Consider the following 55,850-nt stretch of genomic DNA (forward strand, 5'->3'; position numbering starts at 1 on the left):
TGTGTGTGTGTGTGTGTGTGTGTGTGTGTGTGTGTGTGTGTGTGTGTGTTAGCACTTTTTCCGAACCCACCAAATTATTGGACGAAAAAAATCACAGAGAAATCAAAACTTCTCTGCGTCGCTGGAGCGATGAAATATGTTGCTAACTGTTTCACGGTGGCAAAGGTATATTAATCAATTCTTTTTCACAAAAGTTGAGGTTGCTTTCTTGATTTAGAACAAGAGCCCAGCTATATAAGCCAAGCAAAAAACAACCGAGGAATTTCTATGCAAGAGGGGGCATCCGGCATAGAAATTCCTCGGGATTTGTATGGTGAATAGGGATTGTTATCCTTCACCTAAAATATTATGATGATATTACTGCACGTGGGAGTAGATTATCCCAAAAGATGAAATTCTCCGATGAAGAACAGCAATAAATAGCCAAGAACGAGGGATGCGATTCCGCAGGTGAGACCCACTTTGAGCATGTCGTCGTGATGAACCAGACCGGTGGAATAGGCTATCGCGTTGGGCGGAGTCGAGATTGGCAAGCACATGGCAGTCGATGCGGCTATGGCTATTCCGATGAGAACGGTGCTCGTTCCGCCAATTACACTCAACTTGTCGCCCATTCCACGGCAAACCACCGAGAGAATTGGAACTAACAGTGCAGCCGTAGCAGTGTTCGAAATGAAGTTGGAAAGGAAGTAGCAGATGGCTCCCGAGATGATGAGAATAATTATCGGACTCCAATTGCCAAATGGGATGCTCTCAATGGCGGCGTCGGCTAACCCCGAGGCGTTCATTCCAAGACCTATTGCAAAACCACCGGCAACCATCCAGATGACACTCCAATTTATTTTCTGCAGGTCTTTCGACGTGATAACTCCCGTGAGAGCGAATATTCCCATCGGAATCATCGCCACGGTATTGGTGTCTATTCCAGTGATGCTTTTCGGGATAATCCAAAGTAAAATGGTGATGATGAATGTTGCAATAACTACCCACATGCGCCATCCTTTATGGATTTCACCTTCTATTTTGAGATGAATAGTTTTCTGTGTGAATGGGAAAAAGCGCAGGATAATACGCCACGAAATGACAAGCAGAATAATCACCAGCGGAGTCATAAACATCATCCAGTGCATGAAGTCGATATTCATGTTTAAACCGGCCGGGTCGTTGAGATATTTCAATGCTATCAGGTTAGGTGGCGTTCCGATAGGCGTCCCCATTCCGCCCAGATTGGCGGCAATCGGGATGGAGAGCGTAAGGGCAATCCTACCCTTTCCAGTAGCTGGTAGGGCTGCAAACACAGGCGTAAGAAAGGTTAGCATCAGTGCGGCCGTGGCGGTGTTCGAAATGAACATTGAGAATAGGCCCGTGATGAGCAGAAAACCCAACAGAACATTCTCGCTTTTGTGCCCGAACGGTTTCAGAAGTAAGCGAGCAAGCAGAGTGTCGAGACCCGATTTCGAAGCCGCTATAGCAAGAATGAATCCCGCCAAGAAGAGCATAATTATTGGATCGGCAAACGACGCCATAATTTCTTTCGAATCGAGGAGCTTCCCTACCCCATCATACTTAAAGAATCCAAACGAATTTTGCGAAACGGTTACACACATTCCGGCCATAATTACTAACGATGTGGCCCACGCAGGTACGCATTCCGTGAGCCAGGCCAGCATTGCAAACACGAAGATGGCGATGATGCGTTGTTGCACTATCGTGAGCCCATCGATGCCGAAAACACTCGTTGGAAGATTCCACACAATAGCCGTCACGATAAAGATGGCCACAAACTGCCACACCTTTTTCATCTCGGTGTGGTGGGAAAGAAACTTTGATTTTTCTTTTGCCATGGTATAAAAAAAACAGTTAATGAAATGAATTGATTAGTTGGGTGGCGGGGGTGAAGAGCCGTTGGCGAAAGTAGCTAAAATAATTCGGGCCCAGCAGGCACGCGGTCGTTTTTAAGTACATTTGCGCGAATATTTTTAGACATCTATGTACAAACTGTCGCTTTTTCATCTTTTATTAATTGTTATCCTCTCTGCCTGCGCGGGTCGGCGCGTACAGCATGATTCAAACGCCGACACAATAGCTCTGAAACATGCCGAAAACATCAGTATCGAACGACAGGGCGATGTTGTTAAAGCTGTACTGAAGAACCCGTGGAGACCGGGCGAACAGCTGCAAACCTACTATCTGGTTCCCGAAGAAAGCAAGACCAACGTTCCGACTGACGGCATAGTCATAAAAACTCCCATTCGGCGTGCGGTTGTTTTCACCACGGCCCATGCTAACCTTATGCAGATGCTTGGTTGCGGGAACACAATAGCAGGCGTGGCCGATGCGAAATATATGCTCATTCCCGATGTGAAAAAGCGAATTGCAAATAGATTGATAGTTGATTGCGGCGATGCCATGGCACCCGACATCGAGCGGATTATCGACCTTAAACCCGACGCTCTGTTGCTTTCGCCCTTTGAAAACAGTGGAGGACATGGGAAGCTCGACCAACTGGGTATTCCACTCATCGAGTGCGCCGATTATATGGAAACATCTGCGCTCGGACGTGCCGAATGGATGAAGTTCTATGCGATGCTCTTCGGATGTGAACAACGCGCCGATTCGCTCTTCGAGGTTGTTGAAAAGCGATATGCTCGACTGAAAAAACTCGCCGCCACCGCCAGACAAAGCCGTTCGGTGTTGCCCGATAGGAAGATGTCGGCCGTATGGTATGTTCCCGGTGGACGAAGCAGCGTGGGACGACTCTATGCCGATGCCTGTGGACAATATGCCTTTGCTACCGACCGGCACAGCGGAAGTCTGCCCATGCCATTCGAAACCGTGCTCGAAAAGATGGGGCAGGCCGATTTCTGGATTCTTAGTTACACTGGCCAGATGAATCGCCGCACATTGCTCGCCGAATACTCTGGCTATTCTGCGTTAAAGGCCTTCCGAACCGGTGAAATCTACGGGTGTAAAGTCGACCAAACACCCTATTTCGAACAAGTAAGCTGGCGGCCCGATTGGCTACTCGAAGACCTCGTTCAGCTCTTCCATCCGGAACTAAAACTATCGCCACTACGCTATTATCGCCGATTGCAACCATGAAGAAGAGTACCGTACTTTTCATTTTTCTCGCCATAATTATAATCTTGCTCGCGGTATTCAACCTGCTCGCAGGTTCGGTGGATATTCCTGCATCCGATGTTTTCAGAATCCTCACCGGGCAGTTCGGTGGAAAAGAAAGCTGGCGATTCATCATACTTGAAAGTCGACTGCCACAAACTCTCGCTGCATTGCTATCGGGTAGTGCGCTAGCCGCAAGTGGTCTCCTTCTGCAAACAGCTTTCCGCAATCCGCTTGCCGGGCCCGACGTGTTTGGAATCAATTCCGGAGCCTCGCTCGGCGTGGCCATTGTTATGTTCGCCACCGGCGGCAGCATGTCGGCAATGCTCTTCACAGCGACTGGTTTCATGGCTATTTTGCTAGCCGCTTTTGCTGGTGCAATTGGTGTGTCGGCGCTCATTTTGTTTCTCTCCACGCTTGTGCGTAGCAATGTTCTGCTGCTCATCATCGGGTTGATGGTGGGTTATGTTGCTTCGTCGGCCGTGTCACTGCTCAACTTTTTTGCAACCGAAGATGGAGTGCGACGATATGTACTCTGGGGGATGGGCAACTTTGGCGGTTTATCTCTTACCCATCTACCCCTCTTCTCGGCAACGATTCTCCTTTCGTTGCTCGGCAGTTTTGTCCTTGTGAAGCCTCTCAACGCCATGCTTCTGGGCGTAAATTATGCCGAAAGTCTAGGCATAAACACACGTCGAACCCGAAATATTCTTCTGATTGTAACAGGATTATTAACTGCTATTGTAACCGCCTTTTGCGGTCCAATTTCTTTCATTGGTCTTGCCGTGCCCCACATAGCTCGACTCATCTTCGCTACCGACAATCATCGTCTTCTTCTTCCAGGCACCTTGCTTAGCGGTTCTGCGGTAACTCTTCTTTGCAATCTGCTTTGCACCTTTCCGGGAATCGCCGGCATATTGCCCATTAACTCGATAACTCCTCTTCTCGGCGCCCCTGTAATCATCTACGTACTCCTCAAGTTGGGGGCAAAATCCAACAGCTGAACGTCTCGCCAAAAGCTCTTAAGCGACTTGTCAAGGGCTCCTTATAGGAAAGGTTGAGGACTCCTATTGGGAAAGGTCGAGGACTCCTATAAGGAAAGGTCAAGGACTCCTATAAGGAAAGGTCGAGGACTCCTATAAGGAAAGGTCAAGGACTCCTATAAGGAAAGGTCGAGGACTCCTATAAGGAAAGGTCGAGGACTCCTATAAGGAAAGGTCGAGGACTCCTGAAAGCTAATTTATGGATTGGGTTAGAACGGAAGCCCGACGGCAAAATGAAAACGGAAGTCGCGCTTGAAGTGTGGATTGATGATTGGGAAATGTTCAAAAGATGAATCGTAGGCAGGATTTATTATACGCTGCGCACCGTCGAGGCGAATGATAAAATAGTTCAGGTTTAACCTGATTCCTAGCCCATATGACATTGCTAGCTCGCGATAGAAACGGCCGAAGTTGAACTGTCCGCCTGGCTGGTCAGCATAATTTCGGAGAGTCCATATATTACCGGCATCAACGAAGGCTGCTGCGTCGAGTTTCCAAAAGAGGCGAGTACGTAGTTCGGCATTGAGGTCGAGTTTCAGGTCGCCCGTTTGATTGATGAAGTCAATTCGCCCGTCGGTTCCTTTGAATCTTCCCGGGCCAAGTTCGCGCACACTCCATCCGCGCACAGAGTTGGCTCCGCCGGCGATATATCTTTTCTCGAATGGCAGGATGGTGCTATTGCCGTAGGGCCATGAAATACCGAGAGCCGCATGCAGAGCTAGAGTGTTTCGCTGGTCGAGCGGGATGAGCCGCGTAATATTAAAATCAAACTTGAGATATTGTGCGTAGGCAATGTTGAACAGCATACGTTGACGCTGGGCGTTGACTGGAAATCGTAGAACAGTATTGAGCGAACTGAGAATACTGCCGGCCGATTCTATTTGCGTACGCAGGGCAAGGCGCGGAGTGATGTAGGTTAAGCCAAGGCTCGACTTCATGATTAGCAGGTCTTCGTAGTTATATCGCAGAATTGCATTTCTACTCGAGGCGTTGTCTAGATAGTCGCGCTTGAATGTTTGGCTAATCCATGGCATGTAAACATAGCTAACGTCGAGCACGTTGAAGTTGTAGGCTGTCTTCTGGGTCGACGTGTTCCAGCGATATTTCCACGCTGCAGAGAACATTCGGCGGTGAAATTCCGGTCGGTTCTGCATAGCCCAGCTCACGGTTGCTTCGGATACGGCTTTACTTCGCCGTCGGAAGTTTTTCGTAAGGAATGGTGATAGCAAACGAGGAAAGGTTAGACCGGTTTGTAAACTGTATTCCTCGAAGTTTCGGTTGTCGTAGCCTTCCAACCCGGTTATGGCTTCGAATGCCGCACGAAGCTGAATACTAAGTAGCTCGCTCCCATGAAAAAGATTTCGGTTTTGGTATGTAAGCACAGCCGCCGCTCCGAGGTTTCCAGCAGTATTGGTTCCTTCGGGCTGGAAAGAAATGGTGTTCGGTGCATTGGGAATTATCTGTATGTCGGCCTCAAGATAGCGCAGTGCCGACTCGCGATATTTGAACATTCGACCTATGACGAGACTATCGATTTTGGGTTGTTCGCGGAATTTGATGTCGGTGTATCTCACCGCACTGAGCCGGGCCATGTTGTTGTAAGTATTCTTCATGTTCGAGGCCGAGAAATATGTTTGCGGCTCGATGAGAATATTGTCGCGCAAGATGTTTGGTCGCAGCAACGGTTTGGAGGGATTGGTGTCTACTATTCGCACCTCGTTGATGATGTAGCGCGGATGAGGTGTGGGCTCTGCATCGCTATGTTCGGTGTATTTCTTTAGGTGAAGTGTCACGGAAATGTCGCGCGACCCACGGATGGAGTCTGCCGTGTAGAAGATAAAGTCTTTGTTGAAGCGATAATATCCCGAATCATTCAGAATACCGGTTATTCGTTTCCGTTCGGCATCTAGATCCGACACGATGAAGCGTCGTGGTGCCGAATCAGTGTGCAGTGAGCTGGCCAATATCCGAGCGATGGCCGAATCCTGAATATCGTATTCAAAGTTTGAAATGGTAAACGGTTCGCCCGGATGCAACGTATAGATAGCTGTGAGCCGTTTACCTCGAATCTTCGTGTTGAGCATTACTTGAGAGTTCATGTAGCCCATGTTATTCATAGCCATCCGCAGGTCTTCGCACGAAAGTCGGGCTTGCAGAGTGTCGTATATCACGGGTGCCTCGCCAACTTTACGTAGCGTTCGGTTAATCCATTTGGTCGTGTCGGTTCCGGCCATGGAATAGGTACTTAGCGGAATCCTGAAGAGCGAAAACCATCGTGCATTACCTTTCTGGCGTACATATTGTGCCATCTGCGCAGCGTCGAAATGCTTGGCGTCCGACTGCACACGCACTTTCTCCAATAGATATTGGTTTTCGGGGATGAACTTGTCGGGCGAACAAGCTGCAACAATCAGCAGTACAAGAAAGAAAAGAAATAAACGTGTATGCAATTTGGGCGACATGCGAGCGGGTCTGTAGAAATTCAGAGCAAAGGTAGCAAATTGCCGCTATCTCCTTAATTTTGCGTCCCATGATATCGAAGAACAAACTCAAGCTCATCAAGGCCTTAGCAACCAAAAAAGGTAGAGAGCGCTCGGGCCTCTTCTTGGCTGAAGGACCGAAGATTGTCGACGAACTTATCGCCGGAGGATTCGAACTCGAATTCCTCATCGACAATCCCGATGAAGTGTGCCAAGCATCGCTCTTGCAACATCCGCAGGGAGTTATCGGCGTTTTCAAACAGAAGGTTCAACCCGAAAGCGAAACGCCACTGGGACAAACTCTCACGATTGCCCTCGACGGCGTGCAAGACCCTGGAAACCTCGGCACAATCATACGCATAGCCGATTGGTTCGGCATCCGAAACATAATCTGCTCTATCGATACGGCCGACTGCTGGAATCCGAAAGTTGTTCAGGCAACGATGGGCAGCATAGCCCGTGTTGCGATTATATATGCCAACCTCGAAAGTGAGTTGACATCCATCTCTACCGACACTCCCGTATATGGCACTGTACTCGACGGCACCAGCCTCTACGACGAAAAATCCCTGGCCGACCGAGGTATAATTGTAATGGGAAACGAAGGCAATGGCATATCGCCCTCCATACGTCGACTTCTAACCCATAGACTCGTCATTCCTCCTTTCGCTAAATATGGTCCGACGGCAGAATCGCTCAACGTTGCGGTTGCTACAGCGATTGTTTGCGCCGAATTCAGACGCCGTACAACCTAATCTTCATGCAAACGTTTTCCAGTCGTGAAATATTGAAAAACAGTTGCACGTCTATCAATTGCAATTGGCTGACGATAACTTTGCGACATAATTTTTTTAGTTTTCATAAGTTATTATTTTTAAGAGAAGGATTATACATGCGCTCTAACGCATCACAAATTCGAAGGTTTAGTTTTTAGGTAACAAAGATTGGTAAATTGAAATTTAGTTTTTGTTGATTTGGTAAAGGAGTCCGCTCGCTGTTTGAAGCAAGTGGGCTCCGTTTTTTTCTCCTTTTATCATTATGTTTTCGTGCTGTGAGCAGTACTGCTTGTGTCCGGTAATGTGGGGAGAAAACAGAATGTGGGAGGATTAAAATGCGGGCGGGCCGCGGATTATTATTTTATGCCAACTCGGACGGAACGACAGCATGTAGGGACAGATCCCGTGTCTGTCCGACACCATCGCCCCCTCGGTCTACCGACAGCATGATATATTTTCGGCCTATCGGGGGCGGATATTATGCCGTCCTTGTCGTAAGGGGGGGGCGGACAGACACGAGGCCTGTCCCTACATGCGGGCCTGCAGCCCGAGTTGGCACGGAGTGAGGCGCGACGAACGAAATTCAATTCTCCAGGGCGGTTGAACAATTCAAATACGGTCGTATTTCCGTTCCCTGGGTGAAAAGATGACCGGATACGGGTATAAAAAACAGCTCAATCGCATTGGGCGATTGAGCTGTTGAGTAAATAAAACGAATAGTCCCTTATATTCTAGTTAACCACTATGGTTTTCCCACTCACAATGTAAATGCCTTTAGGAAGAGATTTCAAGTTGCGCAGCTTCTTGTGCATCTTTATTCCACCGGTTGTATAAACATCGTGGTGATTGTCGGCATTGTGGATTACATCGCGAATAGAGGTCGTTACACTTGCACTTATCGGTTCCGATTCTGATCCGTCAGGATATACTGCCGTTACCTTGTAGTTGTGGGTAGTTCCGGGCTGCAGGTGGTTATCGGTAAAGTATGTTTGGATGGTATTTGCAAGCAGAGCGTCGTCACGATAGATGTTATATGCCGCCGGACCGTTGGAGGCTTCGAACGTAACATCATCTATCATGAACACAAATGCCTGGTCGGCCGTCGATATGTGATGTATGGCAAAATAGCGTGTGCCGGCGGGCAGTTTGACAGTTATTTCGGTCCATTCTCCATCATCTTGTGTATAGGTGTCGCCTATCTTTCTGAAGCTGGCCGGTTTATTGTCGGTCTGCGAGAGGAGCACATCGAATATTTCAGCTGTTTTTTGATTTCCTCGGACATTGTTCACCCAGAATCTCACGGTTTGCTCTTTTCCGGAAAGTAGCTGACTGATTAGCCAGTTATCTGACGCTATCGGCTTTTCATTTTTGTCTTGCTGATAGATTGCTACTGCGGCTTTCTCTCCGGAGTGCGGGGTTAATTCGTTGGAGTTTCTGAAAACGTCGTCGGGTTTCCAATTCATAAATGCAAACTGTTCGCCCTGGCGCGGATATTTCGTATGCATACTTAGCTGTATGGCATAACCGCTGTCGACGTCGATGGTTGTCCATTTCCCAAAATCGGTTTGCCATGCTTCATAGCTTTCAAAGTTATCGGTTATGGTTTCCGGAATCGATTCGGGTTCTTTCCACGATAGCTCAACGGAATTTCTATTGTCGCCATTACTCTTAAGGTCGGTTGCCGGAGGCACGTTGGCTTTCTCCAAGGATATGTTCGCCGCGGCTGTGTTATTATCGTTGTTCAAATCGCCAGGCACGGTTAATTCGGCCTTGATGACGTGCTTGCCTGAGGGGTCGAGAATGGTCGTGGCATAGGTCACGGGAATCTCTGTTTCATCGAGCATTTTAAGGCCCTGCTCTATGGTCGCCTGGTGAATGATTTTGTCGTTCAGCCTGACAGTCACGGCTGCATTTTCAATCTTGTCAAGTCCCTGGTTACTCACTTTAAGTTTGAGCTTCACGGTTTGTCCTTTCTTTACGCTCTCCGGAGCCGATAATTCCATGGCTGCATCGCGTTGAAGTGGGTCTGTGATGCTGATATTATCCAAATAGACTGTCTCCTCGGATGAGCCGTCGGCAAAGGCCTTTATCTTCAGAATAGCATAGTCTTCGGCAGCGAGGGAGAGCGGAAGGTTTATAGCTTGATTTACCCACTTGCCTGTACCGGATTGATTTGCGAAATTATTCGACCAAACGGGAGCCGTTATTGTTCCATCTTTCAACTTGAAGAACATTTCCAGTCTGACCGGAGTTTGACCTGCCTTGTAGCTGAAGAATAGCTTTGGAGCTGCTGCACCTTTCATGTTTATTTTTCCCGTCGTAAGGGTCGATGTTCCTTCTGCACGAGGTTTAAATACGAGTGAACCGCCGTCGTTATCGACCGCAGGCTGGTTTGTGAGCCGCCAAATAACCTTGTCGTTCGGGCTGTCAATGCGGAACAGTTGCCCCTCGAATGTAGAGTTCTTAAAGCTATTGTGGAAAGGCAGGTCGTAGGACGCCCCTATAATTGAACTGGCTGTGACTAGCTCGCTGCTTTGCTCACGATAGTTAGCGCTGATGGCCCAGAATCTGTAGTATTGCAGTCCGCTGGATGTGTTTATTCCTTCCACGGTGTATTCTGTAGCGCCATTATTTACGGTCGCAATCTGGTCGCCCAGGCTGCCATCCTCGCTAACATCGAATATTTCGTAGCTCACTTTCGAGGCGTCGACAACACCGCCATGAACTCCTTTTACCGGCTCCCAGGTCAGCTTGACGGATGTACCCTGGTCTATGACTCTAACCACAGGTTCGGCCGGGATATCTTCACCCACATATATTCTGGTCATGGCTTTGGCTCCGTTGCCATGCTCGTTATAGGCTATTGCCGTGTAGGTGTTCATTCCATGAGTGGGTTTATCGTCTATAAAACTGAACTCGGCTCCAGGAGCAGGACTGGCTATCGTTTTAATAATTCGGGCTCCGTTACGCAATTCTATCTTTTCTATTCTATTAATAGGCTTCCCACTGATTGTCTTCTCGGGAGCTTTGAAACTCACGGCTGCTTTCAGAGCACCTGTGGGATTGGCCGTGGCTTTCAGATTGGCAACTGTAGCAGGTGCTTCGTTCGAAGAAACAGGTTCGATACTTATTGAACCAAGATAAATGAAATATTTTTTCGCTTCCGAAACTGCATGAAAGCCTATGTAATAGTCGCCGTCGGCTGTAGGAGTTATCTGTTTCTCGAACTCTTTATATTCTGGAGTAGTTATCTCGGTTACCGACATAACGTCCGTAGTCATGGCTTCGACAGTGGGTGCATTACCCATTTTCACTTCGAGCTTTTCTTTGTATTGCGCTTCGGCATTACTAGCCACGAAACCCACATTGTAGGTCTTGCCGCCTTCCAATTTTATGGGTGGACTTATGAGCCAGTCGTCGCCATTATTCCGTCGGCTGTAGGAGTAGCGAAAAGCCTTTCCCTTTTCCTGCGTGTCTGTCCATTTCCAAGTGAATCCGTCGTTATTCGCATCTATAATAGTGTAGGTTAGCGCATCGTTCTTGTTTCCAAAATCGTCGAAGAACGGAACTCCGAATACATCGCCCGTAACTTCATATTCACTCCTTGCCATCGGACCGCGTTGGGTAGTGTTTATAGCCCGCACACCATAAGCATAGCTAGTTCGAGTGGTTTTAGGAAGAGTTTCACTGAAAGTTGAACTGGTAATTCCCGAAGCTACTCTGATTGTGTCTGTGCTGCCAAACCGATAGATATCATAGGTTAGCTGACCGATATAAGCCTGATGGAGTCCAAGCTTGGGTTCCTCCCACGTAACGGTTGCCTTGCCTGTGGCGTCGATATTCAAACCGATATAGCCCACCGCCGATGGGACATCATAGCCCACATACTTGCTGAACTTTGCCTTTGGACTTTTTCCGGAAGCGTTAGAGGTTGTGACTATGAAATGATTCATTCCTTCGTCGACCTGTATGGTTGTTTGCACAATTGCACCCGGAGCGACATTACCAGAAGCTACTTGTTTGCTGTTTGAAGTAACCTGATAGGAAAGTGTACCGGTGAGAGGCGTCCCGTCGAACTGCTTATCGGGGGCCTTAAACGAGATGGTACCCGATGTGGCTGGTCCGGCGAATTCTGCCTGCAAATTGGTGGCAATATTCGGTGCTGTGGCTGCAGCTTTAGGCATCGGGATTGTCATTCCCACAACGGTCGCCTGCCCCATAGAACCAACAAGATTTACATGCCCATCGTTCAAGTCTACAGTGTATAGCGTACATTCACCATCAGCAGTTTTTGCAGCCCAATAGAATTCATTCGTGTTGGGGTCTATCTCTCCGCTTTGATAGAAATGGTTCCCTTTCTCGTCTTTCACATTCACACCAGTGTTTCCCTTCAGAGTTTCGGTTCCCGTGATGCGATCTATCTGATAAAGATTACCGTCGTCGGCTACTCCGAAAGCTCGCCCATCGTTTGTTATTCCAATTGCAAGATAGCTGTGCTCGGCTTTCGAAATGGTTGTACGTGTCATTGTTTTATAGTTCACAACACCCCATTCCAGCGATTTCAGGTCTGCCGAATAGAATTCTCCGAACACCTCGCCTGTTTTGGGGTCGGTAGCTGTTTCAATTGCTATTATACTTCGGTCGTTTGTTTGAACAGGTTGAACCGTCAGTTCCCAGGTATCGGTGTTAAAAGCATAGTGGAATATGCTCAGTACGCCGTAGACGGCAAACATATCGTCAAGATAAATACCATGCAATTCATCATCTATCAAACCGCATCCGCCATTGAAGATACCTTTCTTATAGGGCGTGAGTTCTGTAAAGTCAATGGTCTGCACGGGATAAAACGAATACATACCCAGCAAATTATCAGTTATCACATTTCCCCAGATTGTCTGTCCTGGATTCACTGTTAGTATATTAGGAATGTTCGCATTCGCACCAACAAAACGATTGTTATCATTCACGGCAGGCATTTTCGCTCTAAGCATAGGAAACCGTTTGTCAACATCAATTTTGTGAGCCGTTGAGAATTTCAGAGAAACTTTCTTATCCGATTTATCAAATGGTATTGCGGGCAAATTAACCTGTGCCGCAATGGGCAGCGATAGCATTAGTGCTAACATACTGCCCAGAAATAAAGTAGATTTTGTTTTCATGATTTCAGATTTATTCTGTGACTATTACTTTCCGAGTGCTGCCGTCGCTGAAGCGGAGAATGTTGAGACCTCGCTGTGGATGCGAGATGCGACGTCCGTCGAGAGTATAGTAGGCTGTAACCATCGGTGTCTGATTGCTAGTTGTGTTGATTTCTGTTACATATGGAGGCGGAACATCTATCTGTATTGCATTGTCAATTTGGCTTGTTTGCCTATTAAAAAGCATAACTACAGCATGCAGATATTCCTTACGAATATTGGAAAAGATGTCAGTACGCACGCGCATGTCAACACTGTGTTCATAGCTGCTGCCGGCTGTAATTGTTTCGGGCAGCGAACCTTCCAAACCTTTGAAGACGCCTTTACTATCAATGGGCACATAGTTATAGCTCATATTCTTGATGTATTTCGACTCCTTAGTATATGGTGCTAGATTCGGGTCATTTTTAATCTCCGGGTCGTCGTCCATATTATAGTAGTAGTTCAGCTGATACCACGCGCTGCCTTTTCCTTTGAGACTGTCGGCTGTGAGAACATAGATCAGCCTGTAGTTTCCTCCCGACTGATAGAAGTTTACGTTTGTCTTCACCTCAATCTCTGTAAAGTTGGCATCCTTCCAGGAGGCGGTTGCGGTAAGATCGGCCGGTGGAGTCTTTGATAGTTGCTCGTCTATCTCTTCCGTAATGTGATATCCAGACGAAGCTCGGCCGAAATATGGGTCGAGAACTCCAGCCTGACGGTCGATTTTACATGCTGGAAAACCTTGTATGGACGAGAGGATGGCGTCGTATCCCGCTTTTTCGGAGAGCTCGCTCATCGGAGTCGGGTCATAAACGTCACCGTGCACTGCGATGACAATTAGCCGGTCACCATATTTCTGTTTACTTGCTTCGATGCCTGCTATTCCGCGCACGCACCAACCACAATGCGTCCCGGTAAATTCTTCTTCCACAACCCGCTTAGTCTGGGCACAGAGCGCCAGACTAAGTATGGTTAGGAATGAAAAAAGGTATATCCTTTTCATTTGTTATTTCACGTTGACTTTGTAGGTAGTCACTTCCTTGCCTCGAGTTATCTTCACGATGTAGATTCCGGGTGCTAGCGACCGTATGGAATCAACAGCCTGTCCGGAGGCGGTGTATATCGAAAGATGGTCGTATATGCCTACTACGTTTATCTTTCCATTGGTCACAGTAAGGTTGACTGCCGAAGATGTCTCTGCTTTAGCAATGGCACTAGCTACAGGATAGGCTGCTACGCGCGAATCTAAGATCATCTTTTCGGATGCGGGTGATTTGAAATCGGGGCGGCGTCCGATGGTTGCGAGTACCTTGAAATTGTTTATGTTACCGGAGCGAATTTCGCCTATCTCCACGTCGTATGTACGGCTGAACTGACCGTTCACGAATTCCAATGGCGTACCTTGCGTGGTATTGATTGTTTTCACAAACAGATTGTTATAATAGTAGGGATTCGATGGCGCCTGGGTTTGTTTGGTCGCTAAGACAGAATCTTCGAGCAATGAAAGCGTCAGAACTACATCGTCGAACTCGAGTTTTTCGAGTTCAGTTATGTCTACTTTGGCCTTGAGTTTCTTCGGATCGTCTGTCGGTGTGAGGGTGAGGTTGAAGTTATAGAACGAGTAAGTTCCATTCTCCAAATTCTCCAGTCGTTCATTGGATTTTCCGAGGCAAGAGCAGGTTACCGTTTCGTCGTCGTAGGGAATTCGGTTGAGCGATATGCGCGGTACGGGAGTTTTACCAATTGATATGTTGTTATAAGAATTGGCGCGGAATGTTTCGGATTCGTCAGTACTGAAATCGTCGTCAACATGCAATTCGCATAGATTGAACTTGAAATCGGTACCATCGAAGAACTCTTTCACGTCTTCTATTTCTGAATCCAGTCGAGAAGTAAATGGTGCCCATTGTGCTACCCATCGTTCTATCAGATGTTGCCGTTTGGGCATATTTTGCTTGCCGTAGTAGAGGAATCCGCAAGTATTGTTACTCGCCCCTTCTTTGTCGTTATTATTGACTTTGGACAGTGATACTTCAAGCTTACCGCTCTTCACAATCTGGGCGTCTATCATGAGTGTATCCATCTGTCCTTTCTTGATATCTGTATCGATCTGCTTCACTATTGTATTTTCGGTTATTCCGCCAATTTTGCAGGTCACTGAACTGATGTCCTGTGTACTCAGATTGTGCACTATTGCGAGTGCCTTGGCTTTTTTGTTTCTGGCAACGTATGGCAGTTCTGGAGTTAAGCTACGCATAACCAGATTGGTGGATTTATTCTGCCCGTTTGGCAACAACCACACGTCTATAGCCCAGTTACTCATGCTTGAATAGCCGGCGCAGTTTTGTAGTTTGTTTTGGTAGATGATCCAGCAGCCTTCTTCGTTGCGCGATGTGCGCGGACCTACTCCTAGGATGTATTCTCCGGGTTGTGCTTCTACTTCATAGCCAATGAGTACTTCTGTTGTACCTACTGTGTAGGGTGTTGTGAGCTGAATCGGGTTATATCCGAATTGAAGTTCGCAATCCTGTTCATAGAGTGAGGTTCGCGTTACGGGGTCTTTGATGAATACTTTCCCGGAGCGTTTGGTTGTTTTTTCGGCATAAGTGAGACACGGATTGATTTCGGTTATTTGACATCCGACCAGTCCTTGTTCTGGTTTGAGCATAATGCATGGAGCATATATTCCGCCGGCTCGGAATCCGGCTCCGCTGCTTTCTTGGACATTTTGAAGATGTGGTGAGTAGGTAAGGCAGATTTTGTCGGCCTGATTTGCTTGTGCGTAACATAGTTGGCTTATTGCCAGACTTGCTCCAATGAGAATTGTGCACAAAGCTGAGTTGATTACTTGTTTCTTCCGAAACGATAGAATAAGATTCTTCATAAGCTTCAAATTATTTAAATGATTAGGTTAATATGAACCACTGGCAAAGATAGATAAATTCCTCGTCCTGTCAAGTTACTCTAATCGATGTATAAAAGTCAGGGCTATCTCGAGGTAGAGATAGCCCTGAAGAGAGTGTTGTTAGTGAGAATAAATTCTTGGATTAGTTTTTCGACCTAACGATGTGCTCGCCTATCTGGACGGCGTTGAGGGCTGCGCCTTTACGAATTTGGTCGCCCGTGAGCCACAGGGTTATGCCGTTTTCGGAGGATAGGTCGCGGCGGATTCGGCCTACGTATATGTCATCGTGCCCGGCACTTTCAAGGGGCATGGGGTAGACATAGTTTTGTGGGTCGTCTACGAGTTTCACGCCTGGTGCATCTTTCATGGCTTTACGGATTGTGTCGACAGATAGGGGGTGTTCGGTTTCAATCCAAACAGCTTCGGAGTGACTTCTAAGCGACGAAACACGAACGCAAGTGGCACTTACGCTGATATTGGAGTGCATAATTTTCTGCGTTTCGAGAAACATTTTCATTTCTTCCTTGGTGTAATCGTTTGGGGTCATTACGTCTATTTGCGGAATCACGTTATAAGCCAGCTGATGGGGGAATTTCGAGATGGTTTTCACTTTGCCGTCGTTAAGTAGTTCGCGATATTGTTGTTCGAGTTCTTCCATTGCGGCGGCTCCGGCTCCCGATGCACTTTGGTAGGAGCTCACACGAACTCGAGTGATGTGGCTTAACTGTTCAATGGGGTGAAGAGCTACAACAAGCATAATGGTTGTGCAGTTGGGGTTGGCAATGATTCGGCGGGGACATTGGAGGGCATCGTCGGCATTGATTTCGGGAACAACGAGTGGTACATCGGGATCCATTCTGAACTGACTGGAATTGTCAATCATTATCGTGCCATGGCGTGTGATGGTTTCTGCGAATCGGGCAGAAGTTGAACCGCCGGCACTGGCGAATGCGATGTCAACGTCTCGGAAGTCGTCGTTGTCGGCGAGCAGTTTCACGGTGTGAGGTTTTCCTTTGAAGAGGTATTTTTTGCCGGCCGAGCGCTCTGAACCGAACAAAAGGAGTTTTTCTACGGGGAATTTTCTTTGTTCGAGAATGCGCATTAGTTCCTGTCCAACGGCGCCGCTAGCGCCTACAATTGCAACTGTCATATTTATTATTTGTTTTGATGTTTATGTGTTTGCGAGATGAGTGGTTGCAAATTTACAAAAAAGCCTCCTGGCCTGATTATCCTATAATTGTTTGCCTGATGAACGCCACGTGTACAATACTCACACTAACTTTTCTACCTCAGAATAATTTATTACGGGCCGCACAGATGATTTTATCCCGTAATAATTTATTTTTCGACCACGACGGTCGGTCTGGTCATTTCATAAATTATTTTGGGTTACGCCGATAGTTTACCTCTCCATAAATTATTTTTCGACTGCGACCGACGCGTTTATACCCTCACTCATAAATTATTTTCGGGTTCGAGGTAAGATACACACCGGTAAATTGGGATAAAGAATTCCAGTCGGTCATCGCGGTGCAAACAACTCGATTATCTATAACTATGGTTAGTTTGTGTAACTTTGCAACAGTTCTTTTTAAGAGTACCAGATGTCATATTTTTCCCAATATCTTCCTGTTTCCGACCCCACATTAATTTTTTTCGTAGTGCTGTTGGTGATTCTCTTTTCGCCGATAGTGATGGGCCGACTGCGTATCCCGCACATCATCGGAATGGTGCTGGCAGGAATCGTATTGGGACAGTATGGACTGAATATTCTCGAGCGAGATGCGTCGTTCGAACTCTTTGGCAGTGTAGGACTATACTACATAATGTTTCTCGCCGGATTAGAGATGGACATGGAAGGGCTCAAGCGCAACCGTAGTAGAGTGACGGCGTTCGGGCTACTCACCTTTTTCACTCCACTCATTCTCACAACCGGCAGTTGCGTTTGGCTGTTAGGCTATTCGCCCATGGCGTCGCTGCTAATAGGGTGCCTGATGGCATCGAACACGCTGGTTGCTTATCCTATTGTAGGACGATATGGACTCACCCGGCACGTAAGCTCAACGTTGAGCGTAGGCGGGTCAATGGTATCGCTCTTCCTAGCTCTGCTGGTCATGGCAGCCGTTGTGAACAGCTTCAACGGTGGTGCAGGCTGGAGTTTCTGGTTGCTGTTTACAGTTAAACTCACAGCGTTTTGTGCTGGATTGATTTTCGCCATCCCACGGTTAGCACATTGGTTCCTCCGGAAATATTCCGACTCAGTTATGCAATTCATCTTCACACTAGCCGTGATGTTCCTCTCGGCGGCGATGTCGGATGCCGTCGGACTCGAGGGAATCTTCGGAGCATTCTTTTCCGGACTGGTTCTTAACAGATTCATCCCAAAAGTGTCGCCACTGATGAGCCGAATCGAATTCACCGGCAACGCACTTTTCATTCCTTATTTCCTAATTGGCGTAGGAATGCTCATCGATATACGACTACTCATCAAAAGTCCGGCCATCCTTTGGATAGTTGCGTGCATAACATTTTTCGGCACAGCAGGCAAAGCTGTAGCCGCCTATTTTTCGGCGTGGATATTCAAGCTCTCCGTGAAAATAGGCACTATGATGTTCGGACTCACATCGGCTCATGCTGCCGGCGCAATAGCAATCGTAATGGTTGGGCGAAGTTTACCAACAGGCAAAGGAACATTCCTGTTCAACGACGAGATTCTGAACTGCGTAGTCATTATGATCCTCTTTGCTTGCATTATTTCCACCCTAGTTACTGAGCATGCCGCACGTCAACTTCGACTAGAAAATATGGAAGAACCCGAAATGACACGGCCAAAGAACGACGAGAAGATTCTCATCCCAGTTAAATATCCCGAATACGCCGAGAATCTAATATCGCTTGCAACAATGATGCGTAATCCGAAACTACGACGCGAATTAGCCGCACTGAATGTAGTCTACGACGATACAAATGCCGATCGCAACCGCGAAGAAGGTCGCCGACTATTAGAACACCTACAACAAGAAGCCAGTGCGATAGACGTTCCAATGGCAACACAAATCAGGATAGACACCAACATCGCCAACGGCATCAGGCACGCTTTCAAAGAACTTCAGGCCTCCGAGATCATCATGGGTCTGCACTCGCACAAACAAAACAACAAAGGCTTTTGGGGCGAGTTCACGCAAAGTTTATATAACGGCTTAAGCTGTCAGATAATCATTGCCCGAATAATCCAACCACTCAATACTATCCGTCGCGTACAAGTTGTAGTTCCGTCGAGAGCCGAATACGAGCCCGGATTCTATCGCTGGCTAGAACGTTTGGCACGTATGTCGGCCAACATGGAATGCCGAATTGTTTTCCACGGTCGAAACGAATCACTTCGACTAATCGAAATTTATCTTGGCCAGAACCATCCCGCCGTGAGAGCCGAATACGAACCGATGATGCACTGGAACGAATTGCCCGAACTAGCCGGAAAAGTAAATGAAGACCATCTGCTAGTAATAGTCACAGCCCGCAAAAGCACCATATCTTATAAGAATGCAATGGAACGGCTGCCCGACGAGGTTAGTAAGCATTTCAAAAGCAAAACAATCATGATAATCTTCCCCGACCAATATGGAGACCGCATGGACAGCATCACCTTTACACAACCGCAACATACCGAAGAGAACAGCGCATACGAGACCTGTCGAAAATGGATTCAGAATAAAATCAGATAGTATATGATAGACATAAAAGGCATAACCAAGAGCTTCGGCTCACTACAAGTATTGAAAGGTATAGACCTGCACATCGAACGCGGCGAGGTTGTGAGCATCGTCGGGCCGTCGGGCGCCGGCAAAACAACCCTGCTGCAAATCATCGGAACGCTCGACCACCCCGACAGCGGCAGTATAGTCGTAAACGGCATAAATGTGGGTAACCTCTCAACCAGCAAGCTAAGCGACTTCCGCAATAACCACCTGGGATTCGTGTTCCAGTTTCACCAACTGTTGCCGGAGTTTACAGCAATGGAGAATATTATGATTCCGGCCTTCATCGGTGGAAAGAAAACTGGCGAAGCACATCGTCGAGCCGAAGAACTGCTCGATTTTATGGGTCTGGCAGACCGTTCTACCCATAAACCCAACGAACTTTCCGGCGGAGAGAAACAACGTGTGGCCGTAGCGCGAGCATTGATGAATAATCCGGCTGTGATTCTGGCCGACGAACCATCAGGTAGCCTTGATTCAAAGAATAAAGACGAGCTGCACAAACTGTTCTTCGAACTGCGCGACAGATTCGGACAAACGTTCGTCATCGTAACCCACGATGAAAGTCTTGCATCGCTCACCGACCGCACCATTTATCTGCGCGACGGACAAATCATAGAAACAAACTGCAATGAATAGATTGAAACTGGGCGCCTACAATACGCTTACCGTGCTCAAAACAGCACTGCGCGAAGGCAATGGCGAGGTATTCGGACTGTATCTCGACGGAGGAGTTGATGGCGAAATTCTCATGCCGCAGAAATATGTCGCTAACGGCATCGAAATAGGCGACGAAGTGCGCGTCTTCGTATATCTCGACCAAGATGAGCGCCCCATCGCCACCACCGAAACGCCACTAGCCGAAGTAGACAGCTTCGCTTTCCTGAAGTGTGCTTGGGTTAACGAGCACGGTGCATTCCTTAGCTGGGGAGTCATGAAAGATTTGTTTTGCCCATTCCGCGAACAGAAACAGCGCATGGAAGTGGGTAATTCCTACATTGTGCACGTGCATATCGACGAGGAGAGCTATCGCCTAGTAGCATCGGCTAAGGTTGAAAGATTCTTCGATCTCGCCAAGCCGGAATATCGCCCAGGACAGGAAGTCGACTTGCTAGTATGGCAGAAAACCGACCTCGGCTTCAAGGTTATCATCGACAACAGCTATCCCGGCCTCATCTATGCCGACCAGGTGTTTCGCCCTATCCGAACCGGCGATCGTACAAAAGGATATATCTCAACCCTACGTCCCGACGGCAAGATAGACTGCACCCTCCAACCAACCGGACAGCGATATGCCGAAGATTTCGCCCACCAGTTGTTGCAATATCTTAAGGAGCATGATGGCTATTGCGACCTTGGCGATAAAAGCGAAGCCGAAGACATAAAACGTCGCTTCCAAGTGTCGAAAAAGGTGTACAAGCGTGCTATCGGCGACCTCTACAAACGTCGTCTCATAGCCATCGAATCGCTCGCCATAAAACTATTGCCCTAAATGACAAGCCCATTCTCAAGGACTCAACTTTTGCTCGGATACCCGGCTCTTCAGACACTCGCAGAGAGTAGAGTAGCCGTGTTCGGCGTAGGTGGTGTGGGCGGATACGCTGTCGAAGTGCTCGCACGAAGCGGCGTGGGAGCCATCGATATCATCGACGATGACCGCGTTTGTATAACTAACATAAACCGACAGCTCATTGCCACAACCTCAACCGTGGGCAAGCCTAAAGTAGATGTGGCCGAAGCACGCATCAACGACATAAACCCGCTATGCATAGTGCGCAAACACCAAACGTTCTATCTGCCCGAGCAGGCCAATAGATTCGACTTTACGACCTACGACTATGTTATCGATTGCATCGACACGGTAAAAGCAAAGCTCGACCTCATCCAGCGATGTCATGAACTAGACGTGCCCCTAATCTCGTGCATGGGAGCCGGGCATAAGCTCGATGCGACACAATTCTGCGTAACAAATCTCTTCAAAACCATCAACGACCCACTTGCAAAAGTGCTGCGAAAAAAGCTCCGCAAAACTGGAATCAAATACGTCAAGGTGGTCTACAGTCCTGAAGAACCTCTCGAAAGTATCCACCAGCCCGGCGTTCAAACCGAAGATGTTCCGGCATCCAATGCCTGGGTTCCTGCTACCGCTGGGCTTATTGTCGGAGGCGAAGTGGTGAAAGACATTATCCGGCGGGCAGGAACAATGCGTATTCAACCCGAAGAGAAACATGAACAAGAATAATCCGACCATTTTAAGCATAACCGGCTCCGACAGCATGGGTGGCTCGGGAATACAAGCCGACATAAAAACCATAACCGCTCTCGGCGCCTACGCTGCAACAGCCATAACAACCGTAACGGCTCAAAATCGCGAAGGCATACAGCAGTTGCACGACCTATCAGCCGACGTGCTCGAGCAGCAAATACAAGTAGTGATAAACGACCTTCGCCCAGACGCTATAAAAGTGGGAATGCTTCGAAGTTCTGAGCAAGTAGAAGTAGTTGAGCGCATCCTAAAAACCCATCAACCAAACTATGTCGTAATCGACCCGGTTGTGATAAGTAGCCGAGGTAATCGACTCATGGAACGCGAAGTTGCCGAAGCGATGCTCGGCCGATTATTTAAACTAAGCACCGTCGTTGTTATCAAGCAAGACAGTGCCTCGCATCTCGTTGGCGGCACCCCCGCCCGAAGCAATGAAGACATGGAACAAACCGTGCGTGCGCTGCTCGAATGGGGACCGCATGCTGTGTTGCTGCAGGGCGGTGCCATAGCAACCGAATCGCTCACCGACCTGCTGATTGAAAGCTCAACAGGAGAGCCGCATTTCTTTACCCGACCTGGATTCATCGATCGAAATACGCATGGCGTGGGCGGTGCATTCTCCTCGGCCGTAGCCGTATTTCTAAGTAAAGGTCTCCGAACAGAAGAAGCCGTCGAGCGAGCACAGGAATACATGAACCAGCTTATCCTTCGCTCCATCGACTCACACTCTAGACGAGGCACGCAGCTACTCAATCATGCCGACCCGAATCCGCAACCAATTATCTCGCCCCGTTTGCTAGAACTCTACAATCACTTTATGAACGAAATAGCCATGAACCACCATCGAACTGCCGATGTGAGTTTCTATGCTTCCCAACTGAACGTTTCGCCCCGCTATCTGGCACAAGTCACCCACCGCGTTGCCGGTCGCACTCCCAAGCAACTCATCGACGACTACATAATCAATGAAATCGAGGCACAACTCCTAGGCACCTCGAAAAATATCCAAGAGATTGCCTTCGATTTCGGCTTCTCCTCGCAAGCACAGTTCAATAAATTTTTTCGCAAGATGCGCTCTTGCACTCCCACCGACTTTCGCATACAACGCTAAACAATATCTTTACAAGACCCATTTCTTGTTTGCAACACCGCGGCAAACTTCTAACTCCAAGGGAGATTCGCTGTCCTGTCGCCCCAATAATTCCGGAGGGGCGACCGGACTACAGGTAGGCAGTGGAGCCCGATAGGGCGGAACCCCTGCACAATAGTCAACCTCAAGCGGAGAGATCCGAAACTAAGTTCGCTGTGCGAAGCGGAAAGCAATGGGGCGACGGAACGTAATCAGACCGCACAACACATGACCGCAGGGAGACGACGGGGGCAATAAATGGGCGTCCGTCACCCCTTCGGGGTTAACGTGGTCCGGGCATGATTACAGGGGTTCCGCTGTCGCTCCACCGCCTGTCTGTGGTCTTGCCACCCCTTCGGGGTTCTGTCGGCTCGACGAGATGGCAACAGTCGTCTAGCTTAAATGGCAATCAGCGATTAACTTAAACGACAATCGGCGACTAACCGCGATGCGATTACTACCGTATTAAACGGCGATTACTCCCATATTCCCTTCTATTTATATACGTACTCTCATTGTTTTCTTAACCGAGAAATTGAATTATCATCACGATGAAAAATTAGTTTCATCATGATGATACAAACGTTTCATCGTGATGATAAATTTGTGTCATCACGATGATAATTCAATTTCTCCAGTATGTCTATGATACAACTCCCTAATGTAAATAGAAGGGAATACGGGAGTAATTTCTCGGAGATACGGGAATAATCGGCGTGCAAACGGCGACTAACTTAAACGGCAATCGGCATTCCTAGCGGGGGACAATTGACGAGCCCCAGAGAGGGTTAACAACAACCTGCCTGGACGAATGATTATCAGCCCAGGCAAGAGATAGATGTTTTAACTTATTATATGCGGGGAGTCAGAAATGTGGTAAGAGAAAAGGGACAAGAGAAGCATACACGAGTTAGGCGGGATGCTCGATGAGCTCAAGGGCTTTGTCGACAATGCGGCTTTGCTTGTTCCAAATGCGGAAGTATTCGTTCATGTTCCAAAGGTCGCGAGCAACGAGGGCCTTAAGCTGTAGGCGCAGATAAACAAGAGTGCGGTGGAGCTCGTCATCGTCTTTAGGATTAATATTTTGCTTCCTGCCTTCTTCGATGATTCTGTCGGTGAGACTTTCAGGCACTTTATAGTTGGCATCGAATTTATCGAACGATGAATATTTGCTTTTGAGCGCTTTTCGGTTTGTATCGGCATACTTTAAATAAGCCTCTATGACGATATTCTTTGCTGCAAGCATACGATGAAAGCGAGTGTATTGCATCGTGTCGAGCGGCACGAAGTAGTCGGGCATAATTCCTCCACCACCATAAACAGGACGATGTTCGCGAAGTGTGTAGTATTTGAGTGAATCGACGAATTTGATGCTATCGGGGTTAGTTAGCTCTCCATGTTTGAGTCGTTTTTCGAGGTCGAGGTCATAGTCTTCGCGTTGTCCTTTCTTATATGGTTTCTGGATGCAGCGTCCGCTCGGCGTATAATAGTGTGCAATTGTGAGGCGAATCATACTTCCGTCGGGCAGGTCGAAAGGACGTTGAACGAGCCCTTTTCCGAAAGTTCGTCGGCCAACAACAGTTCCTCGGTCGTTGTCCATGATAGCGCCGGCTACGATTTCGGCCGCCGAGGCTGTGAGTTCGTTTACGAGCACGTAGATTTTCATGTTCTTCAGTTTACCATTTCCAATGGCTTCGAAATTCTGTCGTCGAACACGTCGGCCTTCGGTATATACAATCATTTCTCCGCGATCGAGAAATTCGTTTGCAATCTGAACAGCTGCCTGAAGATAGCCTCCGCCATTATCCTGGAGGTCGAGGATGAGATTTTGCATTCCCTGCTGCCGAAGCGAATCGACGGCACTCATGAACTCCTTATATGTTTTGGCACCGAAACTTTCAAGACGGATATAACCGGTACCGGGACGAATAATATAGGCCGCATTGAGCGTGTGGACAGGAATTTTATCGCGCTTCACATTGAAGAAAAGCATGCTCTTCACACCGCGACGTATTATACCAATCTTCACAACAGTACCTTTCTTGCCACGTAACATTTTCATGATGTCTATGCGCGGCTTCTTCACGCCTGCGATTATGGTATCGTTCACGGTTATGATTCGGTCGCCAGAGAGGATTCCTACCTTTTCAGACGGACCGTTGACCACAGTTTGAACCACGGAGAGCGTGTCGTCAATAATGTTAAACTGCACGCCGATACCTTCGAAATCGCCTTGCAGAGGTTCGTTCATCGCTTTAGTTTCCTTTGCGTTGGTGTAGGTTGAATGCGGGTCGAGCTGCAAAAGCATTCCTTTTATGGCATCTTCGGCAAGCTTTTGCGGGTCGGTTTCATCGACATAAAAATTAGATATTGCCATTTCAGCCAGCTGCATCTTGCGCAGAGCAGCGTTATTGTCAGCATCTATTTTGATCTGCGCCTTACAAAGAGCAGGCAGCAGACACATGGCGATAAACACTTTCTTAATCATGAGGTTCATTTCCTTTCTTCGTAATCTATTCCTAGTTGTCGAGCTCGCTCGATGTTGCGTCCTCGAAGGATTTTCTTTTCAGCTTCGGCTTTCTGTTTGATTAACGCAGCGGGCTTTTGCTTGTAGAGTGGCAGTTGGCGTGGGTCCCACGAACCTTGCACATCACGTTTGGCACGGCATTCAATCTGTTTTGGATAATAATAAACCTCCTCAGGCTGCCTATCTGCATCGAAAAGTCCAGTGTCCCATCGGCCGTTATCATTTTCATCGACGATGAGTCGCAAATAATATGTTCCCGGCTTCACATAATAAAAGGTTGCCGAGTTGTTCTTCGCCGTGACTTCCTTGATTGTTCGTCCGCTTTCGCCCAGCAACTGCAACAGACAGTTTTTGCCATCCATGCGTTGGAGGGTCATTGTAAGAGTGCCATAGGTATCGTTGGCGTTTATTTTGATTCCGTGTTTCGATTTTACTGATGCATTGCCATAGATGTCGACAAATGTGGCAGAATCGGTTTCGAGACTGTATTCGTGACCTTCGTTCCATGCGCCGATGAGTTTATAGAGACGGTCGTTTCCAGGGACGACTCCAAATTGGAATCGCGCTCGATACCAAAGTGTGTCCACCTTTTCATATAGATGAATCTTTGCGGTGTCGCAAATAGCGAGCGGTGCTGGCATCTCTAGCGTCGGATTTTCGTCGGGCGCCATTTGCGAACCGATATTGAATCGTACTTCGAGAGGCTCAACAGGCATTTGAGTTTCATATTCACGTCCGCGCTCCTTGTTTTTATCCTGCTTCTTTTTCCACTTCGCGTAGGCGTCTTGTTTTTGTTTGAGACGTTTGGCATAAGGAATTTTGGACAGGAGTTCGAGTGTATCGGTTTTCACGACGAGTTTTCCGAGACTATCGGTTACATTATAGGCCATTTGCAATCGCAGCGTATCCTGATTCACTAGCATCGTGTCGCGTATCCAATAAGTTATGGTATCCTGATTCAAGCTCGATTCAACCGTGAATGCATCCTTTGCGTTGAAGTTTAGTCCGGTTATGTGAGGCAAGTCGACATCGCCATAGCTGAAGAATATTGTGAACCTATTGGGGTCTTTCCGCTCGGCTTTCATGAAATAGCGATTCGTTTGCAGTTCGTTGAAGGCTCGCAGAATAACGTCGTCGGGCAGAAAGTGAGTATAGGGAATTTGTTTTATGTCAGATATGTGCAGCGAATCGCGCCAGATTGTATCTTGTTTGATATCGGGTTTGCTCGATGGCATAATAACCTCGGGCGTGAAGGCAATCTTTTCGCTTTGCTGCGTGAAGCGATAGTTACCATCGGCATCCTGCAGAGCGTAGATTCTATAATCACCTTTGGCAACACCTTTCACTACGAACCGACCGCGGCTGTCAGTTCTAGACACGCGCAACATCGGGAGTTTGCGGAAAGCCGAGTCGGCCTGATTCTGATATAATCCCACTAGGATTCCTTTCACGGGCTCCAGATTTTCAGCGTCAAGAACATAGCCTGCAACCTCGAGCGTGTCTATTTGACCGCCGGTTGAGAAAGAGAAAGTATAGTTGCCTAGTGGATTGCCCTCATTATTATCTGATATTGCATCGGAGAAGTCGATAGTGTAAGTTGTGTTTGGCTTCAACGAGTCGAGTAACTGGACAGAGATTCTTTTCCCTTGCGATTTGATTTCGGGTACTTCGAGTTGCGGTGGCGACACTACAACCTTCTCAGTTGGATTATCGAGCTTTATGAATTCATCGAAGTAGATGTTTATCTTATTGTTCAACACGCTTGTGGCGCGATCGATAGGTGTAGAACCAAGTATTCGCGGCGGAGTTTCGTCGAACCATCCGCCATCAGGTTCTCCCATCTTTGCACACGACGCCACAATAAGCGCAGACATTAATACAACTAAATAAAAACTAAACCTTTTCATCGCTCCATTTGTTCATTTCAAGCAGTTCTTCGATATTGTTCCGGCTGTTCGACAGGCGCGGAACCTTATGCTGACCGCCAAGTTTGCCCTTCGACCGAAGCCAATCGTTGAACAATCCTTTTCGGGCGGGGATTATTTCGAGTGGCTGTAGGGTTATGTTGTGATAACGTTTAGCCTCGTAGTCGGAGTTTATTTCTTGCAGTTTCGAGTCGAGCAGGCGAGCGAACTCATTCAGGTCATTAGGTTCTTTTCCGAATTCGATGAGCCATTGATGTCGACATTTTGCATGTTCATCCATATAAATCGGCGCGGCAGTGTAGTCGAGAACCTGTGCTCCAGTTGCCTTACAAGCTGTTTCGAGTCCTCGTTCGGCATTATCCATTATGAGTTCTTCGCCGAAGGCATTGATGAAATATTTCGTTCGTCCGGTTATGATGAATTTATATGGATTCACTGACGTGAACTGTACGGTGTCGCCTATCATATACCTCCACAATCCGCACGTGGTACTAATGAGCATCGCATAATTCCGTCCCATCTCAACTCCACTAAGCGGAACGACATTAGGCCTTTCGGAGTCGAATTCATCCATCGGTAAGAACTCATAGAACACGCCGTAATCGAGCATTAGAAGCATACTCCGGTCGGACGGATCATCCTGGATACCGAAAAATCCTTCCGACGCATTATAAGTCTCCATATAGTTCATTCCCTGTTTCGTTATGAGCTGCTCATAGCGTTCTCTATAGGGGGTGAACGCAATTCCGCCGTGGAAGAATACCTCCAAATTGGGCCAGACCTCTTCGAGATGCTGCTTTCCCGAAAGCTCCATCACATACACTAGCACGGAAAGCATCCACGACGGGACGCCCGAAATATTAGTGACATTTTTGTTGATAGTTTCGTGTGCTATACGTTCGCGTTTTATTTCGAAATCACTCAGTAAAGCCACCTCTTTGCTAGGCACTCGACTGATATTCACAAGCGGATTGATGTTTTCGATTAGAATTGCACTCAGATCGCCCACCAGAGCATTCGACAGATTATAGTTGGGCGAATGACTTCCACCGAGAATAAGGCTCTTACCATCGAGCAATCTACTTTCCGGATGATTCGACAAATAGAATGCAACAACATCCTTTCCGCCCTGATAGTGCAAACCGTGCAATCCCTCTGAGGTTATGGGAATGAACTTGCTTTTATCATTTGTTGTACCCGACGATTTGGCATACCATTTAGTTTGCCCCGGCCACAGCACGTTTCGTTCGCCGTGCCGCATGCGTTCAATGTCGGCTTTTAGTTCTTCGTAGGTATTAACGGGAATATTCTGTACAAAGTCATCATATTTCCTGATGGTAGAGAACAAGTGCTTCCTTCCATATTCAGTGTATTTCGCCTTTTCGAGCAGATATTTCATTGCCTCATTTTGCAATTTTTCTGCCTCATAGAAGTGCCTGTCGAGTTCGCGTCTTCTAGGTTGAAAATACAGCTTGTTCACTATTCTGGTGAGGTCCATTATCGTATTAATTTGATGAGTTGCAAAAGTAATTATTTTTGGCATAACCGCTTTTCTACTGGGTTTCCAGCCACTTTGAACACTATTCTGCAAGCTATATAACTACAATTTGAGACCTCGAAAGTAGTTATGCATACTGCACAAGTACAATCCGAAGCCTAGAAAACGATTCTGCAAGCTGCACAACTACAATTTGAGACCTAGAAAGCGGTTATGCAGACTGCACAAATGCAATCTGAAGCCTAGAAAACGGTTCTGCAAGCTGCACAAATGCAATTTAAGACCTCGAAAGCAGTTATGCAAACTGCACAAATGCAATTTGAGACCTAGAAAGCGGTTATGCAGACTGCACAAGTACTTTTTGACTTATTGAAAGTACTTCGACAAAAGAAAACCGATGAAATAATAGTCATTATCGTTAAGGATAAGCTTCTTTGCGTAAGCGGCTGAATTTATTTATCTTTGCCTCGCTTAATATAATACCAACCTACCAATGAGACAGCTGAAAATAACTAAATCGATAACCAATCGTGAGAGCAATTCGCTCGACCGGTATTTCCAAGACATATACCACGAGAGGCTACTCAGCATAGAAGAAGAAATCGATTTAGCTCAAAAAATCAAGAAAGGAGATAAGACGGCACTGGAACGGCTCACAAAAGCAAATCTTAGATTTGTGGTTTCAGTGGCTAAACAGTATCAAAACCAAGGTTTGGCTCTGCCCGACCTCATCAACGAAGGAAATCTTGGGCTTATCAAAGCCGCAAAGAAATTCGATGAAACACGAGGATTCAAATTCATATCCTACGCAGTTTGGTGGATTCGACAAAGCATCCTTCAAGCCATAGCCGAACAAAGCCGACTTGTGAGACTGCCACTCAACCAGGTAGGTTCGGCAACAAGAATAAACAGAGTTCTGAACAAATTCGAACAGGAAAATCTGAGACGCCCAAGCATCGGGGAAATTGCAGAAAACACAAATATGTCTGAAAAGAAAATTGCCGATGCAATGAAAGCTAACGCATATCACCTCTCTGTGGACGCACCGATTATTGAAGGCGAAGAAAACAGTCTGCTTGACACACTTCAAAATAAAGACCTGCCCGATACAGACAGAAAGGTAGTAGACGAAGGTCTGGTAAAAGAAGTCAAAGAAACATTGCTAATTCTCTCCGAACGCGAACGGCAAGTAGTCGAATCCTTTTTCGGAATAAACCAACGAGAAATGAGCCTCGACGAAATAGCCGATAAATACGGGCTGACTCGTGAACGAGTTCGACAAATAAAAGAAAACGCAATCAAGCAAATCCGCAAAAACACCCATTGCAAGGAATTGAAAGCCTACTTGGGACGATAAGAAATAGAGAACAATTACATATCCATATAATATATGCGATTCTACAAACAATTCATCCTCACCCTTATACTCCTAGTAAGCTGCCTGGCCACAACAGCCAAAACAGGCAGCATCCCAGCAAAAGTCTATATGTTCGGCTTTGCCGCATCGTTCAACGATTCAACCGTCTATTTCACCGAAATTCAAGAAATAGACGTCTTTCTGGTGAATAACCGCACACGATTTCTGGTTAACAGAGACGACTACTCGTACCAGTTTCGTGACTTTCTGCAACAAACCGGTATTGAAGCCTACCCCACCTGCGTCACCTTCTACTCACAGAACAAAAACAGTTTAATGCGGAAGTTCCAAAAGATGCAAAACCGATACGTGGTAAAGCCCAAAAGGAAATTTAAGGTGAGAAACATTCCTGAAAACGCTTTCTTATTCAAGACCGTCGCCCCCGATTGAACACAATGAAAGTAAACCTCTTCAGGATAGCTGAACTCGATATAAGCATAATTTTCTCCGACAGCCAGGTGAACGGAATGCATCTACTCGCATCGTTCGAACCATTCAGAATTGCAACGACAAATAACCCAAAGCTCTTTCGGCTCACAATAGACGACACGTTACGACCCGTGCCCAAAGAACATAAACAAAATATCAGAACATTCGACACAGGAAACGGCGACACTATCGTAGATCGACTAGACAACGGAGGATATCAATACATAATCAAAGACCTCGACGGAGTAGAATGCTGCCTACTCATAACCAACAAAGATTTCAGCGATTGCAAATGTGCTCTGAACGGAAACGCAAACATGCGCATATTCGGATTGAACAATGCTTTGATGCTTATCTTCGCTTTCGCCGGAGCACGTCACCAAACACTGATGGTACACGCATCGCTGGTCCGCAACAATAATCGTGGATATGCTTTCATAGCCAAAAGCGGAACCGGAAAATCAACCCAGGTGAGCATGTGGCTCAGATATATCCCCGGATGCGACCTCATGAACGACGATAACCCAATCATAAGAATAATCGACGGTCAGGCATGGATATTCGGAAGTCCTTGGAGTGGCAAGACCCCATGCTACAGAAACATAAAAGCACAACTTGGAGCCGTGACTAGAATAGACCGCGCAACATCCAATTCAATCGAGAAACTTTCCCCCATTAGCGCCTTCGCCTCTCTACTCCCATCATGTTCGAGCATGAAATGGGATTCCGAAATCTATAACGCAATATGCGATACCATCACGAAGGTTATAGAAACAACCAACATCTACACCCTCCACTGCTTGCCCAACGAAGAAGCAGCAAGAATTTGCTACGAAAGAATAACCCAATAGAATAATGAAGAAAAAAGAAACGAAGCTTCCCGAATTGCAATTCCCAAACGCCGAATTGCTCCCCGAAATAGTGAAGATGCTCAACGAGGGGCACACCATCACTCTACGGCTTCGCGGATTCTCAATGCGCCCATTCCTAGAAGACAATCGCGACAAAGCACTCTTCACAAAACCAATCCTCGAGAACCTGAAAGTGGGTGACCCCGTCCTTGCCGAAACCATGCCGAGCCATTTCGTGCTCCACAGAATCATAAACATCGAAGGCGAAAAAGTAACCCTTCTCGGCGACGGAAACCTAATTTCAGAACACTGCAAACTCGAAGATATTAGAGGGGCCATCGTGGGATTCTACCGAAAAAATAGTCCCACACTCGACCGTATCGACGGAAGAAAATGGAAAACCTACAGCACCGTTTGGATGAAACTCCGTCCCATCAGGCGAATCCTCCTGGGATTCTACAGACGTTTGTGGATACCGCTGTTCGGCGCGATATGACAGAGAAGATAAATAATGCCAACATTAAAGGATAGAAATAATATGAGAACTAAAAAAGGTTTCAACCTTCGCTCCGTTTGCGGAGAGTACATCATTGTTGCCGAGGGCGAAGAAAACATTGATTTCAGCAATGTCATTTCAATGAACGAAAGCTCAGCCCTGCTATGGAAAAACCTTCAGCAAAGAGAGTCGTTCACCGTCGACGACATGGCTGCGCTACTCACCTCCGAATACAATGTAGACCGCGCAACAGCTTTCGGAGACTCCTCTACTCTAGCTGCACAATGGGCCGAATCAGGAATAATCGAGGGGGACGACATTCCACAGACATCTGCAAACAAGGATGACACGGAAGCAAAAAACAAATCGGAATCTAAAGACGAAAAGAAAACAAGAGGCTTTTTTAAACGACTGTCCAAATGAGCTCCCGTATTACACATCCATCCCTCATAACCATCTTTGTTTACTAGACCTTCTACCCCATGTGCCGATAATCTTTAAAGAACCATAAAAACAAAACAGCTTACAAATGTGTTATCCGAATCGTTTATTTTTGCAAACCGTAAATCCTCCTAAGGAAAGATGCTCGAGTGGCTGAAGAGGCACGCCTGGAAAGCGTGTAATCGGCAAAACCGATTCGGGGGTTCGAATCCCCCTCTTTCCGCAGAAAGTTCATATTGTAAGAAATGTTTTAAGAAAAGCCCTCGGGCAAGTAAGAATCGCTGTGACACGTTTTGTGTTTTCAGCGATTCTTCTTTTTACTTCACTAACCAAAGCATACTGAAACAACACTTTATATGGATTGATCGCGATCTTTACGCGGAAATTCGTCTGGGGAACGGATTGATTGCGATCATCCCGGGTTTTGGGGTCTCGGGGGCAGACATGACACGAGGTCTGTCCCTACATACGAGCTATCGGCCGAGTGGGGGGCTATCTTAAACCGAACTCACTTCATATATAAGAATTGGCTGGAGCAACAAGAAATTATCTCCATGGAATGATATTTATTTACCTTTGCCACCGGACATTTTAAATCAATAAACACAGATGAATAATAAACAATTTGCATTATTGGTAGTTGGTATCCTTTGCGTGTGCAGTATGGCCTTTGCATCGGTGTTTCAGGACAAGCCGATGCGTAAACTCTCCAACGGAACTTATGTGGTTAACACAACAACGCTTGCCCCAAATGTGAAAGGATTTCGCGGCGCAACTCCGCTTGAAGTTCACATAAAGAATAATAAGATTGTGAAAGTTGTGGCACTTCCAAATCAGGAAACACCTAACTATTTCGCTAAAGTTAAGGGACTTTTACTGCCCAAATTCGCAGGTAAAAGCACTTCGAAGCCTATACAGGTTGACGGCATAACGGGTGCAACATTCTCATCGAAAGCGGTGAAGGAAAACGTTTCGGCAGCGGTTAGATACTACAAGGCAAATAAATAAACCTCTGATTTGATTTTTATCTATAACGCTCCCCCTTCGATAATGGACAGATTCCATATATCGAGGGGCGTTGTTTTTGAATGTTTATTCTGATTTCATCCGCATGTTGAGTTGGAATATGGAGGGAATGAGAATACACATGGAAAAGAACAATCCGCCATACATTAGCCGTGAATCGCCGTGGAAAAGATCGATTAGTTTTCCGTCTGACATGTTCGGCATGAGATAAAACATCAGATAAGCCACCGTATTATTAACCCAATGCAGAGCTATCCCCGGAATAACACTTTTCGTACGATAATAAACCCACCCCAGAGCTAAACCAACCATAAACGCATGTATGCCCTGCGCCACGTTTAGATGAATCGCGCCGAACAGTAAAGCCGAAACAACTATCGCCACCCAATGCCACTTAGGGCTGAATACCTCGAGTAACTTGCGAAGAATAGCCCCGCGGAAAACCATCTCCTCAGCAACCGGAATAAGTAGCCCAAGAGCTGCATATCCCCAGGGCGTACTCATCACACCATCGAAAAGCTTTTCATAGTTATCGGGCATGGTTAACTGAATCTTTTCGAACATGAATTCAGTAGGTAGGATGGTTCCGATAGTGAACAATATCGTCCATAGAAGTACACCAACAGGTTTGGTTTTCAGATAATGATTCGAAACAGGAGTCCAGCGTGTTCGCGCAAAGACAACGATGGTCATCAGTCCGCTGAAAACCGACGACACAGCCAATAACACCCCGTTCTGTCCAAGCTGAACTTCGCTCAGCACATCGGCCGTCGGCCTATGATTAACAAAAGAATAGGCCCACACGCAAACAAGCTGCATAACAGTTTGAATCAGAATAGACACCGAAATAAACAACACTGCATAGAGCATTGAACGAAGTAGATTATCTTTCATGAGACTTCAATTTCAATAATGCAATAATATCTTTCTTGTCGGCTGCCAACTGTTCAGTCAGCGCCTCGAGACTATCGAACTTCCGCTCATCACGGATGCGGGCGACGAATTCTATTTCAAGTTCCTCGCCATAAATATCACCCTCAAAATTTAAGATGTTAACCTCAATCGACCGTCCATTACCATTGAATGTGGGGCGTGTTCCGATGTTCAACATTCCTCCAAGAGGTCCTTTCCGACCAGTAAGAGTAACCCTCACCGCAAACACTCCCTTACCAGGGATAAGCTTACGTTCATCGCGAGGTACTACATTAGCTGTGGGAAATCCGAGTCGGCGACCATTGCCAAAACCTTTCACAACTCGTCCGTCGAACGAATATCGATAGCCTAAACATCGATTAGCATGTTCGATCTCACCCTCTTCCAGAAGTTTTCTTATCGCCGACGAACTTATCTTCTGCTCGTCTCTACTGAAAACCGACGCACGTTCAACTATCAGTCCAATCTTTTGGCCATAGGCCACATAATTTTCGAACGACTCTCCCTGTCTGTACCCAAACCTATTATCATAACCCATTATTAGTCGCCTAACATTAAACCTATCATATAAGATTCGCTTCATAAACACCTCAGCCGACATGCTCGCCATCACTTTGTCAAACCGAAGTATAACCGACCAATCGACACCAGTCTCAGCGAGATAGTACAATTTCTCGTCTAGAGTCGAAAGTAATAAAGGCTGAAAATCCAATCCTAGAACCTCACGCGGATGCCGGTCGAGCGTCACTACGGTCGACCGGCATCCCTCCTCTTTAGCCGCCGAAACAACATTATCTATCAGAAAGCGATGCCCCAGATGCACACCATCAAAAAAGCCAATAGTAGCAACCATCGGTTTTCGTTCATTCAACGCACTTGTCGCACACTCATGGCAAATATCTTCCTGACTTGCAACGTCTAAAAAAATCCTTTCCATTGGATGCAAAGGTATGTCAAAGGCGGTGTAAGGCTCTTTGCTGCGCTTTCAAAATGTGTTAAAGCAAAGAAAAAGCAAAGAGCCTTACATCGCTTTTTCGTTTAATTATTTACCTTTGCAAACACAACATTCATTTCCTTAGATTTTACCGGACTTGTAGCTCAGTTGGTTAGAGCAACAGACTCATAATCTGGAGGTCATAGGTTCAAGCCCTATCTGGTCCACAAAAAAAAGAGCTTTACACATATTTGTAAAGCTCTTTTTTTATTTTCATCATTTTGTATGATATTCTCCGATATACCAGCAGTGCATTATGCATTCGCACGATCGTATAAACGTCGAGACACCACCCTTGCGTATTTATAAAAATGTAGAGGAATATCGCATTCCAGAGATAATATGGCATTTGATATTCATATCGAGAGATAATCCTCGAGAAAGAGAAGGTTTAGAATCCTTAAAAGCCACGCAGGAATAGATTTTTCAACATACCTTTGGGCTAGCATTCTATGATTCCTAATACTATAAAATAGAGTTCATGACATCATCCAATAACAAATATTGCTTGATTCTCGCCGGAGGGAAAGGACGCCGACTGTGGCCCGTGAGTCGAGACAAACGACCGAAACAATTCATCGATTTCTTCGGGACAGGACGAACACAACTCCAACAAACGTTCGATAGATTCCTGAAAATCATCCCACAAGAAAACATATTTATCAATACCAGCGAGCCATATCTCGACCAGATTCGCGAACAACTCCCCGAGGTCGAACTGGAGAACATCATGGTTGAACCAATCCACAGAAACACAGCGCCGAGCGTGGCCTGGGGAGCCTTCAGAATAGGAAGAATCAATCCAGATGCCACGCTGATTGTAACACCCTCCGACCAGAACATCTTCAACGAAGATGCGTTCGACAAAAACGTGATGGATGGACTTGATTTCGTGGCACGAAACGACTGTCTGCTCACCATGGGCATTAAACCGACAAGAGCCGAACCTGGATATGGATATATTCAGGAAGGCGCACTCTCGGAAATCAACGGAATATCAAAGGTTAAAGCTTTCACCGAAAAACCAAATCGCGAATTTGCAAAAATGTTCATGGAGAGCGGAGAGTGGTATTGGAACACAGGACTCTTTCTCTCGAATGTGCACTATTTGATTGAATGCCTATACAAGTTCCTACCCGATTTTCTGCGTAAACTCAAAAGCAAACAAAACGAAGTGACAATTGAAGAGGAAAACGAGTTTGTAAGACAAAATTTCCCATCATTCCCGAATATTTCAATAGACTATGGCGTGCTGGAAAAATCGGACAACGTGTTTCTTATGAAATGCAACTTCGGTTGGGCCGACTTCGGAACATGGCACGGAATATATGAGGCTGTAGCACGGAATCACGAAGATAATGTGGTTATCGATTCCAATGTTATGCTCGAAAACTCAAAGAATAACATTATAAAACTATCCGGGGGAAAGCTCGCCGTTATCAACGGACTAGAAGGCTTTATCGTGGCTGAAGAAGATAATGTGCTACTCATCTGTAGAAAGGAAGATTCGTCGGCCCTCATACGTAAATATATCAACGAAGTACAGATGAAACACGGCGACAATTTCGTGTAGGACTGAGCACAGCACAGTATCGAAGAGTTATTCGGAATTAAGCATTACCTTTGCGCGTAAATGATAGAAGAATCGATACATATTAGTTCAAGGTTATCTTTTGAAAACCGAATCGACTTCAGGTAACATCGAATAAACAAACAAATGTCCTGCATCTTAAACATCGAAACAAGCACCACCACATGCTCTGTTGCCTTGAGTGAAAACGGCGCCTGCATCTTCGCAGAAGAGAATCAGCAAGGACCCAATCACATCGAGATACTTGGCACGTTTTTGGACGAAGCCCTATCGTTTGCCGACAATCACGCCATTCCGGTAGACGCCGTTGCCATTAGCTGCGGACCTGGGTCATACACCGGATTACGCATAGGCATCTCGATGGCAAAAGGAATATGCTTCGGACGGAACATCAGGCTAATTGCTGTCCCGACACTCGAAGTACTTTGTATTCCGGTGCTACTGGAAGAAGACGAGCTGAGCGACAACTCTCTCCTTGTTCCGATGCTAGACGCCAGGCGAATGGAAGTCTATTCAGAGATCTTCAACCGTAGTTTAAAATCAATTAAACCCATAAGTGCCGAGATAATCAACTCCGAATCTTATCGAGAATATCTAGACCGTGGACCGGTATATTTCTTCGGAAACGGAGCCAGCAAATGCAAAGGCACGATCAATCATCCCAACGCCCGGTTCATTGACAACATCAAACCATTGGCCAAAAATATGTTGCCGCTAGCCGAAAAACGAATGGCAATAGAACAATTCGAAGACGTGGTCTATTTTGTACCGCTCTATCTGAAAGATTTTGTAGCCAAACAACCCAGGAAATTACTTTAAAACAACAGACAACACGATGAATATAGAAGGATTAGACTACAACACACAACGCGAATATCTGGTTCTGCCCGAATATGGACGCGAAATACAGAAGATGGTCGACTACGCCATTGAACTCCCCACGAAAGAAGAGCGTCAACGCTGTGCTGAACACATCGTAGCCACCATGGACAGAATGAAACAACAAAATAGAAACAACGCCGACCATATACAGAAGCTATGGGATCATCTAGCAATAATGTCACACTTCGAACTCGCAATCGATTATCCGTACGATGTGAGCGGAGCAATGAAAATCGGCGATAAACCAGAGCCAATGAATTATCCTATGAATCAAATCCCAGTGCGACACTACGGATGGTTACTGTTCGAACTCTTCGACAAGCTCAAAACTATAGAACCCAGTGAAGAGCGCAACTACCTGGTTAAGCTTGTTGCCAACCAAATGATGCGCTGTCTAATAATATGGGGGCATGGTTCGAAAGACAAGGAAATAGTAGCATCGGATTTAGCTAAATTCACCGACGGCAAAATACAACTTGACCTCGAAACTTTCAAATTTGAAAAATTCAATGAGCGCGAACTCATTCAAAACACTAAGAAAAAGAAATAATCCACAATGGAATCATTCATCATCGACGGTGGGCACCGACTCAGTGGCTTCATTGTTCCGCAAGGCGCAAAAAACGAAGCCTTAGAGGTTATTTGTGCAACATTGCTTACAGACGAAGAAGTTATTATTAGGAACATTCCGAACATTCTCGATGTAAACAACCTCATTCAACTACTGCGCGACATCGGCGTACGAGTGAATCGACTTTCTAAAAACGACTATTCATTCAGGGCAAACAACATAAATCTCGACTATCTTACAAGCAAAGAATTCGTGGAGAATTGCTCGTCACTGCGAGGAAGCGTAATAATGTTCGGGCCACTACTCGGGCGATTCGGACGTGCTACCGTAGCTAAACCAGGAGGAGACAAGATTGGTCGACGTCGCCTTGACACACATTTCCTCGGATTCAAAAGTCTCGGAGCGCAATTCGTTCATTCGCCTGAACGCGACATCTACGAACTTCGAGCCGAACGTCTAAAAGGAGCTTACATGTTGCTAGACGAAGCATCCATAACAGGAACGGCCAACATCATCATGGCCGCCGTGCTGGCCGAAGGAACAACAACAATCTACAACGCCGCCTGCGAACCCTACATACAGCAACTCTGTCGCCTACTAAACGCGATGGGTGCGCGTATTAGCGGCATTGCCAGTAATCTCCTCACAATCCATGGAGTGGAGCAACTTCACTCCGCAGAACATCGTCTTCTGCCCGACATGATTGAGGTGGGATCGTTCATCGGAGCGGCTGCGATGATGGGTGACGGAGTGAGAATCAAAGACGTTTCGATTCAAAACCTCGGTATAATTCCCGACATGTTTCGCCGACTGGGAATCAAAATTACCGAAGAAAATGACGACCTCATCATTCCCCGTCAAGAGCACTATGTCATAGAGTCATTCATCGACGGTACGATAATGACAATCAACGATGCTCCCTGGCCCGGTCTCACACCCGACCTCATCTCGGTTCTGCTCGTCGTTGCAACACAGGCGCGTGGCAGCGTGCTGTTCCACCAGAAGATGTTTGAAAGCAGACTCTTTTTCGTAGATAAACTGATTGATATGGGCGCACAGATAATTCTCTGCGACCCGCATCGCGCTGTTGTCGTGGGGCATGACCGCACACGTACCCTACGTGCAGGTCGGATGTCGAGTCCCGACATCCGCGCCGGAATAGCTCTACTCATTGCTGCACTATCGGCCAATGGAACCAGTAGGATTGATAACATTGCACAAATTGACCGCGGATATGAAGACATAGAAAACCGCCTGAACGCCCTCGGAGCAAGAATCAAACGACAGGAAATTTGTTAACACTCGCTTTCAAGATGATCAAAAAGGAATATGTTTATAAGATTGGGATCTTAGGAAAGCCACACGGAGTGCACGGAGAATTGCAGATGCAGTTCTCCGATGATATTTTTGACCGTACCGAAGCTACTTATCTCATCCTCGACATAGAGGGTATACTAGTTCCGTTCTTCATGGAAGAATATCGTTTCCGTTCAGATACAACAGTATTGATGAAGTTCATTGATGTCAATACGAAAGAAGCGGCGCAGGAGTTAACAGGAGTAGAAGTTTATTTCCCGCGGAAAGCCATCCATTCTGAAAACCAAGATTTCAATTGGGTGCAGCTCGTTGGATTCTCCCTTTTGAACGCCAATGATAAAGTAATTGTAGGCACGATAGCATCGATAAACACCTCGACAGCCAACTTCCTCTTCGAAGTAGATAAACCCGCTAGCGACCGGTTGCTCATCCCGGCAAACGAGGAACTAATCACAGAAATCGATTCAGAAGCCCGAACCATAACCGTCGACATTCCCGATGGATTGCTCGACCTTTAGAAAATAACAAACTAATGAAACAACAGATTTGCATTCTCGGCTCAACCGGAAGCATCGGTACACAGGCGCTCGAAGTGATTAGAAATCATGCTGACTTGTATGAAGTCTACGCCCTTACGGCCAATAATCGCTGGCAGGAATTGGCCATGCAGGCACGACAATTCCATCCTGCAGCGGTTGTCATTGCAAACGAGGCACATTATGATGCACTAGCAGACGTCCTAGCCGATCAGCCGGAAATAAAAGTATATGCCGGAACCAAAGCCTTGGAAGAAATAGTAGAAGCCGAGCCCATTAATGTGGTTTTGGCCGCCATGGTGGGCTTTGCCGGACTAGTGCCTACGATTCGAGCCATCAAAGCCCATAAAAAGGTATGTCTGGCCAACAAGGAAACTTTGGTAGTGGCCGGTCAGCTCATCATGCAATTGGTTGAACAATATCACGCTACCCTACTGCCGGTCGACAGCGAGCACAGTGCAATATTCCAAAGTCTTACGGGCGAAGGAACTAACGAAATCGAAAAGATTCTACTCACATGCTCCGGCGGTCCGTTTCGCCTTTACACCCACAACCAACTACAGGCCGTACGTGCTGTAGACGCCCTCTATCATCCCACATGGACGATGGGCCCGAAGATAACCATCGACTCTGCTACGCTCATGAACAAAGGTTTCGAAGTAATCGAAGCCCGATGGTTGTTCGACGTACCGTCCGAGAAGATTCAGGTGCTCATCCATCCGCAATCCATCGTTCACAGCGCGGTGCAGTTCTGCGACGGCGGAATAAAAGCCCAACTCGGCGTGCCCGATATGCGGTTGCCCATTCAATATGCCTTCTCCTTCCCCGAAAGGCTCACACTCAACACCCCGCGGGTTAATTTATTCCATCAGCCGCTCGAATTTTTCGAACCCGATACCGAACGATTCAAATGTCTCACCCTGGCCTACGATGCGATCGGCAAAGGCGGCAATATGCCATGCATTCTCAATGCAGCCAACGAGGTGGCCAACGAGGCGTTCCGCAACGCGCAGTGCTCGTTCCTTGCAATTGCCGACATCATCGAACGAACAATGCAGAGTGTCACCTTCGATGCCTCACCCGACCTCGACGTCTACCTGCAAACCGACGCCGAAGCGCGCAGAATGACTGCCGAGAGTCTGTGACATACAAACAACCACGTTATTTTTGGTCGCGCAAGCCCGCTGGCACAAAACACAGAACATAACAACAACATAAACAACAAAAAAGAATATAATCAATGGAAACATTCCTCATCAGAGCGCTCCAATTCATTTTGGCAATCTCTATCCTGGTGCTCCTACACGAAGGTGGACATCTGTTTTTCGCTAAACTATTCGGCGTGAGAGTCGAAAAATTCTACGTATTCCTAGATATCTCCATCGGAAAATGGAAAGGAAGCCTATTCAAATGGCGCCCCCGAAACAGTAAGACAACCTACGGAATTGGATGGCTGCCACTAGGAGGATATTGCAAAATATCGGGTATGATAGACGAAAGCTTCGACACCGAACAAATAGCCAAAACCCCCAAACCATGGGAGTTCAGAACAAAACCCGCCTGGCAACGACTCCTCATCATGATTGGCGGAGTGATGGTGAACTTCCTACTGGCATTCGCCATCTATGCAGCTATAATGTTCAACTGGGGACAAACATACTACAAGGTGTCCGACATGAAAATGGGCATGCGCTTCAGCACCGAAGCCAAAACAATTGGGTTCCAAGACCACGACATTATGCTCGGAACCGACCAAGGCCAATTCAAGGAATATCTCAACGTGAACGGCGACTTCTTCAGACAAATAGCACAAGCGAAACGAGTGGATGTGCTCCGCAACGGAAAAAAAATAAGCATAACAATGCCCGGAAATCTCGACATGCTCGCCATGATTAAAGAACGCCCACTGTTTGCCGAACCCTACATTCCGGCACGAATAGACAGCGTGCTCAAAGACGGAATAGCCATGAAAGCCGGAATCAGAAAAGGCGACCATATCCTTGCGCTCAACGGAAAGAAAATAGAAACCTGGACCGATTGGAACTATCAAATCGGAATACTCAACGACGTTATGACCGTCAAGAAAACCACACGTGATTCCTTGACCATACGCAAAGCCATTCTAGTAGTAAGCCATACCAGCAACCACAAAATAGATACACTACGAATTACCCTCGACCCCGAACTCAAACTCGGAGTAACCCAAAGCAACCTGGCATCCTACTATCAGCCAACCGTAGAGCACTACACATTCCTAGAAAGCATACCAGCCGGATTCAAACACGGCATAAACATACTTGGCGGATACGTAGGCAACTTCCGCTACCTCGCATCGGCCGACGGAGTGAAAAGCATCGGCGGATTCGGCTCTATCGGAGGCCTCTTCCCACCATATTGGGACTGGTATATGTTCCTCAACATGACTGCACTGCTGAGCATCATCCTCGCCTTCATGAACATCCTCCCCGTGCCGGCCCTTGACGGCGGACATGTAATGTTCCTCCTTTACGAAATGATAACCCGGCGCAAACCATCCGAGAAATTCATGGTTCGAGCCGAATACATCGGCATAACCCTCCTCATAATCCTCATGATTGTGGCTAATCTGAACGATATTCTGCGTTGGCTCAACGTGATGTAGAAAAATAAAAACCAACTCAACAATATCAATGTCATTGAATTTCGAAGGCATCATCCTTGCCATATGTACATTCCTCATTATTGGCGTGTGCCATCCGTTAGTCATCAAAACCGAATATTATTTCGGAACCAAGCCATGGATAATCTTCCTCATCGTCGGTCTATCATTCTGTGGGGCCGCATTGTTTGTGCAAAGCCTCTTCTGGTCGGCCTTGCTTGGTGTAGCCGGCGCCTCACTTCTATGGGGAATCGGCGAACTGTTCGAACAGAAACAACGCGTTAAAAAGGGATGGTTCCCGATGAATCCAAAACGGAAATCGGCCTACGAAGACCACACAGAATGAAAACAATCCTACTCATGGTCGGGAAAACGCATAGTCGCATGTTCGAGTCAGCAATAAACGATTATGCCAAACGGATTGCCCACTACATGCCTTTCTCGACCATCGTTGTCCCCGAACCTAAGGATACCAAAAACCTATCGGAAAATCAACAAAAAGTCCGCGAGGCTGAACTTATCCTTAAAGAACTCCAACCGCAGGACGTCGTGGTCCTACTCGACGAGCATGGCCGTCAGTTCCGCTCAACCGAGTATGCCACTTGGCTCATCTCGAAACAGCAAACCGCACGTCGCCTGGTGTTCATCATCGGCGGTCCCTACGGTTTTTCCACCTCCATATACGAACGCGCCACCGAAAAGATTTCCCTCTCTCGAATGACATTCTCTCACCAAATGGTTCGCCTTATTTTCGTCGAACAACTCTATCGTGCCTGCACAATCATCAAAGGCGAACCCTATCACCACGAATAATTTTCTAATGACCAACTTGCGGGATGAAAATAAAAAAGAGGCCGGCCCAAATGAGGCCGGACGCAAAAAATGCATATGAATACAACAGTAGAAGTTTCTAATTATTTACCGTTCCGCCAACAATGTCGAGCAGCTCGGAGGTGATAGCAGCTTGGCGCGACTTGTTGTACTGCAACTTCAGATTCCGAAGCAGTTCATCGGCATTGTCGGTCGCCGTTTGCATCGCCACCATGCGGGCGGCATGCTCGGAGGCGTTACTGTCCAAAAGAGCCGTATAGACCATGAGATGCAACTGACGTGGAATGAGTGATGTGAGAACCTTCTTGAGACTCGGCTCGACGATAAAGTTATCGTTGAGAGGCCTCAAATCTTGCAAGTTCTTTTTCTCTTCGGATTGCTGACCGTGCTTCTTCAAATAATCTTGCGATTTCTTCGTTGCGACAATCGAAGTGAGTTCGCGCTCTTTATTTTCAGTGAGCTCGGCTTCTAAGTCGATTGGCAGTAAGGTTTTGCGTGTGAGAATCTGCGAACCGGCACTTTTGAAGTGATGATATATGAGTTCAACCTTGTCGACCTCACCTTCCATCCATAGCCTTTGAACTTCGACTGCTATTTCGCGACATATTTCAGAGTTTGGCTTGTCAGCCAGTGAGAGATATGTTCCAGCACTCCACATACCCATCTTCTCCACCTTTTCAGCAATCTTCCTCCCGATGGGATAGATGATTATATCGTCTTTCGTAAGGCCTTTTGCATAATAATCCTCAATGACTCCCTGGGCGGTTTTAATGATGTTTGCATTGAAACCACCACAGAGTGAACTATTTGATGAGAACACAACGAGTGCAATACGATTCACGGGTCGCACAACATCAAAAGGAGTATTCGAATCGGATGTCGAAATCAGGAAAGTTTTCAGAATGTGTTCGAGCATATTCTCGTATGGAAGCATATTCTCTATAGCTACTTGAGCATGATGCAACTTGCTTGAAGCAACCATTTTCATAGCACTAGTTATCTTCCTAGTGCTGTTGACACTGGCGATGCGTGTTTTAATTTCTTTTAATGAAGGCATTGTGTTGTCGGGATTATTTATATTGGCCTGTGACGTTTTCCATCACCTTCTCTATCTGTTTCGTATCCTCTTCGAGGAGCTGTCCGGCAGCCAAGCGTTCAATAGTTTCGTTGTGTGCAGAACGCATAGTTTCCAGGAATTGGTTTTGGCACTCGCGCACTTTTTCCACAGGGACGTCGTGCATCAGTCCGTGCACACCACAATAGAGAATGGCAATCTGCTCACCTACACTCATAGGGGTATATTGGGGCTGAATAAGCAACTGATTATTCTTTCGACCACGGTCAAGAGTCATGGCAGTTACTTTGTCCATATCCGATGAGAACTTAGAGAATGCTTCGAGCTCGCGATATTGTGCCATATCGATTTTCAAAGTTCCGGCCACCTTCTTCATACTCTTAACCTGAGCCGACCCACCTACACGCGAAACGGATATTCCAACGTTGATGGCTGGGCGGAATCCTTGGTTAAAAAGATCACTCTCTAGATAAATTTGCCCATCGGTTATAGAGATGACGTTCGTGGGGATATAGGCTGACACATCGCCGGCCTGTGTTTCAATGATTGGCAACGCTGTTAGAGAACCACCTCCACGAACATGCCCTTTCATACATTCTGGCAGGTCGTTCATCTGTTCGGCAATTTCCTGCTGGTCGTTGATGCGTGCTGCACGTTCAAGCAGACGAGAATGCAGATAGAATACATCCCCAGGATAGGCCTCGCGTCCGGAAGGACGACGAAGAATGAGCGACACCTCGCGATATGCAACAGCTTGTTTCGAGAGATCGTCGTAAACAACCAGAGCCGAATATCCACGGTCACGGAAGTATTCGCCTATGGCTGCTCCGGCAAACGGAGCATAGTATTGCATGGCTGCCGGGTCAGCTGCTGTGGCGCTAACAATAATCGTATAAGGCAATGCTCCTTGGTCTTTCAACGTTTGAACGAGATTTGCCACGGTTGAGGCTTTCTGTCCGATAGCCACGTAGATACAGTAAACCGGTTTGCCTTGTTCATAGAAACTCTTCTGATTTATGATAGCATCTACGGCAATAGCAGTTTTTCCCGTCTGACGGTCGCCGATTATGAGCTCGCGTTGTCCTCGGCCGATAGGAATCATGGAATCCACTGCTTTTAACCCTGTTTGCAGAGGTTCTTTTACGGGCTGACGGAAGATAACTCCAGGTGCCTTACGGTCGAGTGGCATTTCAAATGATTCGGTCAGGTCAATATCACCCTTTCCATCTATCGGCTGGCCAAGCGGATTCACAACTCTCCCAAGGAATTTATCGTTTACTCGGATGGATGCGATTCGATGTGTGCGCTTGACACTCTGACCTTCTTTGATGCCTGCTGTTGAGCCAAGGAGAATACAACCGACATTATCTTCTTCGAGATTCATCACGATGGCCATTGTTCCGTTCTCAAATTCCAGAAGCTCGTTGGCCTCTGCATTCCGTAGTCCGTAAATACGTGCAACGCCATCGCTAACGGTAAGTACCGTTCCGATTTCATCAAACTTCTCTTCCGAGTTGATGCCTTGCAATTCTTTTAGAAGAACTTCTGACACCTCACTTGGTCTTATTCTTTCTGACATGTGAATTTCTTATTTATTTCTTTAATTGTGTGAGGATGGAATTCAGTTTAGCCTTCACGCTGGCATCTAGTCTGTAGGTGTCGTATTCCAGAATGAAACCGCCAATTATGTCTGGGTCAATCTCTGTATTAAACTCTACAGAACCTTTTGTTCTTGCCTGTACCATGGTTTCCATTCGTTTTTCCATAGTCGAAGACACCGGTGTAGCCGTCGTTAACTTTCCGCTAATTAAATTCTTCTGTTTTCTATAAAGCGTGATATAAGAGGCGGCCATGAACTGAAGCATTCCCTCTCTGCCCTCTCGAAGAACAAGTGTGAAGAAATCCCTTAGAAGTTTGCTGAGCTCTTTGCCACATGCCGTTTCCAGGAGTTCTTGTTTCTTGTTCTTAGGAAGCATTGGATTATCTATCGTTAAGCGTAATTCAGGTATCTGAATAAAGCTATTGGCGAGCGTTTGCATTTCTTCATAGACTCGCTGCTCTTGTTTCTGCTCGGTAGCAGCCTTCAAAAGCGCTCTAGCATAGCGAACCGATATTACACCTAAATCCATAAGCTATTATTTACTATCGTTATTTACAGTAGAAGAAACGTCATCCAGTAGTCGGTCAATAAGTTCCATCTGCTTACCATCATTTGAAAGCTTCTCATGCAGAATCTTTTCTGCAATCTGAACACTGAGCTCAGCAACCTGATTACGAATATCACGAATAACATTCTGTTTCTCGGCCTCAATCTCAGCTCTGGCTTCGGAAACGATTCGAGAACTTTCCTCTCGAGCTTTTTCTTGCGCCTGTTCTACAATGGTGTCACGCGTTGCAGAAGCCTCTCTGAGAATGGAGGCTTGTTGCTCACGTGCTTTTTGCATGATGGATTCACTTTCTTTTTGAATATTGGCTAACTTCTCGTTTGCTTCATGTGCTTTACGAAGACTGTCGTCTATGTAGGCCTTGCGGTCTTCCACCATCTTTACAATAGAAGGGAATCCCCACTTCCATAAGATGAAGAAGACGAGTAGGAAGACGAGCGTCATCCAAAAGAGTAGTCCGCCACTAGGAATTAATAAATCCATACACTGGTTTTTGTTCTTTCAAAAATAGAATTAATAAGGATGCTAAAAGGTTTGCATGATGTAAGAGGGACCTCTCTCAATAGTATCCTCAAATCATCATATAGAGCCCCAAATGAAATATGGCATGGGCTATACTTCTAACATCATTCTTCTTTACATAACTATCGCAAGAATTGCAATGATGAGAGCAAGGAAAGCTGCTCCTTCAATAAGAGCTGCGGCAATAATCATCGATGAACGAAGATCGCCGATTTTCTCCGGCTGACGAGCCATTGCATCCATAGCTTGACCGCCAATACGACCAATACCTATACCTGCACCGATAGCAGTTATACCTGCGCCGATAGCAGCGCCAAACTTTGCGAGAGCAACCTCTGCTAATAATAATGATAACATAGTTCTTAACTTTTAATTTATTATTGATTTTTGTTTTCTATCTACTGATTGGGGATTATTAATTATCAAGCTCTGTGCTCGCGTACATGCGCTAATGATATGAACACGGCGCTAAGCATAGTGAACACTAAAGCTTGGATATAACTTACAAGAACCTCTAGCAACATCATAAACACACTCATTGCTATACTAATAACGCTCATTGCCGAACCTGCAAGCCAATTGACTAATACGCTGTCTGCTATACTGAACATAATGAATATGATTGCTGCGAAAGATAATGCTATCGCATGACCAGCTAGCATATTGGCAAAGAGTCGGATTATGAGTGCTAATGGTTTAGTGAAGATGCCGAAGATTTCTATGATTTGCATCAATGGAACCGGGAGTTTCAACCATGTCGGTACTTCCGGCCAGAATATCTCTTTCCAATAAGTACGAGTTCCGGTTATATTGGTGATAAGAAATGTGCTCACTCCAAGGAAGAAAGTACATGCAATATTGCCTGTTAGGTTTCCGCCACCCGGTGGGAAAGGAACTATTCCCATTATGTTAGCCACGAAGATAAAGAAGAAACATGTGAGTAACCATGGAGCATATCTAGGAGCTTCATCGCCTAAACAAGCCTTTATAACATCATCGTATATGTTCATAATAAACATATGCATCAAGCCAGTGAATCCTTTCGGAGCAGGATCGTCTAATTTATGCTTCTTACACCAGCGTGCGGGAATCAGAATAATCAAGAGCAATATAATTGCATCTATGAAAAGCACACAAACCGTTTTAGTAATCGACAAGTCTAAAGGAATTATCTCCTGTCCACTTATCTTTTCAACTATCTTATTCGGATTATCCTTAGCCTCACTATCCTTTATAACCAGATTATAAGGTCCGGGGCGATCACCATTTGCATCTCGTTCTTCTGAAAATTGCTCACTACTGAAGATGTGCCAACCTGTACTTGTTTTAACGATTATGGGAAGATGTATAACAACAGGATGATGATGATTCTCATCACCAAAATCAGTTATGTGCCACTCGTAAGAGTCTTTTATGTGTCCCCACAAAATGTCTTTCACATCCACATTTGCTTTCTTCGACATATCCCGACCCATAGCCGGTGGAGCTGCCACAAAAAGCACAAGCAACATGAAAAACAATTGTTTGATACGTTTCATATCTTCCTGTTATTTATTTTATTATTCTTTTCCACCGTGAAAAAATATATGTTGTCGAAGACCATTATAAATAGATAGAAACCTGAGAAAACTCCAACAAACTCAATCATTGATGAGCGGTCGTGTCTTAAGACAAATACTCCGATAATTATTACTGCTAATGCCAGAAACATTCGAACGAATGATGCCGACAAATAGAACTTGGTTAGACTCGAAGGAGATTTCAGAGCTATATATTTCCAGGCCTTGCCATAACATAAACTTGTAATAAGACAGAATAGGGAGCTTGTTATTATTGGATATATAAAGAATGAGCGAACAGTAATCTGCGTTATCAGAAGCCCCAACAAAGTCAGTCCGAGGATAATCCACAGACTATACTTTTGATAGCGACGTTCTGTTTTATCAATGCTACTTTTCATTCTTTATATTAAGAATTACGAGACTAATCGTTCTTTAATTCTACGCAAATGCTAACCTCGTTTTTCTGAACTTCGACAAAACCTCCAAGAACATGGCACAATTTACTTTCTTCGCCAATCTTATAAACCACTCTACCTTCCGAAAGTGTGGATATTATCGGAGCATGATTATTGAGGATTTCGAATTCTCCAAGTTCGCCCGGAACCAAAACACTGTCCACTTCTCCAGTGAAGATTATCTTCTCGGGCGAAACTATTCTAAGTCTTAACATCTCAATCTCTATCCTTTTGCAGCTTCCAGAAGCTGTCTACCTTTTTCTTTTGCATCTTCAAGCGTACCTACATTCAGGAAAGCCTGTTCGGGAAGGTCGTCTACTTCACCGTTAAGAATCGCGTTGAATCCCTTTATGGTCTCTTCAATTGGAACCATAACTCCTTTTACACCGGTGAATTGTTCGGCCACCGTGAACGGTTGCGAAAGGAAACGTTGCACACGACGGGCTCTATTAACAACAAGTTTATCTTCGTCTGAAAGCTCGTCCATTCCCAAAATTGCAATGATGTCCTGCAGTTCATTGTAGTGCTGGAGAAGTTGCTTTACGCGTTGGGCGCAATCATAGTGTTCCTTGCCGACAATCAACGGGTCTAATATACGTGAGGTACTTCCAAGCGGGTCTACAGCAGGGTAGATTCCCAGCTCGGTTATCTTTCTACTCAATTCTGTCGTAGCATCCAAGTGTGTAAAAGTTGTTGCTGGAGCTGGGTCGGTAAGGTCATCGGCCGGAACATATACGGCTTGCACCGATGTGATGGAGCCTTTCTTTGTAGAAGTAATTCGCTCTTGCATAGCTCCCATCTCACTTGCTAGGGTGGGTTGATAGCCTACAGCCGACGGCATGCGTCCCAGCAGAGCCGAAACCTCTGAACCGGCCTGGGTGAAACGGAATATGTTGTCGATGAAAAACATTATATCGGCCGGCTGACCGTCTTTACCTCCATGGTCGCGAAATTCTTCGGCCACCGTTAATCCCGACAGAGCCACCGATGCGCGGGCTCCGGGAGGTTCGTTCATCTGACCATAAACAAGTGTTGCTTGCGACTTTTGCAACTCCTCACGGTCGATTAGCGAGAGGTCCCATTTGCCTTCGTCCATTGCTTTACGGAATTTCTCGCCATAACGAATAACTCCCGACTCAAGCATGTCGCGTATCAAGTCGTTACCTTCGCGGGTACGTTCTCCAACGCCGGCAAAGACCGAATAACCATTGTGTCCTTTAGCAATATTGTTGATGAGCTCCATGATGAGCACGGTTTTTCCTACACCGGCACCACCAAAAAGTCCGATTTTTCCGCCTTTCATATATGGTTCCAGAAGGTCGATAACCTTTATACCCGTTTGGAGCATCTCTTTCTGTGTAGAAAGTTCGTCGAACTTCGGCGGTTCACGATGGATGGGATATGCGCCTTCCATATTCAGAGGCTCCATACCGTCAATAGGTTGTCCTATCACATTCATCATGCGGCCTTTAATTTGTTCGCCCGAGGGCATTACAATCGGGCTGCCGGTTGGAATCACTTCCAAATCGCGTTGCAATCCTTCGGTGTTGTCCATTGCGACACATCTAACCGTGTCTTCACCGATGTGCTGCTGCACTTCGATGATGAGATCTTGCTCATTCGGACGTTTCACTCTAAGTGCCTCGTAAATCTTGGGCAATATTTTCTCCGGTTCTTCGCCTTTCGTATCGAAATAGACGTCTATAACCGGGCCAATAATCTGAGAGATACGTCCATTTATCTTTGACATAAACTTCTATATTTTGTATTTATATTATTCGAATTACTATATGCTGAGTTCGTCGAGCACTTGTATGAGCTTCTTGTCTATGGGCTTATCTGGCCTTATTGCTTCCGACAGGGGAACATAAACTACCTCGTTATTACGAACGCCAACCATTATGTTTCGCTGTCCTTGCATTATGGCTTCGATTGCGCCTACACCTGTGCAGCTGGCCAGAATTCGGTCGCGTGCTGAAGGTCTACCTCCGCGTTGCAGATGTCCCAGAATCGAAACACGTACATCGTAGTCGGGAAATTCTTTGCGAACGCGTTCAGCGTAATACATTGCCCCGCATTTCTTGCTCTCCGAAACAATCACGATGCAGCTCTTTTTCGATTTGCGAATACCACGTTCCATGAATCGTGCAAGCTGGTCGACATCTGTTGAGTCCTCTGGAATTATTGCTGCTTCGGCACCGCTGGCTATTGCCGAGTTTTGTGCTAGGAAACCGGCATCGCGCCCCATCACTTCAACGAAAAATATTCTTTCATGACTTTGCGCTGTGTCGCGTATGCGGTCAACGCATTCCATAATTGTATTCATCGTTGTATCGTAGCCGATGGTATTGTCTGTGCCGTATAGGTCGTTGTCTATCGTACCCGGCAAACCTATGCAGCAGAAATCGAACTCTTCGCCGAATTTCATTGCTCCCGTCAGCGAGCCATTTCCGCCGATAACCACCAAGGCGTCTATGCTTTCCTTAACCAGGTTTTCATAGGCTTTTTGCCTTCCTTCTACTGTTAGGAACGACTTTGAGCGAGCTGTTTTCAGGATGGTTCCACCTTGTCCGATGATACCGCTGACATTCTCTGTTGTGAACGGTTTCATTTCGTTGCTCACCAATCCTTCAAATCCTCGGAATATGCCTTTTATTGAGAAGCCATTAAATATTCCGGCGCGTGTCACGGCTCTTATGGCCGCATTCATGCCCGGCGCATCGCCTCCAGATGTGAGAATTCCGATTGTTTTTATTCTGGGCATAATTACTTTTGTTTAAAGCTTTGAAAGCTCACTTGTTTAGCCGGCAGCAAAGTTAACAACTTAAAAATCCATGTGCAACAGATAGATTGTAAAAAGGCAAATTACTTGAATTGGTTAGACTTGTATGGCTTGACAAGATTTGTACGGTTTCTATTCGCCAGGGCAATCTCCCCGACTTCGTGAGAATTATCTATACCGCAGACCCTCTCAACCTAATCGATGCCCACTCGGCCGATAGGCCGCATGTAGGGACAGGATAATTTCTCTTAAACCGAGTCCATGATATAATAAAACGGCAAGCCCTGCACGCATCCATCTCGGAGCGTGCAGGGCTTTTGATTGATATATAAACGAATTTCTCTTATACCTGGTCTTCGCCGGGGTCTTCCTCGCGCCCGGGTTTGGGAGTATCTCCTCCGCCGCCGGGTTTCTTGGGGTCATTCGGCTTCTTGGGGTCATCGGGTTTCTTGCCACCGTCATCCGGCTTTTTACCGTCGCCTCCGCCGGGCTTTTTCGGGTCGGAGGGCTTTTTACCTCCGTCGCCGGGTTTCTTTCTCGGCACGATGCTTTGTTTGTTCATCGTTTTGAAGTCGGCGAACGTTTTGTTGATGATGTCGATGAGCCCTTTTATCAGTTCGCGTTCGGCATCGGTGGCGGCGAAGAGATAGGAGGCGTAGATCTGGTCGGCGATGGAGCTCCATACGGCGTCGGTTTTCGGGCGTGCCATGCGGGCGGTGGGCAGCTTTGAGGCTACGGCGGCGTCGCGACGTTGAAGGCGCAAGGCGGCGAATTCGTCGTTGAGCGTGCGCAATCGTGTAAGGGTTACACCAAGATTGAGTATCATCAGCTCGGCGGATTGCTTTTCCAGGTCGCGAAGCAGTCCGTAGACGTGGCCCGTTTCTTCTTCCACGGCTTCGGTTTGGATGCCTGTGTAGGGGTTGATGATGAGGCCCAGCACTTCGGCGGCACCGCGCTCGGCGGTCACGGGCGAGAATTTGTGGTGTTTAATCACGCCGAAGAGGAACTTGAGCACTTCGTCGCGCTCGCGGTCTTTTTCGTTCAGGCGTTTTGAGAGCGGCGAGGCGGTCACTTCGCGGTTGATGTCTTCTTCCAGGTCGATGCACTGTTTCCATTCCTTGAGCATCTCGTCGGTGATGTGGAGTTTTTGTTTGTCTACGCCCGTCACTTTCGTGTACAGCGAGCGATGATACTGCATATGGAGCACGTTGTTGAATGAGGCACCGTAGTCTCCGATTTTGATTTTCTTTTCCATAGTTTTTTTGATATTTTATTGAACGATGATATTTCGTGGCTGAACAAGCGGCTTGTTTGCGCTTGTTCGCTTGTAAACGACCGAACAAGCGGCTTGTTTGCTCTTTTTCATTTGTAAACGACTGAACAAAGCCGCTTGTTTTTGCTTTTTCGCTTGTAAACGGCTGAACAAGCGGCTTGTTTGCTCTTTTTCGCTTGTAGACGACCGAACAAGTCGCTTGTTTGCACTTTTTCGCTTGTAAATGACCGAACAAGCCACTTGTTTGCTCCGCTGGCACCTTTTGGCCCCGTTGTCACTTGACAATAACTCCGCCCCGGAGGGCAGAAGAACTGCCAAAAACGTTTTCCCCGTTAGAATTCTACGAATGGGAGCACACAACCATTCGTCATCGTATTCCAACAGTAGCCTGTATAGACTTTAGAACCAATTGGGGGATCGTTTTGAAAGAACATATACGCGGGGCGGTAATCTAGATTTCCATGTATTTGTGTACTTGAAAGAAAGAAGTGTTGATCCATCTGGGTCATAGAAGGATTTGCTGCCTTCACGATTTGGGTAAACTTGTCTGGTAAACCTGCGGGAAAACCTCCTTTGTAATGAGGAGAAACAACCTCACTAGTTGTAAATGTAAGCGGAGTAAAGCCAATGGTTTCTGCAAGCTTCACCAACTGCCCATAAGCCGGCAGGAACCATTGGCCGACATTAGCACCGGTGACGGTGACGCCGGGATTGTGATGTGCAGCCAAGTAAAAAGCCGGATAGACAACAGGCTCATTGGAACGGACGATACCTTGCAGATTGGGAGAGTAAGTCCAATTGTAGCCGTTCATGTCGGCAGCGGCCTCCACCATATTTGTGGGTGAGGGGCTGACATTCTCCTCAATGTGGTCACCGATATTCTTCCAGCAGCTCTTTCCAATGTGGCCCAATTGATTATATTCATACCATCTTAGAGCACATGCCAAGCCGGCCTCAGTATTGGTTTTTTCACGTGCCACAACACCTATCGGGGTGCGGGTGCCTTTGTCAGCCAGAACGCCCACGGTTCCGTCTTGGAAAAGATAGAGCGCGGAGGGCTTCAACTTGATGTTGCAGGTGTAGGATTTGTTTTCCTGTAACTGACTGATGGCGGTGAGGGGGAATGATTTGCCGGCGAGCGATTTGCCGTAGATGGTTCCGCCGTCGATGGTGAATTGGGCATTCGAACCGCTGATATCGCTCGTTAAATAGCGATAATCTGTGGTGCGCTTTATGACTTGTGTGTATGCGGAGGGGGTGACTGCACTTTCGGCAAAGGTGTAGGTGCCGGAAGTAAAAGCTCCTGGAATTGAGCCGAACCATCGCCCTTCCATATCAAAATAAGTTGTGGCGGCAATATTCGTGAAAGAAAGTTTGCCGGTGATACCTTGACCCTCGTTAGTGTAAGAGGTGATTTGGAAACGAACGCGCGATGAGTTGCGATGCTTCATAACAAAAGGAACTTCAGTCATTTCACCGCTAACCGCCATTGAGGTTACGCCAATCATCGGATTGTCTTTGTCGTTATAAAGGGCGAAGGAGTCGCCATGATAACCGTGAACTATTTTAGAGATAGCATCGTTTACACAAATAAATGTGTAGGTGTCGGGGGCAAGTCGCATTTTAGGAGAAGTAGCATCGCGGACGAATTTGTTCCCCTGTACGGTACCCGAAAGCTTGGCCAGGATTGGGGCTGATGTACCCGGCGGAGTAATGCCTGTAGGTTTTGTTACATAAATGGTGTAGTGCCCGTCGGCAATTGCGGCGCGAGTTTGAGCGGGCTGTTCTTGAGCGTCTTCGGTGAGCGACACCTCGGCTGTGATTCCGTCGCCGAGGTCGACGATTTGCGGAGCCTGGGCTGCGCGGGTTGTTGAGGGCGCCTCGGGTTCGAACGGCTCCTCGGTGATGGTGATGTTTTCAATCTCAACGGTTTTCTTCTGCTCGTTTTCGATGTTCTCATTGCCTGTGCAAGCAGCCAAAAGAAATGCGGCGCCGACGGCAAATAATATTTGCTTGATTTTCATTTCTGCGTGTTTTTTAATGTGTTGCTTTAAATTGTTTCCTCGCCAATCTCTATTTCCTCGTCTTCCCATTCCTCCTCGGTTGAACCGGGAACTTGTGGAACAACGGATGTTTGGCAAATAGACAGCTCGTCTTCAAGTTCGACGATGCTCGTTTCGGGCCGCACATAGAGGCGGCGTTTAAACTCTACTTTCTTCATTTTGTTTATCCTTATTTTCTTTGATTAAATCGTCGTTATTTCCCTCTTGCAGCTCTTGACAAAAGGGCATGAAAAGTGGCACGGAGAATCCTCTCGGAATCCCCGTGTATGCTGGGCTAACGGCACGCTTCGCGCGCGCGTAAGCGAAAGAAATTTTTGTGTTACTAGAGGCTAGATGCCTGTGTGTGTGTGTGTGTGTGTGTGTGTGTGTGTGTGTGTGTGTGTGTGTGTACGT

The 55,850-nt window shown here is 46.6% G+C and carries 47 protein-coding genes and 2 tRNA genes; 25 read left to right on the top strand and 24 right to left on the bottom strand.

What is annotated here, in order from left to right; genetic code table 11:
- Positions 1–377: 377 nt before the first annotated feature.
- A complete protein-coding gene (locus HMPREF9140_RS06790; RefSeq protein ID WP_006952898.1) occupies positions 378–1,844 on the bottom strand; it encodes an SLC13 family permease in 1,467 nt (488 codons plus the stop codon).
- Positions 1,845–1,989: 145 nt separating this feature from the next.
- Here HMPREF9140_RS06790 and HMPREF9140_RS06795 point away from each other — a divergent pair, with 145 nt between their 5' ends.
- On the top strand, positions 1,990–3,102 hold the full coding sequence (locus HMPREF9140_RS06795) for an ABC transporter substrate-binding protein (RefSeq protein ID WP_006952899.1): 1,113 nt from the start codon (positions 1,990–1,992) through the stop codon (positions 3,100–3,102).
- A complete protein-coding gene (locus HMPREF9140_RS06800; protein WP_006952900.1) occupies positions 3,099–4,124 on the top strand; it encodes an iron ABC transporter permease in 1,026 nt (341 codons plus the stop codon). Before HMPREF9140_RS06795 ends, HMPREF9140_RS06800 begins: the two co-directional genes overlap by 4 nt.
- A gap of 248 nt (positions 4,125–4,372) precedes the next feature.
- On the opposite strand, the gene tamL is transcribed toward HMPREF9140_RS06800, so the two are convergent.
- Positions 4,373–6,625, bottom strand: coding sequence for a translocation and assembly module lipoprotein TamL (gene tamL, locus HMPREF9140_RS06805; RefSeq protein ID WP_006952901.1), 2,253 nt, complete (start codon positions 6,623–6,625; stop codon positions 4,373–4,375).
- A 68-nt stretch (positions 6,626–6,693) separates the two neighbouring features.
- Here tamL and HMPREF9140_RS06810 point away from each other — a divergent pair, with 68 nt between their 5' ends.
- Entirely contained in the window at positions 6,694–7,398 is a 705-nt protein-coding gene (locus HMPREF9140_RS06810) for an RNA methyltransferase (protein ID WP_006952902.1), read from the top strand.
- A gap of 752 nt (positions 7,399–8,150) precedes the next feature.
- Here HMPREF9140_RS06810 and HMPREF9140_RS06815 read toward each other — a convergent pair.
- From HMPREF9140_RS06815 to HMPREF9140_RS06830, 4 genes are all read right to left on the bottom strand, one after another.
- Complete coding sequence (locus tag HMPREF9140_RS06815) at positions 8,151–12,578, bottom strand: choice-of-anchor J domain-containing protein (RefSeq protein WP_006952903.1); 4,428 nt, start codon at positions 12,576–12,578, stop codon at positions 8,151–8,153.
- 10 nt (positions 12,579–12,588) lie between these two features.
- Positions 12,589–13,602 carry a thioredoxin family protein gene (locus HMPREF9140_RS06820; protein ID WP_006952904.1) on the bottom strand — a complete coding sequence of 338 codons (1,014 nt, stop codon included), beginning with the start codon at positions 13,600–13,602 and terminating at the stop codon, positions 12,589–12,591.
- A gap of 3 nt (positions 13,603–13,605) precedes the next feature.
- The gene (locus HMPREF9140_RS06825; protein ID WP_006952905.1) at positions 13,606–15,483 is read right to left on the bottom strand and encodes a T9SS type A sorting domain-containing protein; all 1,878 of its coding nucleotides are present in this window, start codon (positions 15,481–15,483) and stop codon (positions 13,606–13,608) included.
- A gap of 163 nt (positions 15,484–15,646) precedes the next feature.
- Positions 15,647–16,654, bottom strand: a complete 1,008-nt coding sequence (locus tag HMPREF9140_RS06830; protein WP_006952906.1) for an aspartate-semialdehyde dehydrogenase — start codon at positions 16,652–16,654, stop codon at positions 15,647–15,649.
- A gap of 454 nt (positions 16,655–17,108) precedes the next feature.
- Here HMPREF9140_RS06830 and HMPREF9140_RS06835 point away from each other — a divergent pair, with 454 nt between their 5' ends.
- From HMPREF9140_RS06835 to thiD, 5 genes are read left to right on the top strand one after another with little or no spacing between them, the layout of a single operon-like run.
- Positions 17,109–19,229 (top strand): cation:proton antiporter, encoded by a 2,121-nt coding sequence (locus HMPREF9140_RS06835; RefSeq protein ID WP_006952907.1) that lies wholly within the window; start codon positions 17,109–17,111, stop codon positions 19,227–19,229.
- 3 nt (positions 19,230–19,232) lie between these two features.
- Positions 19,233–19,901: an ABC transporter ATP-binding protein gene (locus HMPREF9140_RS06840; protein WP_006952908.1), complete on the top strand. Its 669-nt coding sequence runs from the start codon at positions 19,233–19,235 to the stop codon at positions 19,899–19,901.
- Entirely contained in the window at positions 19,894–20,754 is an 861-nt protein-coding gene (locus HMPREF9140_RS06845; RefSeq protein WP_006952909.1) for a CvfB family protein, read from the top strand. Before HMPREF9140_RS06840 ends, HMPREF9140_RS06845 begins: the two co-directional genes overlap by 8 nt.
- Complete coding sequence (locus HMPREF9140_RS06850; protein WP_006952910.1) at positions 20,755–21,504, top strand: tRNA threonylcarbamoyladenosine dehydratase; 750 nt, start codon at positions 20,755–20,757, stop codon at positions 21,502–21,504. It begins immediately after the preceding gene.
- The gene (thiD, locus tag HMPREF9140_RS06855; protein WP_006952911.1) at positions 21,491–22,639 is read left to right on the top strand and encodes a bifunctional hydroxymethylpyrimidine kinase/phosphomethylpyrimidine kinase; all 1,149 of its coding nucleotides are present in this window, start codon (positions 21,491–21,493) and stop codon (positions 22,637–22,639) included. Before HMPREF9140_RS06850 ends, thiD begins: the two co-directional genes overlap by 14 nt.
- A gap of 928 nt (positions 22,640–23,567) precedes the next feature.
- Here thiD and HMPREF9140_RS06860 read toward each other — a convergent pair.
- Genes HMPREF9140_RS06860 through HMPREF9140_RS06870 form a run of 3 tightly spaced genes read right to left on the bottom strand, consistent with a single transcriptional unit; the run spans position 23,568 to position 28,607 of the window.
- On the bottom strand, positions 23,568–25,145 hold the full coding sequence (locus tag HMPREF9140_RS06860) for a S41 family peptidase (protein WP_006952912.1): 1,578 nt from the start codon (positions 25,143–25,145) through the stop codon (positions 23,568–23,570).
- 5 nt (positions 25,146–25,150) lie between these two features.
- Positions 25,151–27,091: an Ig-like domain-containing protein gene (locus HMPREF9140_RS06865; RefSeq protein WP_006952913.1), complete on the bottom strand. Its 1,941-nt coding sequence runs from the start codon at positions 27,089–27,091 to the stop codon at positions 25,151–25,153.
- Positions 27,078–28,607, bottom strand: coding sequence for a GH3 auxin-responsive promoter family protein (locus tag HMPREF9140_RS06870; RefSeq protein ID WP_006952914.1), 1,530 nt, complete (start codon positions 28,605–28,607; stop codon positions 27,078–27,080). Before HMPREF9140_RS06870 ends, HMPREF9140_RS06865 begins: the two co-directional genes overlap by 14 nt.
- A gap of 493 nt (positions 28,608–29,100) precedes the next feature.
- On the opposite strand from HMPREF9140_RS06870, the gene HMPREF9140_RS06875 reads away from it, so the two are divergent.
- From HMPREF9140_RS06875 to HMPREF9140_RS06905, 7 genes are all read left to right on the top strand, one after another.
- Positions 29,101–29,964 carry a sigma-70 family RNA polymerase sigma factor gene (locus tag HMPREF9140_RS06875; RefSeq protein WP_006952916.1) on the top strand — a complete coding sequence of 288 codons (864 nt, stop codon included), beginning with the start codon at positions 29,101–29,103 and terminating at the stop codon, positions 29,962–29,964.
- Positions 29,965–29,997: 33 nt separating this feature from the next.
- Positions 29,998–30,414, top strand: a complete 417-nt coding sequence (locus tag HMPREF9140_RS06880; protein WP_006952917.1) for a hypothetical protein — start codon at positions 29,998–30,000, stop codon at positions 30,412–30,414.
- Between the two features lie 5 nt (positions 30,415–30,419).
- Positions 30,420–31,304 carry a hypothetical protein gene (locus HMPREF9140_RS06885; RefSeq protein ID WP_006952918.1) on the top strand — a complete coding sequence of 295 codons (885 nt, stop codon included), beginning with the start codon at positions 30,420–30,422 and terminating at the stop codon, positions 31,302–31,304.
- 4 nt (positions 31,305–31,308) lie between these two features.
- Positions 31,309–31,800, top strand: coding sequence for a S24/S26 family peptidase (locus HMPREF9140_RS06890; RefSeq protein WP_006952919.1), 492 nt, complete (start codon positions 31,309–31,311; stop codon positions 31,798–31,800).
- A gap of 42 nt (positions 31,801–31,842) precedes the next feature.
- Positions 31,843–32,223, top strand: a complete 381-nt coding sequence (locus HMPREF9140_RS06895; RefSeq protein WP_006952920.1) for a PqqD family protein — start codon at positions 31,843–31,845, stop codon at positions 32,221–32,223.
- A gap of 153 nt (positions 32,224–32,376) precedes the next feature.
- Positions 32,377–32,464: transfer RNA gene (locus HMPREF9140_RS06900), tRNA-Ser, on the top strand.
- A 386-nt stretch (positions 32,465–32,850) separates the two neighbouring features.
- Positions 32,851–33,249 (top strand): FMN-binding protein, encoded by a 399-nt coding sequence (locus HMPREF9140_RS06905; RefSeq protein WP_006952921.1) that lies wholly within the window; start codon positions 32,851–32,853, stop codon positions 33,247–33,249.
- An 84-nt stretch (positions 33,250–33,333) separates the two neighbouring features.
- Here HMPREF9140_RS06905 and HMPREF9140_RS06910 read toward each other — a convergent pair whose 3' ends face one another.
- Both HMPREF9140_RS06910 and ribF read right to left on the bottom strand, forming a co-directional pair.
- Positions 33,334–34,161: a CPBP family intramembrane glutamic endopeptidase gene (locus HMPREF9140_RS06910; RefSeq protein WP_006952922.1), complete on the bottom strand. Its 828-nt coding sequence runs from the start codon at positions 34,159–34,161 to the stop codon at positions 33,334–33,336.
- A complete protein-coding gene (gene ribF / locus HMPREF9140_RS06915) occupies positions 34,151–35,137 on the bottom strand; it encodes a riboflavin biosynthesis protein RibF (protein WP_018571842.1) in 987 nt (328 codons plus the stop codon). Before ribF ends, HMPREF9140_RS06910 begins: the two co-directional genes overlap by 11 nt.
- Positions 35,138–35,287: 150 nt before the next feature.
- On the opposite strand from ribF, the gene HMPREF9140_RS06920 reads away from it, so the two are divergent.
- The 10 genes from HMPREF9140_RS06920 to rlmH all read left to right on the top strand — a co-directional run bounded on the left by HMPREF9140_RS06920 (position 35,288) and on the right by rlmH (position 43,542).
- Positions 35,288–35,361: transfer RNA gene (locus HMPREF9140_RS06920), tRNA-Ile, on the top strand.
- A 314-nt stretch (positions 35,362–35,675) separates the two neighbouring features.
- Positions 35,676–36,767 (top strand): mannose-1-phosphate guanylyltransferase, encoded by a 1,092-nt coding sequence (locus tag HMPREF9140_RS06925; protein ID WP_006952924.1) that lies wholly within the window; start codon positions 35,676–35,678, stop codon positions 36,765–36,767.
- Between the two features lie 144 nt (positions 36,768–36,911).
- Positions 36,912–37,604, top strand: a complete 693-nt coding sequence (tsaB, locus tag HMPREF9140_RS06930; protein WP_006952925.1) for a tRNA (adenosine(37)-N6)-threonylcarbamoyltransferase complex dimerization subunit type 1 TsaB — start codon at positions 36,912–36,914, stop codon at positions 37,602–37,604.
- A gap of 16 nt (positions 37,605–37,620) precedes the next feature.
- Complete coding sequence (locus HMPREF9140_RS06935; RefSeq protein ID WP_006952926.1) at positions 37,621–38,217, top strand: DUF4290 domain-containing protein; 597 nt, start codon at positions 37,621–37,623, stop codon at positions 38,215–38,217.
- A gap of 6 nt (positions 38,218–38,223) precedes the next feature.
- Positions 38,224–39,537, top strand: coding sequence for a UDP-N-acetylglucosamine 1-carboxyvinyltransferase (gene murA, locus HMPREF9140_RS06940; protein ID WP_006952927.1), 1,314 nt, complete (start codon positions 38,224–38,226; stop codon positions 39,535–39,537).
- 14 nt (positions 39,538–39,551) lie between these two features.
- The gene (rimM, locus tag HMPREF9140_RS06945; protein WP_006952928.1) at positions 39,552–40,073 is read left to right on the top strand and encodes a ribosome maturation factor RimM; all 522 of its coding nucleotides are present in this window, start codon (positions 39,552–39,554) and stop codon (positions 40,071–40,073) included.
- A 14-nt stretch (positions 40,074–40,087) separates the two neighbouring features.
- Positions 40,088–41,236, top strand: coding sequence for a 1-deoxy-D-xylulose-5-phosphate reductoisomerase (locus HMPREF9140_RS06950; RefSeq protein WP_006952929.1), 1,149 nt, complete (start codon positions 40,088–40,090; stop codon positions 41,234–41,236).
- A 95-nt stretch (positions 41,237–41,331) separates the two neighbouring features.
- A complete protein-coding gene (gene rseP / locus HMPREF9140_RS06955) occupies positions 41,332–42,732 on the top strand; it encodes an RIP metalloprotease RseP (protein ID WP_006952930.1) in 1,401 nt (466 codons plus the stop codon).
- A 28-nt stretch (positions 42,733–42,760) separates the two neighbouring features.
- The gene (locus HMPREF9140_RS06960; protein WP_006952931.1) at positions 42,761–43,075 is read left to right on the top strand and encodes a DUF4491 family protein; all 315 of its coding nucleotides are present in this window, start codon (positions 42,761–42,763) and stop codon (positions 43,073–43,075) included.
- Entirely contained in the window at positions 43,072–43,542 is a 471-nt protein-coding gene (gene rlmH / locus HMPREF9140_RS06965) for a 23S rRNA (pseudouridine(1915)-N(3))-methyltransferase RlmH (RefSeq protein WP_018571841.1), read from the top strand. The genes HMPREF9140_RS06960 and rlmH overlap by 4 nt, the downstream gene beginning before the upstream one ends.
- 97 nt (positions 43,543–43,639) lie before the next feature.
- Here rlmH and HMPREF9140_RS06970 read toward each other — a convergent pair whose 3' ends face one another.
- The 13 genes from HMPREF9140_RS06970 to HMPREF9140_RS10600 all read right to left on the bottom strand — a co-directional run bounded on the left by HMPREF9140_RS06970 (position 43,640) and on the right by HMPREF9140_RS10600 (position 55,615).
- On the bottom strand, positions 43,640–44,617 hold the full coding sequence (locus HMPREF9140_RS06970; RefSeq protein ID WP_006952933.1) for a F0F1 ATP synthase subunit gamma: 978 nt from the start codon (positions 44,615–44,617) through the stop codon (positions 43,640–43,642).
- 13 nt (positions 44,618–44,630) lie between these two features.
- Positions 44,631–46,214: a F0F1 ATP synthase subunit alpha gene (gene atpA, locus HMPREF9140_RS06975; protein ID WP_006952934.1), complete on the bottom strand. Its 1,584-nt coding sequence runs from the start codon at positions 46,212–46,214 to the stop codon at positions 44,631–44,633.
- Between the two features lie 13 nt (positions 46,215–46,227).
- The gene (locus HMPREF9140_RS06980) at positions 46,228–46,764 is read right to left on the bottom strand and encodes a F0F1 ATP synthase subunit delta (RefSeq protein WP_006952935.1); all 537 of its coding nucleotides are present in this window, start codon (positions 46,762–46,764) and stop codon (positions 46,228–46,230) included.
- 6 nt (positions 46,765–46,770) lie between these two features.
- Positions 46,771–47,283 (bottom strand): F0F1 ATP synthase subunit B, encoded by a 513-nt coding sequence (gene atpF, locus HMPREF9140_RS06985; RefSeq protein ID WP_006952936.1) that lies wholly within the window; start codon positions 47,281–47,283, stop codon positions 46,771–46,773.
- A gap of 153 nt (positions 47,284–47,436) precedes the next feature.
- Positions 47,437–47,679: an ATP synthase F0 subunit C gene (atpE, locus tag HMPREF9140_RS06990; protein ID WP_006952937.1), complete on the bottom strand. Its 243-nt coding sequence runs from the start codon at positions 47,677–47,679 to the stop codon at positions 47,437–47,439.
- A gap of 65 nt (positions 47,680–47,744) precedes the next feature.
- Positions 47,745–48,860, bottom strand: coding sequence for a F0F1 ATP synthase subunit A (atpB, locus tag HMPREF9140_RS06995; RefSeq protein WP_006952938.1), 1,116 nt, complete (start codon positions 48,858–48,860; stop codon positions 47,745–47,747).
- A complete protein-coding gene (locus HMPREF9140_RS07000) occupies positions 48,857–49,282 on the bottom strand; it encodes a hypothetical protein (protein WP_006952939.1) in 426 nt (141 codons plus the stop codon). The genes atpB and HMPREF9140_RS07000 overlap by 4 nt, the downstream gene beginning before the upstream one ends.
- Before the next feature lie 23 nt (positions 49,283–49,305).
- A complete protein-coding gene (gene atpC, locus HMPREF9140_RS07005) occupies positions 49,306–49,554 on the bottom strand; it encodes an ATP synthase F1 subunit epsilon (protein ID WP_006952940.1) in 249 nt (82 codons plus the stop codon).
- An 8-nt stretch (positions 49,555–49,562) separates the two neighbouring features.
- Positions 49,563–51,089 (bottom strand): F0F1 ATP synthase subunit beta, encoded by a 1,527-nt coding sequence (gene atpD / locus HMPREF9140_RS07010; RefSeq protein WP_006952941.1) that lies wholly within the window; start codon positions 51,087–51,089, stop codon positions 49,563–49,565.
- A 36-nt stretch (positions 51,090–51,125) separates the two neighbouring features.
- Positions 51,126–52,103: a 6-phosphofructokinase gene (pfkA, locus tag HMPREF9140_RS07015; protein ID WP_006952942.1), complete on the bottom strand. Its 978-nt coding sequence runs from the start codon at positions 52,101–52,103 to the stop codon at positions 51,126–51,128.
- A 361-nt stretch (positions 52,104–52,464) separates the two neighbouring features.
- Positions 52,465–53,376, bottom strand: a complete 912-nt coding sequence (locus tag HMPREF9140_RS07020; protein WP_006952943.1) for a DUF6261 family protein — start codon at positions 53,374–53,376, stop codon at positions 52,465–52,467.
- A gap of 350 nt (positions 53,377–53,726) precedes the next feature.
- Positions 53,727–55,418, bottom strand: a complete 1,692-nt coding sequence (locus HMPREF9140_RS07025) for a hypothetical protein (protein WP_006952944.1) — start codon at positions 55,416–55,418, stop codon at positions 53,727–53,729.
- 26 nt (positions 55,419–55,444) lie between these two features.
- A complete protein-coding gene (locus tag HMPREF9140_RS10600; RefSeq protein WP_006952945.1) occupies positions 55,445–55,615 on the bottom strand; it encodes a hypothetical protein in 171 nt (56 codons plus the stop codon).
- Between the last annotated feature and the right edge of the window lie 235 nt (positions 55,616–55,850).

Source organism: Prevotella micans F0438, from assembly GCF_000243035.1.
GTDB lineage: Bacteria > Bacteroidota > Bacteroidia > Bacteroidales > Bacteroidaceae > Prevotella > Prevotella micans.

Coding starts and splice junctions, on each gene's coding strand:
- HMPREF9140_RS06790 (WP_006952898.1), bottom strand. CDS start 1,844: ATGGCAAAAGAAAAATCAAAGTTTCTTTCCCACCACACCGAGATGAAA.
- HMPREF9140_RS06795 (WP_006952899.1), top strand. CDS start 1,990: ATGTACAAACTGTCGCTTTTTCATCTTTTATTAATTGTTATCCTCTCT.
- HMPREF9140_RS06800 (WP_006952900.1), top strand. CDS start 3,099: ATGAAGAAGAGTACCGTACTTTTCATTTTTCTCGCCATAATTATAATC.
- tamL (WP_006952901.1), bottom strand. CDS start 6,625: ATGTCGCCCAAATTGCATACACGTTTATTTCTTTTCTTTCTTGTACTG.
- HMPREF9140_RS06810 (WP_006952902.1), top strand. CDS start 6,694: ATGATATCGAAGAACAAACTCAAGCTCATCAAGGCCTTAGCAACCAAA.
- HMPREF9140_RS06815 (WP_006952903.1), bottom strand. CDS start 12,578: ATGAAAACAAAATCTACTTTATTTCTGGGCAGTATGTTAGCACTAATG.
- HMPREF9140_RS06820 (WP_006952904.1), bottom strand. CDS start 13,602: ATGAAAAGGATATACCTTTTTTCATTCCTAACCATACTTAGTCTGGCG.
- HMPREF9140_RS06825 (WP_006952905.1), bottom strand. CDS start 15,483: ATGAAGAATCTTATTCTATCGTTTCGGAAGAAACAAGTAATCAACTCA.
- HMPREF9140_RS06830 (WP_006952906.1), bottom strand. CDS start 16,654: ATGACAGTTGCAATTGTAGGCGCTAGCGGCGCCGTTGGACAGGAACTA.
- HMPREF9140_RS06835 (WP_006952907.1), top strand. CDS start 17,109: ATGTCATATTTTTCCCAATATCTTCCTGTTTCCGACCCCACATTAATT.
- HMPREF9140_RS06840 (WP_006952908.1), top strand. CDS start 19,233: ATGATAGACATAAAAGGCATAACCAAGAGCTTCGGCTCACTACAAGTA.
- HMPREF9140_RS06845 (WP_006952909.1), top strand. CDS start 19,894: ATGAATAGATTGAAACTGGGCGCCTACAATACGCTTACCGTGCTCAAA.
- HMPREF9140_RS06850 (WP_006952910.1), top strand. CDS start 20,755: ATGACAAGCCCATTCTCAAGGACTCAACTTTTGCTCGGATACCCGGCT.
- thiD (WP_006952911.1), top strand. CDS start 21,491: ATGAACAAGAATAATCCGACCATTTTAAGCATAACCGGCTCCGACAGC.
- HMPREF9140_RS06860 (WP_006952912.1), bottom strand. CDS start 25,145: ATGATTAAGAAAGTGTTTATCGCCATGTGTCTGCTGCCTGCTCTTTGT.
- HMPREF9140_RS06865 (WP_006952913.1), bottom strand. CDS start 27,091: ATGAAAAGGTTTAGTTTTTATTTAGTTGTATTAATGTCTGCGCTTATT.
- HMPREF9140_RS06870 (WP_006952914.1), bottom strand. CDS start 28,607: ATGGACCTCACCAGAATAGTGAACAAGCTGTATTTTCAACCTAGAAGA.
- HMPREF9140_RS06875 (WP_006952916.1), top strand. CDS start 29,101: ATGAGACAGCTGAAAATAACTAAATCGATAACCAATCGTGAGAGCAAT.
- HMPREF9140_RS06880 (WP_006952917.1), top strand. CDS start 29,998: ATGCGATTCTACAAACAATTCATCCTCACCCTTATACTCCTAGTAAGC.
- HMPREF9140_RS06885 (WP_006952918.1), top strand. CDS start 30,420: ATGAAAGTAAACCTCTTCAGGATAGCTGAACTCGATATAAGCATAATT.
- HMPREF9140_RS06890 (WP_006952919.1), top strand. CDS start 31,309: ATGAAGAAAAAAGAAACGAAGCTTCCCGAATTGCAATTCCCAAACGCC.
- HMPREF9140_RS06895 (WP_006952920.1), top strand. CDS start 31,843: ATGAGAACTAAAAAAGGTTTCAACCTTCGCTCCGTTTGCGGAGAGTAC.
- HMPREF9140_RS06905 (WP_006952921.1), top strand. CDS start 32,851: ATGAATAATAAACAATTTGCATTATTGGTAGTTGGTATCCTTTGCGTG.
- HMPREF9140_RS06910 (WP_006952922.1), bottom strand. CDS start 34,161: ATGAAAGATAATCTACTTCGTTCAATGCTCTATGCAGTGTTGTTTATT.
- ribF (WP_018571842.1), bottom strand. CDS start 35,137: ATGGAAAGGATTTTTTTAGACGTTGCAAGTCAGGAAGATATTTGCCAT.
- HMPREF9140_RS06925 (WP_006952924.1), top strand. CDS start 35,676: ATGACATCATCCAATAACAAATATTGCTTGATTCTCGCCGGAGGGAAA.
- tsaB (WP_006952925.1), top strand. CDS start 36,912: ATGTCCTGCATCTTAAACATCGAAACAAGCACCACCACATGCTCTGTT.
- HMPREF9140_RS06935 (WP_006952926.1), top strand. CDS start 37,621: ATGAATATAGAAGGATTAGACTACAACACACAACGCGAATATCTGGTT.
- murA (WP_006952927.1), top strand. CDS start 38,224: ATGGAATCATTCATCATCGACGGTGGGCACCGACTCAGTGGCTTCATT.
- rimM (WP_006952928.1), top strand. CDS start 39,552: ATGATCAAAAAGGAATATGTTTATAAGATTGGGATCTTAGGAAAGCCA.
- HMPREF9140_RS06950 (WP_006952929.1), top strand. CDS start 40,088: ATGAAACAACAGATTTGCATTCTCGGCTCAACCGGAAGCATCGGTACA.
- rseP (WP_006952930.1), top strand. CDS start 41,332: ATGGAAACATTCCTCATCAGAGCGCTCCAATTCATTTTGGCAATCTCT.
- HMPREF9140_RS06960 (WP_006952931.1), top strand. CDS start 42,761: ATGTCATTGAATTTCGAAGGCATCATCCTTGCCATATGTACATTCCTC.
- rlmH (WP_018571841.1), top strand. CDS start 43,072: ATGAAAACAATCCTACTCATGGTCGGGAAAACGCATAGTCGCATGTTC.
- HMPREF9140_RS06970 (WP_006952933.1), bottom strand. CDS start 44,617: ATGCCTTCATTAAAAGAAATTAAAACACGCATCGCCAGTGTCAACAGC.
- atpA (WP_006952934.1), bottom strand. CDS start 46,214: ATGTCAGAAAGAATAAGACCAAGTGAGGTGTCAGAAGTTCTTCTAAAA.
- HMPREF9140_RS06980 (WP_006952935.1), bottom strand. CDS start 46,764: ATGGATTTAGGTGTAATATCGGTTCGCTATGCTAGAGCGCTTTTGAAG.
- atpF (WP_006952936.1), bottom strand. CDS start 47,283: ATGGATTTATTAATTCCTAGTGGCGGACTACTCTTTTGGATGACGCTC.
- atpE (WP_006952937.1), bottom strand. CDS start 47,679: ATGTTATCATTATTATTAGCAGAGGTTGCTCTCGCAAAGTTTGGCGCT.
- atpB (WP_006952938.1), bottom strand. CDS start 48,860: ATGAAACGTATCAAACAATTGTTTTTCATGTTGCTTGTGCTTTTTGTG.
- HMPREF9140_RS07000 (WP_006952939.1), bottom strand. CDS start 49,282: ATGAAAAGTAGCATTGATAAAACAGAACGTCGCTATCAAAAGTATAGT.
- atpC (WP_006952940.1), bottom strand. CDS start 49,554: ATGTTAAGACTTAGAATAGTTTCGCCCGAGAAGATAATCTTCACTGGA.
- atpD (WP_006952941.1), bottom strand. CDS start 51,089: ATGTCAAAGATAAATGGACGTATCTCTCAGATTATTGGCCCGGTTATA.
- pfkA (WP_006952942.1), bottom strand. CDS start 52,103: ATGCCCAGAATAAAAACAATCGGAATTCTCACATCTGGAGGCGATGCG.
- HMPREF9140_RS07020 (WP_006952943.1), bottom strand. CDS start 53,376: ATGGAAAAGAAAATCAAAATCGGAGACTACGGTGCCTCATTCAACAAC.
- HMPREF9140_RS07025 (WP_006952944.1), bottom strand. CDS start 55,418: ATGAAAATCAAGCAAATATTATTTGCCGTCGGCGCCGCATTTCTTTTG.
- HMPREF9140_RS10600 (WP_006952945.1), bottom strand. CDS start 55,615: ATGAAGAAAGTAGAGTTTAAACGCCGCCTCTATGTGCGGCCCGAAACG.